Here is a 56,600-nt window from a genome sequence, read left to right on the forward strand (position 1 = left end):
ATAATTGGCACTGGCTTTACAAGCACCCTGTTGAGTTCTCAAAGAACAACCACACACCGACCAGAAGCCCCACCACAGTGGAACCCCAACCGGGGCTTTTCGTACCGTGTCCCCGCCGCTCTCGCGCCGGGCACTTTTACTACGTTACCTCACCGTCTTCGCCGTGTCAAACCGTGTGTCCCGGTCTGTCATGCTTCGTACGGGTCAGCGCCGGCGCACTCACGCAGCAGCGAACCGCTGCGTCAGGTCGTCGGATTCAGCAGACCGGCCGCTGCGGTTTCCCGCAGTCTCGCCCGGTTCCCTGCCGGTCGTGAACCTTACCCGGTCGGCTTCGCCGCACCAAATCCGCCTCGCGGCCGATCCGGCGAGCCCCGCCCGGACCGCGTCTCGCAGGAGCGAACCCCTGCTCGACCCGGTTGCCATCCCGTTTCGGCGCTCTAGGACCTTCGTCCCGTTTGCCCCGTTCCGCGCTGGCAGAGAGAAAGTTACGCGTCTGCGGGTTTGATCGTCAAATCCACGGGTAGCGGCGCGCGTCACATTCGCTCGTCTGAGCAGTTTCCCCAGGTCAGAGCCGTGTCGTCGGCAACGGGCGCTCGGCGACCATCGCGCCAGGCCGGCCTGGCCCGCAGAAGCGGCGGCGATCAGGACGGCTGCCGCCGCCGGGCGGCGAGCCAGCCCCGGACGCCGAGAACGCCGGCGGTGGTGCCGATTGCCAGGGACGCGGCGATCAGGAGAGCGTGCACCCACAGGAAGCTGGTGGCTGCGCCGTCGGCCACCGTGCCGGACGCCCAGGACCGCGGGTCCTGCCAGATGGCCACCGCGAACCTCGGCCAGATCACCCAGGTCCAGACGCCGACTCCGACCAGGAAGAGACTCCACCCTCGCGACAGCACCATGGCAGCCGAGTATGCCAGCGCACCTGGTCACCGGGCCCGCGCCGACCATCGGCACCGCGGAACCCGCGGCGGCACGAACGCCGGGCGGACCGCCCCACACCTCGGCAGGAGCGCCTCCGGGTAGAGCGCAGGCCGTTTCCGGCGGCAGCGGGATGGGCACTGCGAAGGGGGACAGCTGAGGACCGTCCCTTGGAGGTGCCCCGTGCAACCCTCGATCTTCAACCCCTGGGCCTGGCGTGATCCGTCCGCCTTGGCCGGCGGGTACACGCAGACCACCCCCTCGGTCACCCCTCCGGAGGGTCAGGAGGGTGGGCACGACGGCCCGGACGCCCCCGGCCCGGGTACTCCCGTCGACCTGGTGGGTTATCAGGTGCAGGCGAGCGACGGGCGGATCGGCACCATCGACGAGGCGAGCGACGAGGCGGACGCCGGGCACCTGGTGGTGGACACCGGGCCGTGGATCTTCGGCCAGAAGGTGTTGCTGCCGGCCGGGACGGTCGACCGGGTGGATCACCAGGAACGCGTCGTGCACGTCGACCGGACCCGCCAGCAGATCAAGGACGCGCCACCGTTCGATCCGGTTTCGGCCGACCAGGAGTATCGCGAACGCGTCGGCGCCTACTACGCCGACAGCTACCTCCCCCCTCCCGGCGCCATCCCGCGGGTAATCTGAGGCCGTGGTCCGGACGGGCAACTGCGCATCCGAGGCGGTCGAGCTGGTCGACGGCCGCTTCCCCGGTGCCGTGCCCGAGATCCCGACCAGTTTCGGCGATGGCCGTGAGCAACTTCTGAACGTCCTCCGTGCCGGTGGTCTGCGGTTTCGCGCCGGCGCGCGATGGCGGGCGACTCGCTGAGTCGATCCCGCTGACCGAGCAGGGCTGAGCCAGCCCTGCTCGGCGCGCGCCCACGCGTGACCCACCAACGGAACGAGAGGCACCACCATGTCCGTCGCACGAATGCTCACCGGCGACCGGCCCACCGGCCGCCTGCACCTCGGCCACTACGTCGGTAGCATCGCCAACCGGGTACGGCTGCACCGACGCTACGAGAGCTTCTTCATCATCGCCGACCTGCACATGCTCACCACCCGCAACCGTCGGGAGGACATCGACCAGGTTGCCGGCAACGCCCGCGAGATGGTGACCGACATCCTCGCCGCCGGCGTCGACCCGGACCGGGCCACGTTCTATCTCCAGTCGGCCATCCCCGAGGTCGGCGACCTCAACACCCTCCTCCAGAACCTGGTGACCGTCCCCCGGCTGGAGCGGGTGCCCTCGCTCAAGGACATGGCCCGCGACGCCGGCAAGGAGGAGATGCCGTACGGGCTGCTGGGTTACCCGGTGCTCCAGGCCGCGGACATCCTCTGCGTGAAGGGTGAGGTGGTTCCGGTCGGCCGGGACAACGCCGCACACGTCGAGGTGACCAGGGAGATAGCCCGGCGGTTCAACCACCTGTACGGCCCGGTCTTCCCGGTGCCCGAGTTGATCCCGGCTGACACACCGAGCCTGGTGGGGACCGACGGCGCGGCCAAGATGAGCAAGAGCCGGGGCAACGCGATAGCGCTCTCCGACGACCCGGCGACGGTGCGTCGCAAGGTGCTCGGCATGTACACCGACCCGAACCGGGTGCGGGCCGACGTGCCGGGCACCGTGGAAGGCAACCCGGTGTTCGCGTACCACGAGGTCTTCAATCCGGACCGCGACGAGGTGACCGACCTGGCCCGGCGGTACCGGGCCGGGCGGGTGGGTGACGTGGAGGTCAAGGAACGGCTGATCGCCGCGCTGGACGGGTTCCTGGCGCCGATCCGGCAGCGCCGGGCCGAGATCGAAGCCGACCGTGGCCTGGTCGACCGACTGATCGTCGAGGGTACGGAACGAACCCGCCAGGAGGTACGCCAGACGGTGCTCGAGGTACGCCGGGCGATGGGGCTGACCAGCGCGTACCAGCAGGTGCGGCGGCGAGCTGAGCGGAGCCGGCGCCGGACGGACGCCTCGACCTGAGGCCGGGGCGTCCGGTCGGCGATGTGGCGCCGGGTCCGCTGCGACACCATCGGGGTCTCAGCGGATCCGGACGTCAGCCAGGTCCAGAGTGATCGGCGTCCAGGAGAGGTCCGGGGTGCGGTCCTCCTGGCGGATGTGGATTCGGCGTCGCGTCGGCACGACCAGCCCGTCGACCTCGGTTGATCCGCTGACGTAGTGCGCGACCCGGGAGGAGCCGTTGACCACCGGCTGGTAGTCCATGCGCCGCAGCAGCCCGTTGTCGTCGAAGTAGTACAGCTGGGTGTCGCTGTGGGTGTGCACGCTCTCGGGGTACGTGACGCGCAGCACGCGCCACGACTCGCCGTCCTCCGTCCACGGCTCGATCTCGTGCGCCTCGATACCCGGCCAGGTGAACAGGAACGGCTCGACGAGGTAGTGCCAGGTGGCGTAGCCACGGAAGTAGGCCGCCTGGGCGAGCGTCCACTGGCTCTCCCCGGTGTAGCCGGCAAAGCTGGCCCGAGGATTCGTCAACTCGTCGATCAGGCTGCCGTCCGCTGCGGTGACGGTGACCCGGTCGGTGTCGCCGTCGTACTCGGTGACCTGGCCGGTGCCCTCCTGGACGTGGCGGATCCGTTCCCGGTGCAGATCGGCCTCGACAAGTTCGGTGCTGTCGAAGTCGGGACGGCCCTTGAACGCCCAGAACGGGCCGCCGTAGGTGAGCCGGGTGGTGAGGGTCGATGCGGTGTTCCAGCGATCGAGGCCGCCGTGGCGCTCGATGACCTTGGCAAGCAGTGCATCCATCGCTTACTCCTAAGTTAGGACTAGACGGTTCGACGTTAGCACCGTTCGGTGGACGCCGACTACGATGGCCGTGTGACTCAGCGGACTTACCAGGACGCCTGCGGGGCGGCGCGCACGATGGACATCGTCGGCGAGCGCTGGGCTCTGTTGATTGTTCGAGAGTTGGTGTTCGGCCCGAAGCGTTTCGGCGATCTGCGGGCCGGCCTGCCGAAGGCCAGCCAAAACGTGCTCAGCCAGCGACTGCGGGAGCTGGAGCAGTCCGGCATCGTCCGGCGGGTGCAGCTCGGGCCGCCGGCAAGCGTGCACGCGTACGAGCTGACCGAGCGCGGCCAGCAACTGGAGCCGACACTGATCGAGTTGTCGCGGTGGGGGGCCGGCCTGCCCGCGGAGCCGGACGTCGAGATGAGCACCGACGCGTTCATGCTGTTGCTCAAGGCCCTCTATCGGCCACCGGCCGGCGAGCCGGTGACCGCCCGACTCCGGTTGCAGGTGGGCACCGACGCCTTCGAGGTGGCGGTCTCTCCGAGTGGGATACGCGTGGCCCGCGGTCGGTCGGGCCCCGTCGACGTCACTGTCACAGGCACTGTCAGAGCACTGCGGGACCTGATGTTCGGCGGCACGCCGCTGCGATCGGCGGTTTCGGTGGGCGACATCGACGTGCAGGGCGACAAGGCGGCGGCTGAGCGGTTCTTCCTGCTCTTCGGAGCGACGCCGGGCGAGTAGACCGGATGAACCGTCGACCCTTATGGCGCAGAATGCGAGGGTGAGGAGGATTCTCGACGTTCGTCCGGTGCCGGCGGGGCTGACGCACCGGACCACGATGTTCGAGATCTTCTTCGACCTGGTCTTCGTCTTCGCGCTCACCCGGGTCATCACGTTCATGGCGGGGTCGCCGAGCGCGCTCACCCTGGCCCAGGGGCTTCTCCTGCTGCTCCTGCTGTTGTACTCCTGGTCGCCGTACATCTGGGTGGGAAACCTGGTCCGGCCGGACGTCGGCCCGGTCCGCGCTGTCACCCTTGTCGCGATGGCGGCGATCTTCGTGGCCGCGTTGGTGTTGCCGGACGCCTGGAAACAGAGCCCGGAGCTGTTCGACGCGCCGCTGACCCTCGCCCTGGCCTACGTGGTCGGCCGGGCCGTGCAGCTCGTGATCCTCTACTGGGCGAGCGCGACGAACCCCCCACTGCGGTCGACGCTGCGGTTCTTCACAGTGCCGGTGGTGCTGGGCTGGGTCCCGCTCATCATCGGTGCCCTGCTCGGCGGTGCGGCCCAGACGGCGCTCTGGACGGTGGCCTTCTTGCTGAACATCGGCGGCGCCCGGATCGCGTCCACCTTTCGGCCGTGGCAACTGCGCAGCGTGGACCACTTCAGCGAGCGGTTCGGCCTGGTGCTCATCATCGCGCTGGGAGAGTCCCTGATCTCTGCTGGCGCGGGCCCGAGGGCGACGGCACCGGTCGGCTCCGCCCTACTGGCCGCACTGCTCGGCCTCACCTGCACGGTCTGCCTGTGGTGGCTCTACTTCGACCGGCTGGCGTCCGCCGCTCGGGAAGCCGTCGGCAACGTGCCGGGTGAGCGACGGGCCCGCGTGGCCGGCGACGCGTACGGCCTGGGGCACTCCACGCTGATCATCGGCGCCATCTACGTCGCGCTCGGCATCGAGGAGGTGATCGCCCAGCTCACCGAGGAGTCGGCACACCCCGACCGGCTGGGCTGGGAGGCCACCACCGCGCTCTACGGCGGCGCCGGCCTCTACCTGCTCAGCAGGTTGGTGTTCCGCCGGCTGACAGTTGGCGCGGTGTACCCGGCGCAGGTCGTCGCCGCGCTGCTGCCGCTGGCCCTGCTGCCGATCGGCCGATCCCTGCCGCCACTGGTGGCGCTCACAGTGCTGACCGCCTTCCTGATCGGGGTGACCTGGTTCGAACGACGGATGGACCGACGCGACGAACGACCCGAGTCGGCACAGCGACGCCTCCCGTGAGCACAGTCGGACAGCTCGGTCGCGAAAAACCTGCCGCGTCGTGTCGATATCCCCGGCCCGCGTTCGTCGTCATGCTGTACGGCGACCCGCCGCACCGAGAGGAGCCGAAACGTGAAGTACATGCTGCTGTTCATGAGCCCCATGGTTGACGGGGAAGTCGTCGACAACGGGTGCAGCTTCGAGGACTGGATCCGCTACGACAGAGAGATGAAGGACGCCGGGGTCTGGGTCTCCGGGCACCCCCTGCAGGACCTGACCACCTGCACCACGGTGCAGGTCAAAGCGGACGGCGAGCGCACGATCACCGACGGGCCGTTCGCCGAGACCCGTGAGCTGCTCGGCGGGTACGACGTCATCGACGTGCCGGACCTCGACGCCGCGCTGGACTGGGCGGCCCGCAGCCCCGGGGCCATCGGCACCGGATCGGTCCAGGTCCGTCCGATCTTCGAGCTCGACATGCAGGAGTGACAGTGCCGGCCGAGGGGGCGGCCATCGGGTCGTCGGTGGAGGCGGTGTTCCGGGAGGAACGCGGCCGACTGCTCGCCTCGCTCGTGCGCCGCTTCGGTGACCTCGACCTGGCCGAGGAGGTCACCTCCGAGGCCATCGAGGCGGCGCTGACGCACTGGCCGACCGACGGCGTCCCGAGCCGGCCGGGTGCCTGGCTGCTCACCACGGCTCGACGTCGGGCAGTGGACCGGCTGCGTCGGGACCGGGTGCTGGCGACCCGGCTCGCGGTACTGCAGGCGGAAGCCGAGCGGGCTGATCACGCGCCGCCCGCCGACGCTGACCGCGACCTGCCCGACGACCGGTTGGCGCTCTTCTTCACCTGTGCGCACCCGGCGCTGGCCGCGCCGGATCGCGGCGCACTCACCCTGCGGTTCCTGGCCGGACTCACCACCACCGAGGTCGCGCGGGCCTTCCTGGTGCCGCCCGCCACCATGGCCCAACGACTCGTCCGCGCCAAACGGAAGATCCGCGACGCACGCATCCCGTTCCGGGTGCCGGGACCCGACGAGCTGCCCGGTCGTCTGCCCACCGTGCTCCAGGCCGTCTACTCGGTCTTCACCGAGGGGTACGCGGCCAGCTCCGGCCCCCATCTGCAACGGATCGACCTGGCCGAGGAGGCCATCCGGCTGGGCCGGATCCTGCGTCGGCTGCTGCCGGCCGAGCGGGAGGTCGCCGGGCTGCTCGGCCTGATGCTGCTGGTCCACGCCCGACGGGACGCGCGTACCGGGCCGGACGGCGCCATGATCCTTCTCGACGACCAGGACCGTGGACGCTGGGACCGCCAGATGATCGAGGAGGGGCAGGGCCTGGTGGTGGTCGCGCTCACCGGCCGAGCGCCCGGCCCGTACGGCGTACAGGCCGCCATCGCCGCGCTGCACGACGAGGCCGCCGACGTGGCCAGCACCGACTGGCCACAGGTGGTGGCCCTCTACGACGTGCTGCTCGGCCTGGTGCCCTCACCGATCGTGGCGCTCAACCGGGCCGCCGCGGTCGCCATGCGGGACGGGCCGGCGGCCGGGCTCGCGCTGCTCGACGAGTTGGCCGACGAGCCTCTGCTGCGCGGCTACCACCCCTACCCGGCGGCGCGGGCCGACCTGCTGCGCCGGCTCGGCCGGTACGACGAGGCCGCAGCCGCGTACCGCAGCGCGTTGACGCTTGTCGGCACCGAACCGGAGCGCGCGTACCTGCTCAGTCAGTTGAGAGCCGTCACGACCGAGTGAGCTGTACCCTTCCCGGGTGAGTCTGCCTCTGCCTCCCGGGCCGTTCGCCGCGTACCTGTTCGACTGCGACGGCACCATCGTCGACTCGATGCCGCTGCACTACCTGGCCTGGCAGCGGGCCCTTGAGGAGTGGGGCTGCGAGTTCCCCGAGGACCTCTTCTACGCCTGGGGTGGGCGGCCCACCGCCGACATCATCGTCGCGCTGAACGAGCAGCAGGGTCTTGCCATGCCGGTGGCGGCCGTCGTCGAGCGCCGGGAGAGCTACTACCAGGAGTTGCTGCCGCAGCTCGCCGCCGTGCCCGAGGTGCTGGCGCACATCCACGACGCGCACCGGCGGGTCCCGTTCGCCGTCGTCTCCGGCAGCACCCGCGCGTCGGTCACCGCCTCCCTGGACGCGCTCGGCCTGCTGGACCGGTTCGACGTGCTGGTCTGCGCCGACGACTACACCCGGGCCAAGCCGGACCCGGAGGCGTTCCTGCTCGCGGCGGAGCAGCTCGGCGTACCCCCGGAGTCCTGCCTGGTCTTCGAGGACACCGACCTTGGCATCCAGGCCGCGACGGCGGCCGGCATGGCGTCGGTACGCGTGCCGCAACAGCGCACGCCCTGACGTCTCAGGCGACCGTCAGCAGGAGCTTGCCGGAGTAGGACGTCTGTAGGCGTTGGTGCGCGTCCCGCACCTTTCCCAGCGGGAACTTCTCCGCGACGTGCACCACGAACGGCCCGGCGGCGATGAGTTCGTTGAGGCGCCGCAACTGTCGAGGGCTCGATTCGCCGTCGTACGCGCGGACCATGACGCCGGGCCGTTCCTGTGGCTCCGGCTGCACCCCGTGAGCGAACGCGACAACCCCGCCGTCGGCCAGCGCCTCGGTGAGCCGGTCCAGCGTCGCGCCGCCGGCCATCGCCAGGATGGCGTTCACCCCGCCCGGTGCCGCGTCCCGGATCCGGGCCAGCACGTCGGTCATGTCGCCGTGGCCATCGAGGGACACGTCGGCGCCGAGCCGGGTCACCAGCGCGACGCCGTCCGCCCCGGACGCCACGGCGATCACGTTCAGCCCCTGCCGCTTCGCCAACTGCACGGCCAGGTGGCCCTGACCGCCGCTCGCACCGAAGATCAGCAACCAGGCGCCGGCCGACAGGCTGATCGCGTCGAGCCCGGCCAGCGCGGTCAGCGCGTCGGTGGGCATGGCACCGGCGTGCTCGGCGGGCACACCGTCGGGCACCTTCGCCACGTACTCCGCCTTGACCGACGCGTACTCGGCGTAGAAGCCGCCCTTCGGCCGACTGGTGGCGGAGACGTAGACCAGGTCACCCACAGCCAGGCCGGACACCTTGCTGCCGGCCGCGATGACGGTTCCGGCACCGTCGGAGCCGGGCACTATCGGGAGCGCCGAGCCCTCCGGCACCAGCACACCCTCGCGCTCGTACGCGTCCCACACCCCGACACCGGCGCTCAAGACCTTGATCAGCACTTCGTCGTCGGCGACCTGCGGGATCGGCAGCTTCCGCAGGGTGATCACCTCCGGCCCGCCGAACTCGTCGAAGGCCGCGGCCTGCATCCGCTCTGGCACATCCCCGTCAACCATGTGGATTCCCTCTCCGTGCCGGCGTCACCGTCGCAGCATGCCGGCTCGGGAACGGGCGTGGTCCGGAGCTGAGCGTCGTTCACCCACAAGGACGAACGCCCGCGCTCGGTGTCCCTGGCCGGGCATAGCCCGGGCGGGCACGGGAATGTCCGCGTACCGCGTCGGGCGCGAGCGCGAGCACGTTCGACGTGGAGGACCGGGCGCGTCGCGCTGGCCGCGGGACCAACAGGAAGGGCATCGTGCACGCTCCGTCGACGCGGGCCACGGCCTGGCTCCTGGTGGCGCTGGCCACTGCCTCCGGCTTCCTCGACGTGATCTGTCTGACCAAGCTCAACGGCTACTTCGCCAGCGTGATCACCGGCAACCTGGTGCACTTCGGCCACGCGCTCGCCACCTCCGACACCCGCTCGTTCGCGGGGGCGGTGGTGGCGGTTGGCGGGTACGCGGTGGGCGTGGCCGCTGCCACTGTGCCGTTGCGCCACACCCCGCCGGGTTGGAACCGGCGTACCGCTGTGGTGACGTCGGCCGAGGCGGTGCTGCTGCTCGGCTTCACTGCGGGCTGGTTCGCCTGCTCGGCACGTCCCGGGTACGGCTTCGGGCTCGTGCTGCTGGCGATGGCGGCCGTGTCGAGCGGCATCCAGAGCGTGATCACCGTGGCCGCCGGCGTACGAGGTGCGTCGACCACCTACCTGACCGGCTCGCTGACCGAGTTGGTCCGGCGTCGCGTCGTCGACCCGCACCGGTTCGCCGACGTGGGTGGTGTCGGCCGGCTGGCGGGGCTGGTGGTCGGCGCCTTGCTCGGCACTCTGGTGCTGCGTACGGCCCCGACCTGGGCATCCGTGCCGGCGGCGGTGCTGGTGATCGCCGTGATCGCGTTCGCGATCGGCCTGACCCAGCGGGCGAGAGCCGCCGCCGACCGAAGCCGGCCGAGGTGACCGGAGCCGCGATCAGGAGGTCTGCGGCTCCGGGCCACGAAGCGCCTGCTCGACGGCGTCGCGTACGCGGGCGTCCTCGCGCGCCTTACTCTGCGCCCGGTTGCGGCGTCGGTACAGGTACGCCCCGACGAGCACGGCGATCAGCACGACGAGCACCAGCACCAGCATCCAGGGCAGGGCCCAGCCGTGCGCGGTGACCTGGACCGGCTTGAGCGAGGTGGTGGAGCCCGAGGCGTCGGTGAGCAGGGGCGTCAGTGTCGCGGTCGCGGCCAGCGAGATGGCGGGAGCCACCCCGTGTACGGGCACCGTGACGTCCCAGCTCTCACCCGGAAGCAGCTCCGGCGGCGCGGCGACATCCTCGGCCCGCACCCGCAGCAGGCCGAACGGACCGGAGACGGTCACCGCCTGCTTACCGGACAGAGCCGCGTTGCCGACGTTGTGGACCTTGTAGGTGATGGTGGCGTCACCCTTGCTGAACGGGTTGGTCGGCCCGGCGTACGTGACGTCGAGGTTCTCGATCGCGAGGTTCGGCTTCAGCTCGCCGCCCACCCGCAACGTGATCCGGATGCCGAGGCGCCGGTCGACGTTGATCCCCTCAGCCTGGTCGGCCTGGGTCAGCGTGGTGAGGATGCCACCCACGTAGTCCCCGGGCGTGGCGTTCTCCGGAACGCTGACAGTGAAGGGGACCTGGGCGGTCTTTCCGGGCTGGATCACGACGCTGCCGGCGTTCGGCTTCACCCAGGCGCCGATCGCGATCGACTTCTTGTCCTTGGTGAGCAGGTCGAGCTGGCCGGCGTCGGTGGTGAAGCCGTCGGCCGCGTACACGGAGAGGGTCAGCGGCGCCGGGCCGCGGTTGGCCACGACCATGGCGTCCTCGACGGCACCGCCCGGGTTGACGTTGTAGCTGTAGCTGGACCGGGCCTCGCCGTAGCCGTTGGAGGCCGTCCGGACCGTCCAGGCGACGTTGCCGTCCGCCGCCAGGGCGGGACCGGCACCGACACCGACGGCCGCGACGACGGCGAGCAGGGACAGTGCTGTCGTACGGAGGCGTGCGGCGGTCGTGGTCTTCCAGCGAGTGACGGACGGTTGCATCTCGAGTCCTTGTGGTGATCTTGGTGGTGGGTGAACCGGTGGCGGGGTAGGCCCCGAAGGTGCCTACCCCGCCGAATGGAACGGTCCGGTCAGCTGCTCAAGGCAGTGATCGTGAGGGTGGTGCGGTAGCTGCCCTTCGCGATGCTGTCCGGGATCTTCAGATCCAGGTCAGCGCCGAGCTTGGCGCCGCCACGCGGGTGACCCTGCGCGGCCGCGGCGAGCGCGCTGGAGACCGAGAGGCCCTTGCCCTGGTCGTCGAGCGACGACAGGACCGCGGCACCGGCCTCGGCGCCCGCGCCGGCGTCGAGCACGTACGGGCTCCAGCCGAGGTAGGAGCCGGCGAACTTCTTGTCGGCGTCGGAGAAGTCGCCGACGTTGGCCGAGATCGACCACGGGGCGAGCGACCGGCGGCTGTCCGACACGAGGATCGGGTTGATCTTGCCGTTGGCCTGGAAGTAGGTGCCGTTGCGCTCCTGCGCGGTACCCAGGTCGACCAGACCGTTGTAGCCGTCGATCGTCCAGCCGAACTCGCCCGGAGCCGGGTTCGGCACGTTGACCTGGATGGCCTGGCCGTCACCGTGGAACGGGTGCACCGTCACGTTGTCGACGATCGAGCCGACCGGCTGACCGTCCGGGGTGTTGACGCAGGAGAGGCCCTTCTCGACGGCCGCGTTCGGCGCCGCGCAGGTGCCGCTGCGAACGTTCGCGAGAACCAGCTTGTCGCCGCGAACCTGCACCTTGACGTAGCTGCGCACGTGCTCCTGGTTCTGCACGGAGTTGTACCAGTACTTGTTCGCGTCCAGCGGGTCCGGGCCGTTGCCACGGATGCCGGTGCCGGTGTTGTCAGGCTTCTTGATGTCGTAGTACTTCGAGCCGGAGGCCGAGTTGGCAGTCACGTAGATGACGCCACCCGGGCCGGGGAACACGTCGGCAGCGCCCGGCTTCTCCGCCGGGTTCTCCTTCTGGCCGTTCTTGATGGAGTAGCTGCGGGTGTAGCTGTGGTCGTGGCCCTGCAGGACCATGTCGACACCGAGGTTGGAGAACGCGGTGGTGAAGTCCTCCCGCCGCTGCTTGTTGTCGGTGTCGGTCGCGTGGCTGGCCGGCGAGTAGATGGAGTGGTGGTAGACCAGCACCTTCCACTTGGCCTCGGAGCCGTGCTTGTTGATGACGTCGGTGACGTACGCGACGTGCGCCGCGTCGCCGCCGGCGGAGCCGTCCGCCGGGTTGACGTAGCTGTTGCTGTTCAGGTCGATGAACAGCACATCCTTGTGGATGAACCAGTAGTCGCCGCCGGACCGGGTCGCCTGGTCCCCGTTGTAGTACTGGGCCGAGCGGTCGGTGTTCGGGGTGAAGTGGTGCTGCTCGTACGACTTGCCGCCGACGTCGTGGTTACCGATGGTGGCGACGAGGGGGATCTGACGCAGCTGGTCGGGGGCCAGGAACGAGGTCCACTGCCCCTCGTCGTTGGCGCTCTCGACGTGGTCGCCGGCAGAGACCAGCAGCTCGGCGTTCGGGTTGGCCGCGGTGGCGACCTTCAGGGTGTCCTCCCAGCCGGCCTGGTCCTTCAGCCGGTCACCGGAGGAGCCGATCTGCGGGTCGCCGAAGAACAGGAAGTCGTAGTCGCCCTCGAAGTCCTGGGTCTTGAAGGCGTACGCCGGGGACCAGCTGCCCTCGGCGCCGACCCGGTACGAGTACGCCGTCTTCTCCCGCAGGTTGCTGATCGTGGCGTGCCGGTTGAAGCCGGCGGTGGAGGTGTTCGCCGCACCGACGGCGTCGAAGCTGACCGCGCCGGCCGGGAACTCGCCGTTGACGATCTCGGCGGTCGGGGCGAGCTGGATCTTCTGCGCGGTGTCGGCGGAGGAGTACCAGCTCACGATGCGCTGGGTCTCGTTGGCGCCGACGCCGAGGACCACACCGGTGATCGTGGTGGACTCGGCCGCGCTCGCGGTGGCCATCAGGCCACTGCCGAGGGCCGCGCCCAGACCGAGGAACCCGGCTGCGACCCCGGCGACCAGGCGCCGCCGCACGAGCGCGGAGGCCCGTGTCGAGGTGCTCAATGTCATCGACATTGTTCCCTTTTCAAATAGAGAAATGGATTGTGCCTTCACCCGACGCTGGGGAAGCAATTCCACGCTTTCGCCGCTCGATGAACCGACCATGAACGTGATCTTGCGAAAGACTGCACTTCGCGAACTACTTAGCCCTACTCATGATCCAGAAACGCGCTGCACAAACCAGATCAACCCCATAATGGACACGGCTGCGGAAACAGCTCCGGTCGCCCAGAGGCCGGCTTTCGGCGCACGACGGCGCAGCACGAACAGCAGCGGGAAGACGACAGCGATAATCGTCAACTGAACGACCTCGATGCCGACGTTGAACACCAGCAGCGACCACAGCAGGGTCCACGACCACGCCTCGTCGATACCCAGCGCGCCCGCGAAGCCAAGGCCGTGCACGAGGCCGAAGCAGAACACCACGCCGAGGCGGATCCAACCGGCCCGATCCAGGCTGAAGTGGCCGCGCCCGGCCGTCTCCAGGTCGGCCGCGTGCTCACCACGCCGCCAGATCCCCCACAGGTGCCAACCGGCGACGACGGCGATCGACAACGCGATGATTGGCTCCACGATCACCCCCGGCACCTCGACCAGGCCGAGCGCGGCGAGCATGAACGTCACCGAGTGCGCCAGTGTGAAGCTGGTGGCCGCGAGCACGATCTCCCGAAGCCGCCGGGACCCGGCGATGAGCGCCAGCAGGAACAGGATGTGGTCGATCCCGGTCAGCAGATGCTCGGCGCCCAGGAGGAAGAACTCGCCGAACCGCTCGTACCAGGCCTGCGCTGTCGAGAAGGACGGGTTGGCGGCGTCGAGCGCCGCACTGCCCGAACGGCCGTCGATCTCGTAGGTGACGATCGTCTTCGTGCCCTTGACGTAGCCCTCGCCATCAGGGAAGAGGCCGCTGCGCACCACGTGCTCGTCGACAGGCTCCGGGCAAGTCCAGTCGAGCAGCAGGTCCGCGTACGGCACGCCCTCGCGCTCGCCGATCGTCGCGTCACCCACCTGGGTCGGCCGGCAGGCCGCACCCCGGGAACTCACCGAGAACCGGTCGGAGACGTAGCCGAGAACCGCCGACGCGTGACCCTTCAGTGCGGCGGCCTGGGCGGCGGTGTCGCCCGCCTCGAACGCGGCGGTTCCCGCTTGGAAGAACGGGTCGTCGTCGCCGGCATCCGCGGCGGACACGACGAGGAGGTCGTATTCGAGCTCCACCCCGGTCCGAATGTGACCCTCATCTCCTGCTGCAATTTTCGCGTACACAGTCGACGAGAAACCGTGCGCGGACGCCGGTTCGGCGCCCAGAAACGGAACCACCGCTGCGGCGAAACCGACAGCGGCGACGATAACGGTACGGCGGATGCGGCCTAACATTCGACTCCCTCGGTTGGCCAGTGCACGTTGCAGGGCGTGGGTGAACACCAACCCGCACACCGATAAACCGCCGGAGAACAACTTCCCCGAACGACCGCCCACCGATTACCGGTGACCGGAATTGAGATAGGAATACGAGGAAGTACGCGCACTTTCCGCCACCACCCGGAGGACGATCACCTTGCGCCCCCCGCTTCGGGCCGTTGCCATGCTGGCCGCGACCGCCGCGCTGGTCACCGCCTGCAACTCCAGCGACGACTGGTCCGAGCCACGTCCGGCGCCCAGCGCCATCGGCACTCTCGGCCCGGGGTTCGTCGACCCCTCCACGAAGCCCGCGCCGGAGGCGACCATCACCCCGCGGCCCGGCTCGTGGGCCGACGTCCACCCGCCGAGGGGCTACCGGGTCGTCCTGTTGACCAGCGGTACGGACGACCCGACCAAGGCCCTCGTGACGGCGGTGAAGGAGTGGGCCGACGACGAGCACGTCGACTTGAGGACCACAGTCGTCGGCAATGCGCACGACACCGTTGCCAGCATCGCCACGGCGATGGAGATGGGCCCGGACCTCATCGTCAGCGCGGGCAACGACCTCATCGACGGGCTCGCGCTTGTCACCCCGAACCACCTGGACGAGAAGTTCCTCGTGATCGGTGCGGAACTCGCCGAGCCCACCCACAACGTCACGGCTGTCGACTGGGACGGCGCGTCGTTCCGGGGCGAGGGGCTCGGAATGTCCTCGACGTACGACCCGAACTCGTTCACCGCGGACCGTTGCGCCGCTGCCATCCGGGCGGGCGTGGCCGCCGTCCTCAACGACCTGACCGGGCTCGTGGTCTGGCTCTGACGCTCGGGCTCCGGCTCTGAGCCGCGCGACCCGGCGCGGAGGCGATGACCCTCCGCACCGGGCCTGCGGTCATCCCGCGGAACAGGTGGGAGTCATCCCCGCACCGGTCCCGCTGCCCTGGTAACCGAACTCGGTCGACTGCCCCGCTGCGATGGCGCCGTTGTAGGCGACATTGGTGAACTGAACGGTCCCGGTGCTGCCGCTCCGGTTGGCGCTCCAGACGCTGGTGATGCTGGCGCCCGACGGCAGAGTCATGGTGACCGTCCAACCGTTGACCGGCGCGGTGCCCGCGCTCACCCGCACCGTGGCGACGAAACCGCCCGTCCACTGGTTGACCGACACCGTCGCCGCACAGCCACCACCGGCCGGGGGCGGGGTGGTCGGCGGCGGCGTCGTCGGCGGCGGCGTCGTCGGCGGCGGGGTGGTCGGCGGCGGGGTGGTCGGGCCGTCAGTCAGGACCGGCGTCGGCCAGTCCCGCCAGTCGGCCAACCGGCCGAGCGCCTTGCTGGAAATCCGGATCACACCCGGCTCGTTGCCCGTCCTCAGCAGGAACTTGCGGATGTTGTTCTGCAACGGGGTACGCCACTCGGAGCGGTTGGCGCAGTGGCTGCCGTCCTGCACGTCTGACCAGTAGGTGATGTTGTCGCCGGCGCCGAGCGCCTTGTAGACCTCCGCGCCGCCCAGGGCCGCGACGCTCGCCGACCGGGGGCCGAGGTTGGCGATGTGCGGGTTGTCCATGATGAACAGCCCGCGCGGTGCCACCATGGCGACCATCTCGTGGGTGTCCACCGGGAGCCGGTTCGGACTGCCGGTGAAGGAGCCGAACGCGTCGCCCAGCCAGGGTTGCTCCCCGTATGCGCTGCTCAGGCTCTGCGCGCCCTCACCCGGGATACCCCGGAAGATCGGGACGCCAGCGCTGCCCGACTCGATCGGCATGGTCAGGGCGATGCGCTGGTCGAACACACCGATCGCGAAGGCGCCCTTGCCGTAACGGGAACAACCGGTGACGCCCATCGCGTCCGCCTTGAGGATCCTGCTGTCGGACTGCTCGATGACGTCGATGATTCGACTCACGCCCCACCCCCAGGCGGCGAGCAGTCCGGTGCTGCTCGATGAGCCGTAGATGCTGTAGAACGCGCCCTGCTTGTTGTTCCGGGGAGTGCCCTCGCGCCCGACTGCCAACGGGTCGTAACTGATCACGGCAGCACCGGCGGCCTTGATGGTGGCCGTGTCCGCGCCGAACCCGCCGACCACCACGACGGCGGGGAAGGGACCGGTGCCGCTGGGCAGCTCGACCCGCGCCGAGAAGGTGGAGCTCCTGCCGTTGTGTGCCACGTTGACGGTGATGGTGCTGTTGGACACCGTCCCCGTGACCGTGGCGGGCTTGGCCGGCTTGTCGCCGAAGACGAACTTCTCGGCAAGCTCCTTGATCTCCGCCCGCCGGCAGCGCCAGTCGGACTTGGCGGTGATGGTCGTCCCGTTCAGCTTCTTGAAGGGGTCGGGGAGCTTGGCGTTGGTGGGCAGCGAGCCCAGGTCCGGCAGACCGGCGACGGCGCAGTCGACGCCCTCGTCCTCCACTGCCACGGCCAGCGTGCCTGCTGCGGCGTGGGCGTTCGTCGTTCGTGTCACTACCGATACCGATCCGGCGACAGTGAGCGCTGCCAGCGCCAGCACGACGACAATGGACCGGGTCCTGGAACGGCCCGAGGGAATGGTCACTAGAGGTCTCCTTCCGAGGTGGTGATTACAGGAAGGGACGAAGCGAGATCGATGATCACGATTGCCAGCCACGTCAAGCCTGGGCCGGCCCATCGCAGAGTGTCAATTTTTTTCCGAAAGTTTCGGCCCTATATCATCGAAACCTTTCGACGCCAGCCTCCGGCTCGACGGGCGGCATCACGTCCGCGCCGCACCACACCGACGCCACGATCGCGGCCCGCCGTCGAGGCCGCTCACCTCGGCCCGCGGTCCAGGAACTCGTACGTGGTGGTCAGGCCCTCGGGCAGGTCGGGGACCAGGGCGTTGGTGCCGTCGACCACCTGGACGTAACGCCTGCCATGGAAGATCGAGTAGCTGCCGTCCGGAACCTGATCGATCCGGAAGAGCTGCGTCGAGGCGGCGGCATCACACGCCCGGCCGCGTACGCTGCCCGGCGCTGCGTCGTGCACGACCGTCATGCAGATCGCGTCGGCACCGGACGCCAGGAGGACCCGGTACCTGTCGCCCTCGGGGCGCAGCACCCACAGCGCCCGATCGTCGATGCCCTGCTCGGTGGTGGCCCGCACCTGGTCGCCGTCGCTGTCGATCGCCAACGTGGCCCCGCGCATGCCGGGCAGCAGGATCTGGACCTGCCGCCGGCCACCGAGGATCTCCTGCGGTCCCGCCGAGGCGGTCTCGGACGGGACCACTGGCGGTACGACAGGGGTGGCCGGACCGACACCGGGCGTCTCGACGTTGTCCCGTACCCGCACCAGGGCGGTGCCAACGGCGAGGGCCACCACGGCCAGTCCCGCCGCGCCGACGGCCGCCCGACGCCGCCGACGCCGGTCGCTGCGGTGCCGCAACGTCTGTGCCCCCGGCAGCGTGGTGACTTGCCGGACCTCGTCCACGATCGCTGTGAGATCGTCGCGCGGATCAGCCATGGGAGGTCTCCTCCTGGTGCGCATCGGTCAGCAACCCGGCCATCGCTCTCCGACCACGGGCGAGGTACGTCTTCACCGTTCCGACGGGGGCCTCCATCTCGGCTGCCACCTCCGCGACGCTGAGGTCGTTGAGATGGTGCAGCACAACCGCCCGCCGCTCGTTGGCGCTCAGCCGTTGCAGCGCCTGCAGCAGTGCGACGTGGTCCTCGTTCAGTCCGGGCACGCCCTGGTCGACAGCGGCCCGGCGGTGTGCGCGTACCCGGTTGAACGCCTTGCGCCAGCTGCTCACCGCGATCCGGGAGGCCACCCGGCGTACCCATGCCTCCGGACTGTCCGTCTCCCGCACCGTCGCCCATCGCTGCCAGGCCCGCATGAACGCCTCGGCGACGGCGTCCTCCGCCTCGGCGCGGTTGCCGGTGAGCGCGTACACGTGACCCACGACCCGACCCGCGCAGGCCGCGTAGAGGGCGTCGAACTCTTCGGCGTCACGCATCCGACCGGTGCCCTCCCATGCCTCGTCCCCTGGTCACCGCCGCATCGAACTCGCCAGGGTGGACAGCTCACGTCGGCGCGGGGTGCGATTGTGGCCTCTGTCACACCAGGGTGATCAACCTAACGACCTGGTCAGGCGTCATCGTGCCGACCCGGGAGACGCCCGTGTCGGAGAGGACGATGTGCGACGACGGCAACGACGCGCCCTGACAGCCGGCGTACTCGCGACCGCGCTGGTTGCGGCGGGCCTGATCGCCCAACCGGCGAACGCGCAGGAAACGCCGACGGCCACGGCCCCCGGCACCCACGGAACCTTCACCCTGATCACCGGTGACCGGGTTTCGCTGGACGCGGCCGGGCGCCCACAGATCCAGCGCGGGCCGGGTCGGGCCGGCATGCGGTTCGTGAGCAGCCGGGAGGACGGTCACCAGTACGTCATCCCGGTGGACGCGATGCCCTTGGTGCGAGACGGGCGGCTCGATCGACGTCTGTTCGACCTCAGCACGCTCGGCGATTTCGGCTACGACGACCGGGCAGCCGAGTTGCCGCTGCTGGTCGCGTACCCCGAGAACATGGCGGCGCGGGCACGGACCGCGACCACCGGGGGCGCCGGGCGGGTGCGGGCCGATCTTCCGGCCGCGCACGCGCTCGCCGTCCGGGCGGACCGGGACGACCGGGTGACGCTCTGGACGTCGCTCACCCGAGGTACGACGTCCGCTCGCACCCTCACCACGGGCGTCACCCACATCTGGCTGGACGGCAAGCGCACCGTCTCCCTCGATCGCAGCGTGCCGCAGATCGGTGCCCCGGCGGCGTGGCAGGCCGGTTTCGACGGCACCGGCGTCACAGTCGGCGTGCTGGACACCGGGATCGACGCCGGCCACCCCGACTTCGCCGGGCACCTCACCGAGGTCCGGGACTTCACCGGCGGCAACGACCCGAGCGACGCGGTCGGCCACGGCACCCACGTGGCCTCGACGATCGTCGGCAGCGGTGCCGCCTCCGGCGGCAGGTATCGCGGGGTCGCGCCAGGGGCGAAACTGCTCGTCGGCAAGGTCTGCGCCACCACCGAATGCCAGGACTCGGACATCATCACCGGCATGCAGTGGCTCGCGCCGCAGACCCGGGTGGTCAACCTCAGCGTGGGCGGCGACGACGCACCCGGCCTCGACCCGCTGGAGACCGCGGTCCAGGAGCTGAGCCACGAGTACGGCACCCTCTTCGTGGTCGCGGCCGGCAACGAGGGGAAGCCGAAGTCGGTCTCCTCGCCGGCCTCCGCCGACGACGCTCTCGCCGTCGCCGCCGTGGACGCCGACGACCAGCGGGCCTACTTCTCCAGCCGGGGCCCGCGCGTCGGCGACAACCACATCAAGCCCGAGATCAGCGCGCCGGGCGTCGACATCGTGGCCGCCGCCCCGGGCGGTGACTACGCCACCATGTCGGGTACGTCGATGGCGACCCCGCACGTGGCCGGCACCGCCGCGATTCTCGCCGGGCAGCACCCGGACTGGTCCGGCCCGCAGCTCAAGGCCGCCCTGATGGACTCGGCCAAACCGACCGGCGAGGACACGATCTACGAGCAGGGCGCCGGCCGGGTGGACATCGCCCGCGCGGTCGCCCAGCCGGTCGCCACCGACATCGCCGCCATCGACTTTCCGGTACAGCGCTGGCCGCACGCCGACGACAGCCCGATCACCCAGGTCGTCGGCTACCGCAACTCTGGCACCGCGCCGGTCACACTGACGCTGGCAATCGCTCCGGCCCCGGCCGGCATGCTCACCGTCAGCCCGGCCACGCTCGTGGTGCCGGCCGGCGGCAGCGCCAAGGCGACGATCACCGTGGACACCCGGGTGGACGCCCCGGACGGCGTCTACCAGGGCGCGCTGACCGCGACCGCCGCCGGCGACCTGCGGGTACGGACGCCCTTCGTGTTGAACCGTGAGATCGAGAGTTACGACGTGCGGCTCAACCACACCGGACGCGACGGCAGGCCGGCCACCGAGTACACGACAGTGGCGGCGAACCTGACCACCGGAGAGTTCAGCACCCTCCCCGCGACACCGGGCGGCGGCGTCCTGCGGCTGCCCAAGGGTCGGTACGCGTTGTACAGCACCATCCACGAGGGTGCCGTGTCGACACTGCTCGCGCAGCCGGTCCTGGACGTACGCGGCCCGGTCACCGAGGCGGTAGACGCCCGCAACGCCAAGCCGGTCGCGTTGACGGTGCCGCAGCGCGACGCCGCGCCGATCTCGATCAACGTGAGCGCCAACTGGGACGACGGCATGCGCTACCCGGGCGTCCAACTCAGCGGAGTCTCCTTCACTGACATCTTCTTCGGCCGGCTCGGGCCCGCCGTCACGGCACCCGAGTTCACCGCGACGCTGGGCGTCGGGCTCGCCCGGCCGGGCACTGACGGCACCTTCCGGAACAGCCCCTACACCTACGACCTGGCGTACGTCGGCACTGGCGACATGTTCACCGGCCTGACCAGGAAGCTGTCACCGAAGAACCTCGCCACTGTCAAGACGACCTACCGCAGCCAGTCCACGACGGCGACGGCAACCCGGTTCCACCGCGCGTCGGCGCCCGGAGGCGCGGGCCCGATCGGGTCGAACACGCCTGTCGACCTGCCGTTCAAGGGCACCGAGTACTACAACACCGACGGCGGCATCGTCTGGACGTCCACGTTCGTCGAGGGGGACAACCTCACGACGCAGGATTCGACAGTCAGGTCGGGGCGTACGTACACCCAGACCTGGAACGCGGCACCCTTCGGGCCCTCCGTGACCCAGGCGCCGACCCTGTCACCCCTGGGGTACGCGGGCCGCGACGGCGACGCCATCTCGATCGCGTCGGTGCCCCTGTTCGGCGACGCGACCGGTCGCCCCGCGAGCCGCGACGACCAGCCGGTGCGGTTCCGGCTGCTGCGCGACGGTAAGGAGATCGGCACCTCGGACAGCCCGTGGGCCGAGTTCGCGGTGCCCGCCGGGAAGGCCACCTACCGGCTGGAGGCGACCGCCACCCGAGGCGCACCGGACACCCTGTCGACGTCGGTCTCGGTGGCCTGGACCTTCACCTCGGCGCACACCACGTCGCCGGAGCGGTTGCCGCTGACCACTGCTCGCCCGACGCCAGTGCTCGACGACACCAACACCGCACGGGCCGGCCGGGTCATGACGATCCCGGTGGCGCTGGACCGGCAGGCCGGCTCGAAGGCCGCGGCCAACCGGAAGCTCGCCGTGTCCGCGTCGTTCGACGACGGCCGGACGTGGGTTGCGTTGCCGGTGATCCGGAACGTCGCGCTGATCAGTCATCCGCGACGGGCCGGGTTCGTCTCGCTGCGACTGACCGCCACCGACACCGCCGGCAACACTGTCACGCAGACGATCCAGCGGGCCTACCGGATCGCCTGACGCGTTGCCCGGTCCGGGGTGGCGGCTGCTGGAGCCGCCGCCCCGGACCCGATCCGAGCGCCTCAGGCGGTGAGGCGCCGGCGATTGACGCTGTCGCGCCGCTCGATCCGGCGCGGTGACCGAGGACACGGTGCACCGACTCCGCCGAGAGGGTGGAATCAGAGGTGTGAGCAGAGAAGGCACCGGCGAGTGACGTCGTGAGGTCCACTCTTTCGACCCGCGCTCCGGGTTCGTCCGGCGCTGGCACGACGCCCGCGGCGAACGAACCGATTCGGGTGACGCCCGCCCATCGGCAGCGCTGGGCGGTGCAGATCATGGCTGTCGCGCCCGACGACCAGGTGCTGGAGATCGGCTGCGGTCGGGGAGCTGCCGTCTCCCTGGTCGCCGGCCAACTCACCACCGGTCGGATCGTCGCCATCGACCGCGCCGCGACGGCGGTGCGGCTCGCGACCGAACGGAACCTGAGCCACATCGACGCCGGTAGAGCCGAGATCCGGCGAGCAGGTTTCGAGTCGGCCGACCTTCCGACCAGCCACTTCACCAAGATCTTTGCGGTGAACGTCAGCCTCTTCTGGTTGGGCGACGCGGCGCAGCAGATCGCGCGGATACGCAGCCTGTTGGCACCGGGAGGCCGGCTCTACGTCTTCGGCGAGCGACCGACCGAAGCGCACGCCACCGCGAACCTCACAGCGACCGAAGCACTGCTCGAGACCCACGGCTTCACCACGACCACATCGAGCGCCACCCGTGGTCAGGGCCGGGTGCTGACCTGTGTCACCGGCACGCCGATCCGATGAGCCTGGGCCAGTCGCAGCGTTGACATGAGCCGGGCGGGCTCGGCGTGACGCCGAGCCCGCCCGTTCCCTGTCAGTCGATCTTGATCAAATCGGGTCAGCGCTGCAGGGTCAGCAGACCCGGCCGGTACGGCAGCAGGCCGTAGTCGACGCCGTCGGAGCTGGGGGAACGCCCCTGGTAGAGCAGTTGCAGGTTGCAGGCGTCGACGGTCATCGTCTGGTCGGCGTTGGTGCGCAGCAGCTCACCGTGGCTGATGTCGTTGGTCCAGGTCGCGCCGCTGTTGACCTTGCCCGCGAACGGGTTGCTCTGGGTCGCGGCCTGCGGGGTCCACGAACCGTTCAGGCTGGTCGCCGTGAACGAACGGAAGTAGCGGCCCGTCGAGCCGATCGCCTCGACGATCATGAGGTACTTGTTCAGACCCTGCAGCTTGTAGACCTGAACGGCCTCGAACAGGTTGTTCTGCGTGTCGCTCATGATGGTCGTGTAGCTGCTGCCGAAGTTGCCCGGGAAGTTCCCGATCGGCATGCTGGCCCGGTAGATCTTGCCGTTGTCGCCGGCGAAGAAGAGGTACATGTTCGTACCGTCACCGATGACCGTCTGATCGATCGGGCCGGTACCGGAGCCGGTGATGCTTCCGGTGAACAGCGGCTGCGCCGCGGACCAGCCGTTCGGGTTGGTGGGGTTGGTGGAGGTCCGGTAGGAGAACGCCGTGCCACCCCACTGGTAGGTGAGCACCCAGATGTTCTTCGGCGCGAAGTAGAAGAGCGACGGCGCGACAGTGCCGGAGTTCATCGTGTTCTGGGTGGCCGAGGCCATCTGCGAGTAGTTCGAGAAGAGGCTGAAGTTCATCGAGCCCCAGCTGCTACCGAAGTCGTGCGTGGTGGCGTAGACCAGTTGCTGGCCGTTGTACGGGGCGACCGTGAAGTCCTTCAGCGACACCCAGCCCGACTTCGGGTTCGCCAACACTCCGGTGGAGGACCACCGGTACGTCGAGGGAAGGTCGCACGTGCCGCCCGGCGGCGGAGTCGTCGTCGGCGGCGGCGTGGTTCCGTCGACGCGGACGAACTGCCACTGCTGGTTCGAGCCGTTCCAGTCGTCGTACTGCACGATGTTTCCGCCGTCGGCGGTCGAGGCGCCCTGCACCTCCATCACCTTGTTGCTGTTCCGGTTGATCAACCGGACGTAGCCGCTGTCCGAGTCGGCCAGCCGGAACTGCTGGTTGGTGCCGTTGAGGTCACTCCACTGCACGATGCTGCCACCGTTGGCGGTCGAGAAGCCCGAGACGTCCAGCACCTTGCCGGACAGCCGCGACTTCACTCGGTAGTAGCCACCCCCGGAGTCGACGAACTGCCACTGCTGCTGGTTGCCGTTGTTGCGGGCCCACTGGGTGATCCGGGCACCGTCGTTCGTGGCCAGGTTGTAGACGTCCAGGGCCTTGCCGCTGTTGCGGTTGACCAGCACGTACCACGCGTTCGTGTCGACCGACGCCGCAGCGGCGGGAGACGACACCACCGCTACGGCGGCACCACCGACCATCAATGCCGCCGCGCTGGCGGCGAGGATGCGGGGCAACCACCAACGCCGCCGCGACGGCGTTGCGATCGATGGAGACCTATCGAGGGCAGACATGATCCTCCTCCAGTGACCAAGAGCCGAACGGCCTGCCCGAGGGTGGGCGTACCGCGACGCGTGGCCGAGCGCGCAGGCGTCAGAGAGTTAGCGCTAACAAGACGCCGGCGAGCAGTAGCGCACGCCTGATTCGAGATCGACGAAGCAGGGCTTGCCCGGAAAGCCAAGGTGTCGTCGTCCTTAGGCATCGACTGTGAGCGATAACATGCCGTTCGTCAAGACGTAATGTGCTGGGAACATCTGCCGTTGTCGGGCTGTGGATCATGGGGTGGGACCTCTTGAACGGCATTCCCGCAGGCATCGCCCCAGATCCCCGGTCAGGACCACCATCGGACCCTTGAGGAGGTCCCCGCGAGCGCGTTAACATCGACGACTGCCCATTGCCGGTGGCTTGCTGGTGGCGCCGGTGAACTCAGCCTGACGGGTCGGCCGGCAGGCGCGCTGGCGCGGCGACCGCCAGGAAGCGATCGCCGTGCGGGTCAAGGCCCACCGGGTGGCCGGTCAGCAGGAGCCGGGGTACGTCCGAGTCAGACCGCGCCTCGATCGACAAGGCTGAACGTGGTGTTCAGCGGGGCGTCGCCGAGAAACTCGACGAAGATCTCCCTCTTGGTCGGGCTCCACTGCACCGGGCCGTACTCCTCGCTGATGATGGCGTAGGAGGGGCGCCGCTTGTCGTCCTCGCCCTCACGGGATATCGCGAACAGGGTCGCCTTGGTCGGCCGACAGTCGGCTCCCACGAGAGACTTGTACCCCTCTGAGTCGAGCTTGACCCCGAGGCACGGTCGGTGGGCGATGTCCGGGTTGACGGACTTGATCATGTAATCGACGCCGACCGGTTCGAGCACGAAGAGCGCGTCCTTGCCGGTCCCGTCACCAACCTTGAGCTCGCCGTGAGAGGGCAGCGACAGATCGCGGTCGATTTCCACCACGTGCAGCAGGAATCGCCGCTGACCGGCCAGCATGGCCTGGGTGGGGTCCACACTTGCCGACGGTGAGGCGGACGGCTTGCCCGACGCGGGCATGGACGCCGTGGCCGCCGGCCCGCTCGTCGCCGGGCCACCGCTCGTCGCCGGGCCACCGCTCGTCGCCGGGCCACCGCTCGGCGTCGAGGCGGCCCGGTCCGGCTTGGACTGCCCACCCAACAGTTTTGGGCCAAACAGGAAAGCGGGCACCAGCACGGCGATCACCGCAGCGGTCGCCCCCAGCGCCGTGAGCCAGCCACGCCGACGTGAACCCGCGCGAGAGGCCGTGCCCAGACCCGACGGCGTCGACCGCGCGCCTTGATCATCACCATCGGCGGCGGGCGACACGTTCGGCGGCGTCGCGCCCAGGAGCTGGGCCGGCCCGCCGGCACCCACCGGAGGCGCTGCGGTCAACAACCCGTCGAGCAACTCCCGGGCGGTGGGCCGGGCAGCGGGGTCCTTCTCCAACGCCCGGGAGACCAACTCCCGCAACGGCCCACCGAGACCGGTGAGGTCCGGCGGTTGAGTGAGGATCCGCATCGCGGTGGCGGTAGGGGAGTCGCCCCCGAACGGGCTGCGGCCGGTCGCGGCGTAGGCGACCAGGGCGCCCCAGGCGAAGATGTCCGCGGCCGGGCCCGCCGGACGGCCGGAAGCCGTCTCGAACCGCTCCGGAGCCATGTACGAGACGGTCCCGACCATCTGGTTGGTCCGGGTGTGCTGGCTCGTCGCCTCGAACGCTCGGGCGATGCCGAAGTCGATGACCTTGATCCCACCCGGTGCGACCAGGACGTTCGCCGGCTTCAGGTCGCGATGGATCACCCCGGCGCCGTGGATGGCGGTGAGCGCGGTGGCCACCCCAACCGCGATGCTGTGCAGGCGCGCCGCCCCCAGCGGCCCCTGTGTTCGGATCACCTCGGCCAGACTCGGGCCCTCGACGTACTCCACCACCAGGTACGGCGGGTCATGGTCCGGGTCGGCGTCCAGGACCTCCGCGGTGCAGAACGGTGGAACCTGGCGGGCACGGTTCACCTCGCTACGGAACCGACCCCGGAACTCCTCGTCGTGCGAGAGTTCCGCACGGACGACCTTGACCGCCACGGGCCGCCCCTGCGGCGAACGGGCCAGGAAGACACTGCCCATGCCCCCGTCGCCGAGCCGGTCGAGCACCTCGTACTCACCGAGGCGTGCCGGGTCACCGGGACGCAACCCGTCGCTCACGCCAGATGCCCGCAGACCGCGACCACCGCGCGAACCGTTCCGCCCATCACCCGTCCCCTTAGGTCACTCCGACGCCGGCCGCAGCCTATCTCCCGCCCACCGAATCCCGTCGATGCCGTCCATCAGGCGGCCACTACCGGGGCTTGTCGCCCCGTCACGGCTGACGCTGCTGAAGCCGCCCCCGTCCGCCTGGCCGGGCAGGGGCGGCTTCCGCCGGGACGAGACCCTTACCGCTTCGAGGCCCAGAAGACATAGACAGCGCCGTACGGCACGGCCACCGTCGTGCCGTCGGTGCAGGCACCGGCCGGGGCGACGCCACCCGACGTCAGCAGACGGCTGATGTACGCGACGTTGCCGAGAATGCCGGTGCCGGCATGGGTGTCCACAGTCAGCAGCAGCTCGGGGATGGTCCCCGGCCGTGGGCTCTCCGCTGTCTTCTTCGCCGTGATCAGCGAGCCGTCCCGCTCGGACTGCCAGCTCGGGCCCTTGAAGTGATGGACCCGGCCGCCGGTGCCGATCAACTGCGCCTCCGGCACCGATGCGCCGGTGAACACGCCGCCAGCACACGTGTAGGTCTGCGTTCCGCGAGTGACGACGTACGCGCCGACGGGGCGCGATCCCGCCGGTGGCTTGATTGTCGAGGCGATGTGCGGGATGTCGACCCGGCGTGCGTCGGCGCCCACGGCAGCCGGCGCGGCTACCACGGCAGCGGACGCGTGCTGGGTCACCGCGCCGATCGCCGCCACAACACCGGCCATACCGACGACGGCAACCGCTCGGACCCGCGAGTGAAACGTGCTGAGCATGCGATTCCTCCGTTTCAGGCAGGCGCACCTACGCCCACTTTTCTCTGCACGGACAGCATCTACGTCGCCATGTTCGCGCAACTCTCGATGCAGTTGGCAATGAAACCCACCTGGGGCGGACTGGGACAGAGCGTCATCCTGCTGCTGGCCGCGTGGTGGACCTGGGCGGGCACCGCCATCGACACCGAGTACTACGACCCCCGGCTACGGGTGATCCAGGTTGTGGTCGTCAGCACGATATTCGGCGTGGTCCTGATGGCGGTCGCCGTACCAGGTGCCTACGGCGGGCGCGGCCTCCTCTTCGCCAGCGCGTACGTCGGCCTGCACCTGGCACGGGGGATCATGCTGGTCGTCGCGCTGCGCCCGCACAGGGCGCACGCTCGAGCCCAGCGGTTCCTCTTCTGGTTCGTGGTCTCCGGAACCCTCTGGCTCGTCGGCGCGTTCACCGATCCGGCCTGGCGCACCGGCCTGTGGGCCACCGCTCTCATTGTCGATTACGTGGCATCCGCGCTGCGTTACCCAACGCCCGGACGAGGCCGCACACCACTCGACCAGTACGGTCAGTTGAGCGTCCACTTCGGGGAGCGGTACCAGCAGATCGCCATTCTCGCCCTCGGCGAGCTGGCGCTGATGGCGACGCTGCAATTCGCCACCGCTGTGTACACCCCCGCTCGGACCGTCGCGTTCTTCGCAGCGATCGTCACCGCGCTGCTGTTCTGGCAGATCTACGGGCTGCAGAGCAACAAACTCGTCGACCGGTCCGCGCACCAGAATCCGCGGCAGGCGGCTCGCCTCGCGCCCTACGTCTACGCCGTCGTGATAACCGGGATCATCGCGACCTCGGCCGGGGTGGACCTCGTTCTCCATGAACCCCTCGGCAGCACTCCTGCGACCTGGCTCGTCCTCATCGTCGGCGGGCCGGTCCTGTTCGTGCTCGGACGGATGGGCTCCGAGTACGTGCTGCTCGGCCAACTCCCACCGTCGCGGCTGGCCTGGCTGGCACTGCTGATCGGCACCACGCCCGCGATGACCACGCTGGCGCCGATCCTCGTCGTGCTCGTCACCGTAGGCGTCCTGGTCGGCATCACACTCACCGACACCTGGCGCCTCCGGCGTGCGGCGTCCACGGGGTAGCGCGGGCAGGTCAAGAGCTTCATTGCCGGCGAAGTGCGGGAAGGCGACGGTGGTCGGATCACCTGCGATCCGACCACCCGGCGCGACCGTACGAGCTATCGGCGGCTCCACTGCTGGTTGGTCTGACCGGTGCAGGTCCAGAGGACGAGCTTCGTGCCGTTGCCCGTACCCACGTTGTACGGGTCCAGGCAGAGGCCGGACTGCACTCCGGTGATGGTGCCGTTGGCGTTGACGTTCCACTGCTGGTTCGTTCCGCCGTGGCAGTCGTAGATGGTGACCGGGGTGCCCGGGGAGGTGCCATAGCCGGCGGCGTCGAGGCACTTGTTGCCGTACACGGTCAGCGTCTTGCTGCTCGTGTAGGTCCACTGCTGGTTGGTGCGGCCGTGACAGTCCCACAACTGCACCTGGGTGCCGTTGGTGGTGGAAGAACCGGGGACGTCGACGCAGCGACCGGACAGGGCACCCACGATCGCGGTCGTCGGCCCGGTGCCGCTGCCCGGGTCGCCGATGCTGCCGGGCACCGACTGCAACGCGCTGTACCAGCGGGCAGCCATCTTGTCGTAACCGCCGGACGTGGGGTGGACGCCGTCGATCAGGTCGGCGGTGGTGAGCGCGCTGTGCATGTCGACCAGGCGCACACGCTTGCCGGCGTTCACCTTGCTCTGCACGATGCCGGGGATCGCCGCGTTGAAGGTGCGCGCGGCCGCCTCCTGGTTGCTGTTGGAAAGCGGGATGATCTGCGCGACGAACACCTCCGCGGTGGGAGCCGTGGTGGTGATCCGGTCGATCAGGGTGGAGAGCCGGTTCGGCGCGGTGCTCACGTTGTAGTTCTGCAGGATGTCGTTGGTACCGATGTGCAGCAGGACGGTCTGCGGCCGTTGGGTGTTCAGCCAGCCGACGATGTTCGCGTCGATCTGGTCGATGCGCCAGCCGGGATGTCCCTGGTGGTCGTGGTCACCCAGGCTGGCCGGCCCGTTGAACTGCGACCCGACGAAGTCCACAGTGTATCGACCGTTGACGAGGCGCTGCCAGAGCCCGATGCGGTACCCGCCCGGCACCTGGGTGCCCTCGGTGATGGAGTCGCCGAGGGGCATCACCCGCACCCCGCCGTTGGATTCCGCGTTGGCCGGGCCGGTCGAGGTCAGCACCCCGGCGAGGACAACACCGAGTGCGGCAGTCGCCGCGAGCCATCTTGCCCTCGTTCGCATAGATTTCTCCCCTGCAGTGGTAGTGCTGACCGAGGAGTCAGGCCGTCGCGACCGCCGCGACATCGGCATGACGATGCCGTCGCAGCACTGGGACGGATTGTTAACGCTAACAGCGATTCCTATAAATTCTTGTCGCTGATTTGGCCCACGTCAAGCGCCGGCAACCCCGGGCACCTGGCCAGGGCGGCCACTGGAGCACGAGGTGTCGGCAGGACAGAAGGGCATGGCGAGGCTGCCGTGGCGCCAGTGACGCGTACGCCGAATGTAGGCATTTTTCGCATAACACCATTTAAGGTGAGGATCGTTCGACTACCTTCGCCTTGGTGGCGACAACCGATTTGTCGCCTTCTGCGCCGACTGTGACGTGCGGAAACCTGGTGTACGGAGAAGGGCTAGGTAGCTCGATGTCCAACTATCTGCACCCGAACATGAGCGAAGTAGCGGCAGGTCAGGCCAGTCCGCCGAAGCGGCGCCGGGTGCGCTGGCTCGTCGCCGGAGTGGCCGGGTTGACCGGAGTGGTCGGTCTGGCCGCCTTCACGCCGGCCGGGGTGAGCGGAGCGACCGGGAAGAGCGGCAGCAACCCCTCCAACGCCGGAGCGCAGCTCCTCGCCGACGGCAACCGGGGCAGCGGCGACGACCACGGAGGCCGGGACCCGGGCGGCCGCGACGGCAAGGACCACAAGAAGGACGGCGACCATCGAGACGACAGGGGCGACGACTTCCGGTCCGTACCCTGCAACGCCGACGAGCTGATCGCGGCGATCGTCCGCGCGAACGCCGACTCCGGGGCGAAGCTCCGGCTCGCCGAGAAGTGCACCTACACGCTCAACAGATCCGCACCCCAGCCACCGGTGCCCTTCGGTGCGGTCGGCCTGCCGATCATCACCCAGCAGGTCGTGATCGACGGGAACGGGTCCACCATCGTCCGCGCGGCCAACGCCACCCCGTTCCGGATCCTGGAGGTCGGAGCCGGCGGCGACCTGACGCTGCGCGACGCGACCATCAAGGGCGGCCAAGCCGACGGCGGGATTGGCGCCGGCGGCGGTGGCATCCGGGTCGACATCGGCGGCAGGGCCACCATCGAGAACACCGACGTGGTCTACAACCACACCAACGGCACTGGCGGTGGTATCGCCAACTTCGGCGTCACGAAGATCCTCGGCGGGAACGACCACGGCAAGGACTGGGACGGCAAGGACAGGGACAAGAAGAAGGACAGCGGCAGCAACATCAGCAACAACAGCGCCCTGTACGACGGCGGAGGCGTCCACAACAACGGCAACCTCACCGTGCGGAACACCCGGCTGAGCTACAACAACACGATCGGGGTCGTCACCGTTCTGCCCATCGGTGGTGCTGGTGGCGGGTTGTCGAACAGCCAGGTCGCCGTGCTCGAGAACGTCCACCTGGACAACAACACCGCAGGCTTCCGTGGCGGCGGCATCCGCGGCGGCATCAACTCCACCACCGAGGCCAGGAACGTCGAAGTCAACGACAACCGAGCCGGCAGCGAGGGCGGCGGAATCTTCTCCGACGGCGTCTTCCACCTCAAGCACGGCAAGGTCCACCACAACGAAGCCGGCCAACGGGGTGGCGGCGTCTACAACCAGATCGGCCAGTTCGTCGCCGAGGACAGCTGGATCAACGAGAACGTCGCCAGCACGAACAGCACCATCGAACACGGCGGCGGCGTCTACAACGGCAGCGGCACCGTCGTCCTACGCCGCACCCACGTCGACCGGAACCGGGCCATCGGCTCGAACTCCCAGGGCGGCGGAATCTACAACAACAGCTCGCTCACCCTCACCGAAAGCAAGGTCACCGACAACATCTCCATCCTGGCACCCGGCGGGATCTTCAACGACGGTGGCCAGGTCAACGTGGACCAGAAGACGGTGATCAGCGGCAACCGGCCCACGAACTGCACACCGAGCTCACCACCGGTGCCCAACTGCTTCGGCTGATCATCCGATCGCCCCGGCACTCGGGTGGCACGAGGTAGGCATCCGGTCCCGCACAGGTTCGGTCACGAAGATCGGACCCGCGCGGGACCGGATGCCGTCTGCGGAACGACCGTAGGGACTCGAACCGTCGTTCCTCTGGCGTTCGACGATCCTCCGGGTGCGGCGGTTCAGGTATCGATGATGTTGTTGTTCTCGTCGATGCCGTGGCTGCGCCAGTAGACGTCCCACTCGTCGTCGACGTGCTGCGGGACCTTGCCCTCCGGGTAGCGGACGTACGGCGGGGTCGGTTCCTGCCCATCCGGGAAGCAGGCGCTGCCGCCCAGCCCGCCCACAGCGATCGCCGGATATTCACCACCAGAGCAGATGCTCTCCTGGAACGAGCACCCGGTGGTGACCATCAGCCCACCCAGACCGACTACGGCCAGGGCGATCATGAAGCGCGTTCGCATGGGGGGGATACCTCGGCAGATTGGAGACGGAGGAGGCCATGGCGTTGCGGTTCGAGCATCGCGACACCGAGATCGATGTGAGCCTCGTCGACCGCGTGTTGCGCACCCGCTCTGACGCGGAGGAGACGATGACGTCCGCAGCACGCACCTGCTGGCATCTGATCCTCTCGTGGGCGCAGGGACGTCTACTCGCCAGCCTGCGCGGGCCGGAGATGAGGGCGACTACGGCACCGGTCCCGCCGGGCACCGAGTTCCTCGGGGTCCGGTTCGCATTCGGCGCGGTTCTTCGGCCGCATCCCGCAGCCTCGATCGTCGATGGGTACGTGCCGTTCCCAGTAACCGAATCGGGCAGGATCGTCGTCGAAGGGCGGTCGAGCCGAGGCGGAGTCCGGGCGGCGATCCGGCAAGGCGCGGTTTCATCCGGATACCTGTGTTGTATCTGGACGAAACCGCAACGCCGTCGGTCGTCGTTCGGGCCCGCCGCAGGCCGGCCCGCGTCAGCGGCCGGGTGTGCACCCATGGGTGCACGAAAAACGCCCCTCTGGTCGACTTCCGTCGATGGCCAAAGAGGCGTTGTCCCTGCTCAACTGCTGTGCGCCCGAAGGGACTCGAACCCCTAACCTTCTGATCCGTAGTCAGATGCTCTATCCATTGAGCTACGGGCGCTTGTGCTCAGCCAGTGTACACACCCGGCTTTCGCGCGGAGACTCCGGGATTCGAACCCGGGAGGGGCTTTAAGACCCCAACCGCATTAGCAGTGCGGCGCCATAGACCAGACTAGGCGAAGTCTCCCTGGTGATCCTCAGACCACCGCGCCCGAGAATACAGGTCGCCACCCACCGGGAGCAAAACGACTTCCGGGGTACGCCAGCCGAGGCCCGCCCGCCCCCGTGTTTCCACGCTGTGCGTCGGCGTGATCGGGACTACGCTCCATCGATATGCAGGAGCAGCCGCCCAGCGAGTCGACCCGTCGAGAGCCTGCTGAACGAGCGCCTCGGCGCTCCCCACGGGCCACCTTCAGGCCGCCGATCGTGGCCGAGGAGCCCACCGAGACGGTGGAGCCTGAGGCGTCGACGCCGCCGCCGGCGACCCCGGCGACCCAGCGTCCTCGACGGGCCAAGGCCGCCCCGGCGGTCCTCTTCCAACCACCGGAGCCGGATCGCCCCCTGCCTCGACAGGCAGCCGACACGCCCGCCGAGGTGACCCCGGCCACGCCGGCACCCCGCAAGCGCGCCGCAAAACCCACCAAGGCCGCGAGCACCACCGAAGCGCAGACCACCGGCGAAGCGCAGACCACCACCGGCGAAGCGAGCACCATCACGCCAACGGCCCCGGCCAAAGCCGCGAAGACCACCAAGCGAGCGGCCACCCCGCGAAAGAGCACCACGCCGACAAAGCCCGCCCCCGAACCCGTGGTCACGCAGCAGACGGCGCCCGCCGAGCCGCAGCTGGCACCGGCAACACCCGCCGTGCGGCAGGCTGAGCCGGCTCTGGGGCGTACCCCCGAATCGGAGCTGCGCGCGGTCGCCGCGCGCGTGCTCGACCACCCTGGCTTCGCACCGGAGCTGTTGGCTCTGGCCGCGGTGCGGACGTTCGGGCCCGGCGCGGCCGGGTGGGCCGCTGGGTTGCGCGACAGGTATCCGGACGCCTCGGCGGACGGCCTGGCGCGGTTGGCGACCCGGCGGTTCGTCCGCTCGGCGGGTGCGGGTGGGGCGACCGCCGCGCTGGCCGGCTTCTTCGCGCCGCTGGCCGAGTTGGCGGCGGTGCTGTGGACGCACTCGGAGCTGGTGCTGCACCTGGCCGCGGCGTACGGCAAGGATCCGACGCATCCCGACCGGGCCGCCGACCTGCTGGTGCTGACCCAGGTGCACCCGGATCGGGCGAGCGCGGCGGCGGCTCTGGCCGCCGCCGAGGCGGCGGGTGACCCGGTCGAGGGGGCGTGGCCGCGCACGGCGGAGGCGGCCTGGCGGTTGGCCGCGCCGCTCACGGCGCAGGCAGGCGGTTGGGTGGTGTTGCGGTTGGTGGCCCGGTTGCTGCCGGGCGCGGCGGTGCTCGCGGCGGCGTTGGGTGACTCGGCGGCGGCCGACCGGCTCGCGGCCCGAGCGGTGGCCGCCTACCGACCCGACCGGCGCTGACCGGTCAGAGCCAGTCGAACCACTCCCTGGGCAGCAGCGCGTAGCCGACGAAGGCGAACACGTCGAGCAGTGTGTGCGCGATGATCAGCGGCATCACCCGCCGGGTGCGCAGGTAGAAGACGCTGAACACGACGCCCATGATCGCGTTGCCGACGAACGCGCCGAAGCCCTGGTAGAGGTGGTACGAGCCGCGCAGCAGCGCGCTGGCCGCGATGATCGCGGCCAGCCGCCACTGGAGCTGACGCAGCCGGGTGACCAGGTAACCGACCACGATCACCTCTTCCAGCACGGCGTTCTGCACGGCGGCGAGGATCAGCACCGGAACCGTCCACCAGACGTCCGGCAGCGCGGCCGGCACCAGCGTGGCGTTGAGGCCCAGGTGGGCCGCCACCCAGAACAGCGCCAGCCCGGGTAGGCCGATCAGCGCCGCGAGGCCGGCGCCACGCGCCACGTCCTGACCGGGCCGCCGGGCGTCCAGGCCGAGGGTCCGCGCCGGGTCGCCGGGGTCACGGCTGAGCAGGTGTACGGCGAGCAGCACCGGCAGCAGCGCGAACACGATGCCGAGTAGCTGGTACGTGAGGTCCAGCCAGGGGCGGGCCGACGCCGAGGTGTTCAGCGAGGCGGTCTGCTTGGAGAGCGGACCGTCGGCGGTCAACTTCGCGATGATCGAGACCACCGCGTAGATCGCGGACTGGCCGAGGGAGAGGCCGAGGACCAGCAGCGTCTCGGTGCCCAGCAGTCGGCGGGACACCGGGCGGGTCAGCTCAACGGTCACCGCACCACTCTGCCCGACGTACGGCACCCGTGACATGGCCGACCGGCCACCATGAGCCGATCGCACATTCTGTGCGACCAGTCGACACGCTCCGTGGAGATTCTATGAGCGCCCGATCCGTTGCCGTCTGGAGGAGGAGCGTCCATGGACAACCTCGCGCGGTTGCTGAAGGAGAGCTGGACCCTGGTTGAGGACGACCGGGTCCGGCTGACCGAGCACTTCTACGCCCGAGTGTTCCTGCTCGACCCCACCCTGCGGCAACTCTTCCCGGTGCAGATGACCGGCCAGGGTGACCGCCTACTCGAAGCGATCATCACGGCGATCCACACTGTCGACGACCCGGAGAGCTTCGACGAGTTCCTCCGGGCGCTGGGCCGCGACCACCGCAAGTACCACGTCGACGAGCGGCACTACGCCACGATGGGCGTCGCACTGCTGGACGCGCTGCGCAGCACCGCCGGTGACGGCTGGAACCTGGAGTACGACCAGGCGTGGCGGGAGGCGTACGCCGCCATCGCCGCCCTGATGGTGGCCGGTGCCGCCTCCGACGACGACCCGCCGTTCTGGCACGCCGAGGTGCTGACCCACGAGCGGTACGGCCCGGACACCGCCGTGCTGACCTGCCGGGCGTTGCAGCATCCGCTGCGCTGGCAGGCGGGGCAGTACGTGAGCCTGGAGGCGCCGCGCTACCACCCCCGGGTGTGGCGCAACTACTCGGTGGCGAACGCCCCGAACGACGACAACGTGCTGGAGTTCCACGTGCGGTCTCCGGGGGCCGGCTGGGTGTCCGGCGCCCTGGTGCGGCGGGTGCGGCCGGGTGACCTGCTCCGCCTGGCGGCGCCGATGGGGTCGATGACCCTGGACCGCGCCTCGGAACGGGACATCCTCTGCGTGGCCGGCGGCGTCGGGCTGGCGCCGATCAAGGCGCTGGTGGAGGAGTTGGCAACCTTCAACCGGACCCGGTGGGTGCACGTCTTCTACGGCGCACGGCAGGCTGCCGACCTGTACGGCCTGGACGGGTTGCAGGAGTTGGTGGCCGTACACCCGTGGTTGTCGGTCACCGCGGCGTGCAGCGAGGATCCGGACTTCGACGGCGAGCAGGGCGAGATCCCGGAGGTGGTGGCCCGGTACGGCCCGTGGACCACGCACGACTGCTTCGTCTCCGGTGCCGCCCGGATGGTCCGGTCCACCCTGCGGGTGCTCGCCGCGGACAACGTGCCGCCGCCGCACATCCGCTACGACACCTTCGGTGACCTCTAGACGTTCCTCCCCCCACACCGGGGCGCGTGCCCCTGCCCCCTGGGGCACGCGCCCCGGTCCCTTCGTGGTCAGTACCGCCAGGGGTGCCCGGTCTCGCGGTACTCCTCCACCGGCACCAACGGCACGCCGGGTGCCATCCGGTCGACGTAGAGCCGGCCCTCCAGGTGGTCGATCTCGTGTGCGACCAGCCGGGCCATGCCGAATTCGAACGATGTGATGATCCGGCTGCCGTCCCACTGGGCGTGTTCCACGTCCAGGCGTAGCGGCCGGGGCACCAGACCTCGGTGGTCGAAGTAGGAGAGGCAGCCCTCGTACTGCTCGTCGGTCTCCGGGTCGGCGTCGACCACCCGTGGGTTGAGCAGCACTACCGGCTCCGCTGACCGGTCGGGGGGCCGCACCACGGCCGCCGCGCGGCCGATGCCGAACTGCGGGGCGGCAACGCCCACTCCCTTGCTGAACGGGTGCAGCTCGTCGAGCCGGGCCAGGGCCATGGTGAGCCGGTCGACAACGTCCCTGGCGGCGTGTTCCTCCCCGGGCAGGTCGAACGGGCGGGCCCGCTGGCGGAGCAGGTCGTCCCCGCGTTGCACGATGCCGAGGCCGCGCATCCGGTCGCTGGGTCGGACCCGGGCGCCGCCGGGGCCGACGTCCGGCTCGGTGTCCGGACGGGCACGGAACCGCCACTGCATCCGGTAGCGGGCGTTCAACGGGGGGTCGTCGGTCTGCCAGTCGTAGATCACCCGGTCGCCCTCGTCGTGACGCTGCGGGGCCGTCCGCAGCGGGCCCTCCTCGGCGCTGAGCGAGGTCTCCACGCCCCAGACCTGCGGGTCGAGTGCCGCGGGCAAATCCAGGCGTACGGCGAGCTGCCGGGTGGGCAGTCGGACGGCTCGCTGGAACCAGGGGCCCCACTTCTCGTGCCCGACGCTGTACGCGTACTCGATGGTGGCCCGGTCGCCCGGGTAGAGGGGGAATCGTCGCTCGCCGTTCTCGAAGAGCAGCCAGATCTCCTTGAACGCGTCCCGATCGTGCTTGGCTCGCCAGTGCATCGGCTCCGGGTCGCCGCCGCCGTCGTCTCGACGGGCCTGTATCTGCAGCTCGGCAAAGGTGAGGGGGTGCTCCCGGTGGTGCCGATTGGAACGGCCGGGGTCGTTCGGGTAGCGGTCGACGGCGACCCGGACCAGGTAGCGGGTGACCGGTTCGGTGCCGGCGTTGTACAGCTCACGGTGGATGACGCACCGGTAGCCGTCGTCGGCGTGGGTGAGGGTGGCCAGCTCCCGTTCCACGACCAAGCCGGTGCCGGGCGGCAGCCACTGGCCTGGCAGGTACTGCTCGCGGTGCGGTGGACCCGCCCGAGCGTGCCGTAGGTCGTCGTACTCCCGGAAGCGCTGCCAGATCGCGCCGCTCGCCTCCAGCACGGCCTCCGCGCGGCGGGCGAAGTCCTCGGTCGGGCGGTGACGGCGCCCCTCGACGTGGCTCACGTAGGACGGGTCGAACCCCATCAGGACGGCCAGTTGCTTCTTGGACAGCCCGCGCCCGGTCCGTTGCCGGGCGAGTTCGGCCGCGAAGGAGTCGGCAGCCCGTTCGAGGGGTGAGGTCGTCATGAGCTTCCTCGTGGCCGGGGCTATAAGTTTCACGTTCCGTGCGCGAGCACACACGCAAGTGGCATGTTTTCGACACACCGCTTGACAATTCACCGATGGCCATCGATCGTGCGGCGGCGTTTCCCAGCACTGACTCCGGGTAGTAGGCGAAGCACTACTCCCGTCATTCACGGGGTGACCTGGGCGTCCGGGATGCGACCAAGGAGGCTTCCCTTACGGCCAGGGCCTTGGTTAGGCTAGCCTTAGCTCAGGACGGCACTGGTTCGTCCGCCGGGGCGCACTCCTCGGTCACACAGACAGGGGACGACTCAGGTGACAGCGGTGATGCCACGCCGGGAGGCCGCCACCACGCCGCTCGCCCCCGTCACCGCGGCGCTCCGGGCCATGTTCGGCACCGACGACCTCCCCGGCCTCGCCCGGGGCCTGCTGGTCGACGACGAGCTCGGCTGGGCGCCCGCCACCACCCTGATCGACGGCACCCGACTGCCGGAGCTGCTGAACGGCGCCGCCGTCCGCTGGGGCGGCACCCCGCACGCCTGCGCTGCGCTGGCCTGGAAGTCCTACAGCTACTGGGCAGCGTTGCCGGTAGTGCTCGGCTGGGCCTCCGCCCGGCGGGTGCCACTGCTCGATCCGGCCGACCTGCTGATCCACTTCGAGGACCATCGCCAGCTGCTCACCATGGGCATGCGCCGGGGCACCACGGTGGCGGTGCTGCCGAACGATCCGCTGGCGCTGGTCGGCCTTCCGGAGGTGCGGGTCGTCGCCGACGAGGCGGAGCTGCTGGCCGCGCTGCGCGCGTCCCTGCTCGACGCCCACCTGGCGCCGCTCATCACAGCGATCCAGTCCGAGGTCCGGGTGGGCACCCGGACGCTACTCGGCTCGGTCGCCTCCGGCATCGCGCACGGCATCCTGCGGGCCGCTGACGCTCTGCCCGGCTCCACTGTGCAGAGCATCGACACGGTGCTCGGCGCACTCGACCTGGCCGACCTGATCGAGCTGGTGCCGGGGCCGACCGGTGAGCCGACAGTGCAGCGTCGCACCTGTTGCCTCGCCTTCACCCTGCCCCACCCGAAGGTCTGCCAGGGCTGCTGCGTCCGCTAGCCGGGCTGCATCCGCCGAGCCGGGCTGGACCGCACTGCTCAATCGGTCAACGACCGGACGTCCCACACCCACACGCCGCCGGTGAAGACCGGCTGGATCCCGGTCAGCTCGGTCATCCCCCGGCGCAGCGCTGCCTCGTGCTCGTGCGGCCCGAGGATGACCACCCCGGCCCGCCAATAGCGCAGGTCGTCGACCGCTCGGACCCGGCTCTGCGGCGTGATCGGCGGCACCGCCCCGGTGCGCCGGATGGTGGAGAAGAAGCTACTGGTGGGACGGGGAGTCGCACCGAACAACGCGACCTTCGGCGGATCGGCGTTCGGGCGGGTGTCCGGGCCGAGGAAGTAGCCACGGGCCAGCGGCATGTCCAGCCGGGTCGCCGCCGACCAGCGCAGCGGCTCGGCGTAGGTGGTGTCCGGCAACGGCAGGGTCACCACACTGCGCCCACCGGCCACGTACGGCCGCCACGCCCCACTGGTCACGAAGCTGGGGACCGGGTCGAGGTGGGCCACGGGCAGCGGGGTGGGGACGATCGGCAACAGGGCCATCGTGAGCACTGTGGCGGTGACGAAGCGGACCTGCCTCCGATCGGCCGGGTGCGCGTCGGCCAACTCGCGGGCACGTTCGGCGCCGTAGGCGAGCAGCAGCCCGATGATCGGGGTGATCGCCAACGCCCAGCGTGTCGGCACCACCGAGTGCAGGATGGGCAGGTTCTCCAGCGCCGCCCAGGGGCCCGGCACACCCGTACCCCGGTTGTCGAAGCGGACCTCCCGACCCAGCGAGAGCACAGCGAAGAGCAACCCGAGCGCGGCCAGCGCGAGCACCACGATCGAGCGGCGCAGCCACCAGACCACTGCGATCACCAGCACCACCAGCGCCCAACCGAAGAAGCTGTTCTCCTCGGTCGGGTTCTTGGCCAGGCCCGCAGCGGTGCGCGCGCTGCCGGCCAGCGATTCCCGGGAGTACGCGACGAACGAGGCCACGTCGCTGGAGTAGCCGCGGATCAGACGGGACAACCCGGAGTACGCGTCAGGTCCGAAGAACTGGACGTACAGGGGGTACGCGAGCAGGAGCCCGGCGACCCCCGCGGCGACGGCCAGCCCAGCGAGGAAGGATCGGGCCCGCGACCGTAGATCCGGGCGGCCGAGAGCGAGCACGCCGACGATCACGCCGAGCCCGATCGCGGTCATCAGCAGGATCTCCAGGTTGAGGAACGCCTGCCAGACGATGACCAGCGCGAGGAGGACCCCGTTGCGCAGCCAGCGGCCCGGTTCGCCGAGTCGTAGCGTGCGCCAAATGATCAGCGGGACGACGAACTGCGACACGATGTTCGGATGCCCATTGGCGTGCGACACCATGGCCGGCGCGAACGCGCAGAAGCCGGCGCCCAGCCACGCCGGCCCCCGGCTGCCGATCAGGACCCGGGAGAGCAGGAAATACCAGGCCGTGGCGGTGGCAATCATGCCGGCGGTGAGAAAGATCAGAAATGACGCTCGCGGCCCGAACAGCAGGGTGATCGGCGTCATTGGCAATGAAATGGATAATACGGACGTATTGGCCATCAGATTGACGCCGTCGGGGACGTTCATCTGATTGGAATGGAACGGATACGCAAAGTGCGTGACTACTCGCGCACCGTGGGCCATCATCCATTCAAACTGCGACTGATCGGACTGGTTGTCCCGCACATCGCTGCCGGGGTCCAGCCAGAGTCGACAGGTGACCCAGAAGCCGAGCACCACGAAGCTCAGCACGGCGGCCAGATCGGCCCACATCCCCCTGCGGGAAGGCCGAACTGCACCGGAAGCCCCCTCCGCCGACGGCGCGGCGGCCGGGCCGCCGCTGCCGCTGGGCACGTCCGGTTCAGGAGTAGTCATGACAATTCATAGGGTAGTCAGCGTATGGCACCGCCGTGACATGTTTCGGGGTACTGCCGTACTATGTGCCGGGTTCGCCGACCGCCGATCACGAACCCACCCCCCGACCACAATTCGGCCACCCCGATGCCCCGATTCTTTCGCCGTCCCAGCGGATGATTCACTCTGTCGGTCCAGGCACGGGTCGAGTTCATATCGTGAGGAATCGACGCATGGCAGAAATCACTGGGGATCAGCGCGTGCAGTCCGAGGTGCTGGAAGGCCTGGCAACCGCTGTCAACCACCGTCGCTGGTTCATCGAACTGGCCGTGCCGTATCTCGGCGACGACCCGATCGAGATCGGCAGCGGTCTCGGTGATTACGCGCTGGAATGGTCCGAGCGGCTGCCGCGGTTCACCGCCACCGAGGCCGACCCGGACCGGCTGGTGCAGCTCAAGGAGCGCCTCGCCGACCGCCCGAACGTCGTTGTCCGGCAGATGCTGCTGCCGCACAACGACCGGGGCGACTACAGCGCCGCCGTCTCGTACAACGTTCTGGAGCACATCGAGGACCACGTGGGCGCGCTACAGAGCATGCGCGACCTGGTCCGACCCGGCGGCGCCGTGATCATCATCGTGCCCGCGTTCCAGTTCGCGATGGGTCCTGCCGATATCGCCACCGGGCACGTCCGCCGCTACACGAAGAAGACGCTCGGGGCGGCGATGACCGACGCCGGTCTGACGATCGAGAAGATGCACTACGCCAACGCGCTCGGGCTGATCGGCTACTTCATGGCCACCAAGGTCTTCCGGCTGATGCCGAAGGAGGGCCCGATGGTCAAGGTGTACGACACCCTCGTCCTGCCCGCCACCAAGGCCGCCGAGCAGCTCGTCCTCCCGCCCTTCGGCCAGTCCGTCTTCGCCGTAGCCCGCGTTCCAGCCTGACCCCCGGCCCCGGCCCCGGCCCCGGCCCCGGCCCCGGCGATCTTGCACTTTCTGTCGTCCTTATGCCCTTTATGTCAAGGATGTCGGGACAGAAAGTGCAAGATCGCGGGAGCTGGGGGCGGGGTCAGTCCTTGATTTGGTACGTGGGGCGGATTACCGCTCGGGCCAGGGTGTGGAACGTCAGGTTGAAGCCGACGTAGGCGGGGGTGGCGTCCGGGGTCAGGTCCAGGCGGTCGACGTCCAGGGCGTGCACCGCGAAGACGTACCGGTGCGGGCGGTCGCCGGCCGGCGGAGCCGCTCCGCCGTAGCCCTGCTCGCCGTAGTCGTTGCGGACCGAGAACGCCCCGCCGAGGTCGGTGCCCGCCGCGCCACCAGCCCCGCTTGGCAACTGGGTGACGTTGACCGGCACGTTCACCAGCACCCAGTGCCAGAAACCGCTGCCCGTCGGCGCGTCCGGGTCGTAGCAGGTCACAGTGAAGCTCTTCGTCTCGGCGGGGAAATCCGACCAGGTCAGCTGCGGCGAGACGTTGTCACCCCCGGTGCTGCCATGCGCGTGCCGGGCGTCCATCGGCTCGCCGTTCTGCACGTCGTCGCTCGTCAGCGTGAACGAGGGCAGCGTCGGCAGCAGCTCGTACGGGTCCGGGGCGATCGGTCGTTCCAGGGTCATGGGGACGCGTCCTTCCGATGTGCGGAGATACCAGCCCCTTCTTACCCCGCCACAGCCCTCCCAACGACCGGAAGGCACGCGCTGACCGACTGTGGTTTCGCGGAGCTACGTTTGAGGTCGGGCAACGTTCCGCAGGGGGACATCGTGGCCGGCATCTGGCGGGACTTCGTGGTAGCCGTTGTCACCGCGTTCCGCCGCCGGGACGAACGAGCCATCGCCGACGAACGCCGACGCGCTGTCGAGCGACTGGCCGAGGAGACGATCCGCCAGCAGCGCCGGGCCACCGACCCGCCGGAGTGACCGGGACACGGCGCGCCGGACCGCTTCGGGGCGAGCAGCCAAGATGTGCTGATGGGGCGGATTGTCGGGGCACGACCGATGGTGACCCCGGAGACACACCGACCCATTCTGTTCGAGATCTTCTTTGACCTGGTCTTCGTCTTCGGCCTGATCCGGGTCACCACGTTCATGAGCCAGCGACCCGCGCCGGTGACCTTGATGCAGGGATTCCTCGTACTCCTGCTGCTCTGGATCTCCTGGCTGGTCTACTCCTGGCTGGGCAACCACGTCCGGATCGACGTCGGGTTGATCCGTGCCGGCGTCACCGTCGCGATGGCGGCCGTCTTCCTCATCGCTCTCGTCATCCCCGACGCCTGGAGGACCGGACCGGGTACGACGGGGTCCCGGCTGATCCTGGTACTGGCCTACATCGCACTTCGAGTTATCGATCTGGTTCTCTTCCGCTGGGTGTCGGCGGGAAACCGGCAGCTGCGCAGGACCATTCGCCTCTACGCCCTCTCCACCACGTTGTCCTGGATTCCACTCGTCCTCGGCGCCGTGTTCGGCGGCGCCGCACAGATCCTGCTCTGGGCGCTGGCCCTCACCATCGACATGGGCGGCGGGGTGGTCTCCTCGATGCTGAGTGGGTGGCCCGTACGCAGCCCCGGCCACTTCGCCGAGCGGCACAGCCTCGTGGTGATCATTGCGCTCGGAGAATCCCTGATCTCGGTTGCCGCCGGCGTCGGGATTCAGCGGATCCGTGGACCGATCCTGCTGGCCGCGCTCCTCACCCTGGCCGTCACTGTGTGCCTGTACTGGCTCTACTCAGCGAGCGCGGCAACCTCCAGGCACGCGCTGACGACGGAGTCCGGGCTGCGGCGGGCCCACGTGGGTGCCAACGCCTACAGCGTCGCCCACTTCCCGGTACTCGCCGGGACCATCTACGTGGCACTGGGAGTCGAGCAGGTGCTTGCCGGCCTGGCACATGAGGAGTCCCACGGCATCTCGGACTGGATGCCTGCCGTCGCGTTGTTCGGGGGGACCGCCCTGTTCCTCGCTGGCCGGGCGACGTTCCTCAGTCTCAGCGTCCGGTGCGTACGACCGGGGCAGTTCGTCGCTCCCGTCGTGGCGCTGCTGTTGCTCCCCGCCGGCCGGCACCTGCCGGGTCTGGCCGCGCTCGGCCTGCTCACCGCGTTCCTCGCCGTCCTGCTCAGTTACGAGGCGTGGACCAGGCGATCGACTCGGTTCAATGATGTCGGGGTGTCCCCGGAGTCCTGACACCCCGACTTCCGGGAAGTCGAGTGGATCAAGGTGGCGGAGGGTGTGGGATTCGAACCCACGAAGACATCGCTGCCTTACCGGTTTTCAAGACCAGCGCCATCGGCCACTAGGCGAACCCTCCTGGACCGCCACCCGTGGGCGTACGGCCACGCATAGTCTGCCACGGCTCGCTCCGGTCGGCCCGGCGTCCCTCCCCGGTGCGCCAGCCAGGCGGTCTGCCGTGTCCACAGTGGGCTGGACGGTGCGCCTGCGACGCCCGGGAAGATCAGGAAGACTGGGCCCATGCGAGCCATCACGATTCCGCAGCCCGGTGGACCCGACGCGTTGGTCTGGGCCGAGGTGCCCGACCCGGAGCCGGGCCCGGACGAGGTGATCGTGGATGTGCGGGCCAGCGGCGTCAACCGCGCTGACCTGCTGCAACGGCAGGGGCACTATCCGCCGCCGCCGGGCGCGCCCGCGTACCCCGGGTTGGAATGTTCTGGGGTGATCACGGAGGTTGGCGCGGAGGTCGCCGGGTGGGCGGTCGGGCAGCAGGTCTGCGCGCTGCTGGCCGGCGGCGGGTACGCGGAGCGGGTCGCGGTGCCCGCCGGGCAGTTGCTGCCGGTGCCGGCCTGCGACCCGGTCGACGCGGCGGCGCTGCCCGAGGTGGCCTGCACGGTCTGGTCCAACCTGGTCCAGGTGGCGCGGCTCGGCGCGGGCGACACGCTGCTGGTGCACGGCGGCGGCAGCGGGATCGGCACCTTCGCCATCCAGTACGGGGCGGCCCTCGGCGTGACAGTGCTCACCACGGCGCGGGAGGCCAAGCACGACCGGCTGCGTGAGCTGGGCGCTGCGCACATCATCGACTACCGGGAGCAGGACTTCGTCGAGGAGGTCCGCCGGGTCACCGACGGACGCGGCGTGGACGTCATCCTCGACATCATGGGTGGGTCCTACCTGGGGCGGAACGTCTCCGCGCTGGCCACCGGCGGTCGGCTCGTGGTCATCGGGATGCAGGGCGGGCGCAAGGCCGAATTGGATCTTGGCGCGCTGGTGAGTAAGCGGGCCAGCGTCACAGCGACGTCGCTACGGTCCCGTCCGCTCGCCGAGAAGGCGGAGATCGTCCAGGGCGTACGGGACGAGGTGTGGCCGTTGGTCGAGGCGGGTCGGATCCGGCCGATCGTGGACCGGCGGCTGCCGATGACCGAGGCGGCGCAGGCCCACCGGCTCGTCGAGTCGAACGACCACTTCGGCAAGGTGCTGCTCACCCGCCCGCCGGAGGGACGGTCGGCCGTCAGTTGAGCGAGCCTGCCAGCGTCGGGTCGTCGGTCGGTCGGGGCAGCACCAGCCGGGCGCCCGGGCCCTCGCCGGCCAGGGTGTCCCCCGGGTTGTTGAGCATGCAGCGCTGCAGGGACAGGCAGCCGCAGCCGATGCAGCCGTCCAGATCGTCGCGGAGCTTGGTGAGCAGTCGGATGCGCTCGTCCAGCCGGCTGCGCCAGCTCGCCGACAGCCGCGCCCAGTCCTGTGGGCTCGGGGTGCGGGCCTCGGGGAGCGAGTCGAGTGCCTCCCGGATCTCGTCGAGCGAGACGCCGACCTGCTGGGAGATCCGGATGAAGGCGACCCGCCGCAGCTCGGCGCGGGCGTACCGGCGCTGGTTGCCGCCGGTGCGGTCGGCGCGGATCAGCCCGAGTCGCTCGTAGTAGCGCAGCGCCGACGGTGCCACCCCGGAGCGGGCGGACAGCTCACCGATGGTCAATAGATCCGGCATCACCAGGTCCTTGAGTTGAAGTCCACTTCAACTCACACAGTAGTGGCATGACCACGACACTGACCACCGACAGCAGCGCCCGACTGCCCGGGCTGATCCGGCGACTGACCGGCGACGAGAAACACGCGCCGAGCGCGCACTCCACCGTCGACGTGCTCCAGGTGCTCTACGACCGGGTGCTGCGGGTCACCCCCGACACCGCCGACGACCCGGAGCGGGACCGGTTCCTGCTCTCCAAGGGCCACGGACCGGCCGCCTACTACGCGGTGCTCGCCGCGCACGGCTTCATCCCGGACGCCTGGCTCGACGACCTGGCCGGACCGGAGAGCCGGCTCGGCCACCACCCGGACCGACGCCTGGTGCCCGGGGTCGAGATCGGCTCCGGCTCCCTCGGGCACGGGCTCGGGCTGGCCGTCGGCACAGCGCTCGGCCTGCGCGCCCAGGGGCTGCACAACCCCCGGGTGTACGTGCTGCTCGGCGACGCCGAACTGGACGAGGGATCCAACCACGAGGCGATCGCGTACGCGGGGGCGACCGGCCTGGACAGCCTCACCGCTGTCGTTGTCGACAACTCGTCGGCCAGCCACGGGTGGGCTGGTGGCATCGCCAGCCGGTTCACAGTCAACGGGTGGACCGCCGACACCGTCGACGGCCGCAACCACGAAGCCCTGTACGCGGCGCTGACCGGACACCGACCACGACACCCCCACCTGGTGGTCGCCCGCATCGAGAGCAAGGGATGACCGACATGCGTACCGCCTTCATCGACACCACCACAGCGCTCCTCGACGAGGATCCGCGTACCGCACTGGTGCTGGCCGACATCTCGGCGAGCCAGTTCGCCTCAGCCGGCAATCGCCACCCGGACCGGGTGCTCAACGTGGGGATCCGGGAGCAACTGATGATCGGTGTGGCCGGCGGGCTCGCGCTGACCGGGCTGCGTCCGATCGCGCACTCGTACGCGACGTTCCTGGTGGACCGGGCATACGAGCAGATCAAGTTGGATCTGGACCACCAGGGCGTGGGTGCCGTCCTGGTCAGCATCGGTGCGTCGTACGACGGGTCGGCTGAGGGCCGCACCCACCAGTCACCCGGGGATGTGGCGCTCTTCGACTCGCTCGGTGACGGCTGGACGGTCCGGGTCCCCGGCCACCCGGACGAGGTGGCGCCGCTGCTGCGCAACGCCGTGACCAACGACGATCCGATCTACCTGCGGCTCTCCGAGCAGCGCAACGCCGAGGCGTACCCGGACGCCACAGGGCTACGGGTGCTCCGGCGGGGCCTGACGAACGCGCCGCTCGTGGTGGCGGTCGGACCGATGCTCGACCCCACACTGGCGGCGACCGAGGGAATGGACGTGACAGTGGCGTACACCCACACGCCCCGGCCGCTCGACACGCCCGGGTTGCGGGCGCTCGCCAACACCGACGTGGTGCTGGTCGAGCCGTATCTGGCGGGAACGTCGAGCGCGCTCGTCAGCCGGGCCCTGGCGGACGTACCGCACCGGCTGCTCGCCCTCGGGGTGCGTCAGACCGACCTGCGACGGTACGGCGATCCGGCCGACCACGCCCGGTGGCATGGTCTTGACGCCGACGGCCTGCGGCGGTCGATCAGCGCGTTCCTGGGGTCAGTTGGCGGCTGAGACGGCGGGGCGGCGGCGAGCGCGCTCGCGCCCGAGGATCCAGATCGCCTCGACGCCGTCCTTCCAGGTGATCTTCTTGCCCTCTTCGCGGCCGCGCGCCCGGTAGCTGATCGGCACCTCGTACGGCCGGATCCGGCGACGCAGCAGCTTGCCGGTCACCTCGGCCTCCATGCCGAAGCCGCGCGAGCGCACCTCAAGCGACCGGTAGAGCGCCACCGGCATCAGCTTGAAGCAGGTCTCGAGGTCGCCGATGTAGGAGTTGAACAGCACGTTGGCCGCCATCGTGACGCCCTTGTTGCCCATCACGTACCAGAAGCTGTAGGCGCTGTGGCTGCCGAAGGTGCGATTGCCGTAGACAACCGTGGCCCGACCGTCGAGCACCGGGTCGAGCAGCTTGGGGATGTCCTGCGGGTCGTACTCCAGGTCGGCGTCGAGGATGACCATGTAGTCGCCCTCGGCGCTGTCGACAGCCGTCTTGATGGCGGCACCCTTGCCGGCGTTGCGCTGGTGGGTGATGACCCGCAGGCGTGCGTCGTCGGCGCGACCGAGGACCTCGCCCGTGCCGTCGCGGCTGCCGTCGTCGACGACTACCAATTCGATCTCACAGGGATAGTCCACCGCCAATGCCTGCTTGAGGGCATCCGCGATGCGTTCTTCCTCGTTGTAGACCGGCATGAGGATCGAGAGCTTCACGGGGATCTCCACGGTGGCGGCAACACGTCGGCCATAGCCTAGCCTGGTTGGTTTGTTTACCGCGTACCGCTACCGCTGGGCAGCCGGCGCGGCGGCCTCAGATCAATGGTGTTTACTTCCGCCATGTCGGCTGCCGGCTCCCTGCTCGCGGTGGTTCCCGCCGCCGCGGTGCTCCTGCTCATCGTCGCGACGATGCCACGTGAGGCTGGCGCGGTGGCACCGCTGCGGCTCGCCGTGGTGCGCGCCGCCCTGCTCAGCGGGGCGTACGCGGTGCTCGTCGTCGAGGTCCTCGGCGCGTCGCACGCGCTGACCCGAGGCGCGTTCACAGTCGCCTGGCTGCTCTTCCTGGTCGCGGCCGCGACGGCCGCCGGTCTGCGCTGGCGACGGGCGACCCGCCTCGGGCAGCCGCCCGCTGCCACACCGGTGCCGGTCAGCGCTGCGCCGGCAGTCAGCACCGCACCGCGGCCGGTACCGGTCGGCGCTGTGGTGTCCGGGGGCGGACCCGACGTGTCCGCCCCGGCCGTCGAGAGCGGTGAGCCCGTCCTCGCGCCGACCCGGGCTGGTCGGGGGTTCGCTGACCTTCGTGCCGTGGCGGTCGACGCCTGGCGTACGGCCCGACCGGGTGAGCGACTCCTCGCCGCCACTGTCGGCGGGCTGGTCCTGGTGGAGCTGCTGGTCGCGCTGCTGGCCGAGCCGAACAACTTCGACTCGCAGACGTACCACCTGCCGAAGGTGGAGCACTGGGTGGCCCAGGGTGACCTGGACTTCTGGCCCACCGCCATCCACCGGCAGGTGACCATCCCGCCCGGAGCCGAGTACCTGCTGCTGCACCTTCGCCTGCTCACCGGTGGGGACCACCTGCACAACCTGGTGCAGTGGGCTGCCGGAGTGGTCTGCCTCCTGGTGGCCGCACGGATCACCGCACAGCTCGGTGGCGGCCGGCGGGCCCAGTTGCTCACCGCGTTCGTGCTGGCGACCACGCCGATGGTGGTGCTCCAGGCGACCAGCACGCAGACCGACCTGATCTGCGCGGCCTGGGTGGCCTGCGCGGCGACACTGGTGCTGGACGGGGTGAGTCGACGGACCGGCTGGGGCACGCTACTCGGGCTGGGGGCGGCCACCGGGCTGACCGCTGTGACCAAGACCAGCGGCCTGATCGCTGTCGGCCCGCTGCTGGTGCTCTGGGGACTGGCCCAGTTGAGGCTGACTCGGAACGATCGATCGGCACCGGCGGGCCCGGCGAGACCCGGTGGGGGTCGGCGGTCCTGGCCGGTCGGAGGGCTGGCCCGCACCGTCGGTGGTTCGGTGCTGATCCTGGTGGTCGCGGCCGTGGTGGTCGGCCCGTTCCTGGCCCGGGTGACAGCCGAGTTCGGGCATCCGCTGGGGCCGCCCCGGCTGCGCGAGTCCATCCCGATGGAGCGGCACGACCCGGCGTCGATAGTGGTCAACGCGCTGCGGATCGGGCACACCGCGTTCGACACGCCGCTGGCGCCGCTGCGTCGGGCCGGGGCCGAGGTGATCATCAGCGGCGCCGAGGCGATCGGGGTCGACCCGCAGGACCGCGCGATCACCTTCGGGCGGGAACTGTTCCCGGAGCCCGCCTGGTATCCGGACGAGGACCGGGTGGCGTTTCCGCTGGCCGGAGCGTTGGCGGCGATCGGTGCGGTGATCGCGCTCGCCCGGCCACGGCGGGTCGCTCCCGAGCGGGCCGGGTCGCTGCGGGCGTACGCCGCTGTGGTGCTGACCGCCGTGCTGCTGCACACCGCGATGATCAAGTGGCAGCCGTGGGGCAACCGGCTGCTGCTCTACGCCGTGGTGCTCGCCGTGCCCCTCGCCGGCCTCTGGCTGGACGCACTCCTGCGTAACCGTGCGGGTGGGCGTCGAACGGTTGCCACAGTGGCCGCCGTCACCGTGCTGGCCACCTCGGCGCTGGCCGGGGTGCTCGCACTGTCGTACGGCTTCCCGCGCCGGCTGGTCGGCGCCGGCTCGGTCTTCACCACCTCGGACTGGGACACCCGGTTCCTGCGCCGCCCCCAGTGGGCCGACGAGTTCCGCTGGGCGGCGACAGCGGTCCAGGACAGCGGTGCGCGACGGATCGGGCTGGTGCAGCAGAACGACAACTGGGAGTACCCGTGGTGGCTGCTGCTGCGGCAGCCCGACGGCGGCTCACCGGACCTGGTGGCGTTGCAGTCGGTGTTGCCCGAACGACCACCGGCCGACCCCTCCTCGGTCGACGCGATCGTCTGCACCGGCAACGAGGCGGCCTGCGCCAAACTCGTCCCGGCCGGCTGGCGGCTGGAGTTCCGCGGCTACGTCGGCTACGCCCTGCCGCCCGGCCGCTGAATCAGAAGCCCGCCGCACCGCCGCCGGGCCGCTGAACCAGATGCCCGCCGCACCGCCGCCCGGCCCGCTGAACCAGGAGCCGGCCCATCGCCGTCGTGGCGCTGGCGCGGGGGCCCGGATAGTCCGATCCGGGCGGTTCTGCATCCCGCGCGCAAGGACCTGAAGCGCATTCACATCCGTTGATCCGCACGTTACCGTCTGGTAACTCAATCGACGTCCCGCGATTGAGCCGAAAGGAGTGCGTCGATGCCTGCAATTCCCGCCAGGCCCGAACGCGCGACCCGACGACGGGCCATCACCGTCGCCGTCGCCGTCGCCGCTCTCGTCCTACCGATGCTCGCCGGACCGGCCACCCCCGCCACCGCCGCCGACCGACCAACCGTCCAACCACTCCCCGCCAACCTCGAAGCCATCCGGGCCGCCGAGGCGACCGCCCTCTACGGCAGCCCGGCGATCCGCCCGATCGAGCAACGGCGTACCTCGTTGATCACCATGGGTGACAGCGAGATCTCCGGTGAGGGGGTCGGCAACTACGTCCCCGGCACCCACCAGGACGGCAACTGGTGCGACCGCTCGTACGACCAGGCGGTCTTCCGCACCGGCATCACGTCGGACGCGCAGTACAACATCGCCTGCTCCGGTGCCACCCCCTGGAACCTGATCGCCGGCGGCCCGACCCAGCACAACGAGCTGAACCAGGGCGACCACCTGGGCATCAAGGCGCGCAACACACACGTGAAGCTGATCTGGGTGGTGGTCGGCGCGAACGGCGACGGCACCATCCAGTTCGGTCCGGTCGCCACCGACTGCGCCGTCCGCCGGGTCTTCTTCCAGGGCGCCTGCTACCCCACCTACACCGACCAGTGGACGATCCGCACCGACGGCAGCCGGCAGGCCGTGGAGTCGGCGCTGACCGACATCCGGCAGACCATGACCAACGCCGGCTACCTGCTGTCGGACTACGAACTGGTGCTGATGTCGTACCCGAGCCCCGGCAGCCCCGACGTGGAGGACAACGCCAACTTCCCCGGCTGGTACTCCGGCGGTTGTCTGCTCTACCTGGCCGACGCGGCGTTCGCCCGGAACAAGGCGGTGCCGATGTTCGAGTCGGCGCTGCGCTCGGCCGCGGCGAACACCGGCACCCGCTACCTGGACGCCAGCCGGCTCTTCCACGGGCACGAGGTGTGCACCGACAACACCTCGGTCCGCGGCCTCTTCATCGAGGTCGGCATCTGGAACGAGAATGCCGCCCGACAGTCGTTCCACCCCAACGCCCGCGGGCACGGCATGTTCGCCCAGTGCATCACCCAGTTCTGGAACTCCGGGCAGACACGGGCGAGCTGCGTCGACCCGGCCAGCACCGGCGGTGGCGTGCTCTACCCGGGGCTGCTGGAGTTCAAGCAACTGCGCAACGTGGCCACCGGCACCTGTGTCGATGGCAAGGGGTACGACTCCCGCAACGGCACCGCGCAGCAGCCGTACTCCTGCCACGGTGGGCGTAACCAGGGCTTCTGGTACGACTCGGCCCGACGGTCGCTGCACTCGGAGCTGTCCCACGACCGTTGCCTGGACGTCGCCAACAGCTCGATGACCGCCAGCACCACCGTCAACATCTACGACTGCAACGGCACCGGCGCGCAGCAGTTCGTCTTCGTGGGTAACCAGATCAGGCCGGCGAGCGCCAACAACCTCTGCGTGGCGTTCGACAACCCGCTGCTGGGCAGCTCTCGCCTGCGGTTGGCGAACTGCTCCAGCAGCACCAGGCAGCAGTGGTCGTTCGAGGCCCGTACCGCCGCCAACCCGGTCGGCTACGGTCACGACGACTTCATCGGCTCCCGCGTCTACTGACGAGGGCAGGGGCCCTGGCGTCGGCCAGGGCCCCTTCGCTCACTTGGCGCGGGGTACGAGGACGAGCCGGGCCACGCCCTTGTCGCCGTCCTTCGCGCCGGCGACGCCGAGCGTCGCGCCGACATTCACCTCGCTCGGCTGCACCGTGGCCCGCCGCTCGACCACCCGCAGGTCGTCGCCGAAGGTCCAGGTCATGGTGAAGCCGTCGGTGGACTTGACGATCATCGAGTCGCCGTCGATCGCTGTCACCTCGCCGCGCTGCACGGCGACAGTCTGCGTACCGCCGTCCTTCGTCTTCACCACCGCCTCACCGTGCAGTGTGTTCTTGCGCAGCAGCACGCGGGCCTGGCGACGTTTGCGCCACTCCTCACCGCGCTTCTCCCGGGCCTTCTCCTGGGCGCTGGGGGACGCACCCGGCGTCGGCGTGGCCGGTGCGGCAACGGTCCGCACGTCCAGGTCGTCGGCGTCGAAGCCCATCGCGGTCAGCGCCTGACCCTCGACTCCCATGGCGGCGGCGACGTCGACGGCGACATCCCGGGCGGGCTGGCTGGCCACCTCGGCCGCGCCGCAGCCGCTGACGCCGAGCGCGACCGCCGCGAGCAGTGCCGTGGTGCCGGTGGCGATACCCCAACGTGGCATGACTCTTCCTCTCGTCAGTGGAGCCCTCAGCCTTCCCGGGAACGACGAGCGGAGCGTCAGGCCGATGTTCGGGTCAGGTAAGGATCACCGGGCAGGCGGACGGTGAAGGCGGCACCGCCCTCCGGCGCGTGCCCCGCGGCGATCTCCCCGCCCAACCGGCGGACCAGCCCGGCGGCCAGTGCCAACCCCAGTCCGCTGCCCACCTTGCGCACCCCCCGGTAGCGCTCGTGCAGCGCACCGCGTTCGAAGGCCACCGCCAGGTCGTCGTCGGTGAAGCCGGGCCCGCCGTCGCGAACCTCCAACACGCCGCCGTGCGCCGGGTCCGCGCCGGTCGGCCGGACCGCGAGCACCACCGGCGACCCCGGGGGTACGACCCGCAGCGCGTTCTCCAGCAGCCCGTCCAGCACCTGCCGGATCCTCCCCGGATCGGTGTACGCGGGCACCGGCCGACCGGGCGTCTCCACCCGGAACGGCACACCCACCGCCGCGCACCGACCGGACCAGGTCGGTTCCGCTTCCACCGCCAGTTGGGTCAGGTCCACCGGCACCGGTTCCAGGGGGAAGTCGGCGGCCTCCAGCCGGGCCAGTGCCAACAGGTCGCCGATCAGCCGGTCCAGGTGTTGGGCCTCGGCCAGCATCGTCCGACCGGTGTCCACAGTGTCGTCGGCGCCGAGCACCCCGTCGGCGAGCGCCTCGGCGTACCCCCGGATCGCTGTCAGCGGGGTGCGCAGCTCGTGCGAGACGGAGAGCAGGAACTCCCGCTGTCGGCCCTCGCTGGTGGCCAGCGCGGCAGCCAGACCGTTCAACGCCTTGGCCAGGTCGGCGACCTCGTCCGGCGACTCGACAGGCACCCGGACGGCACGGTCACCCGCGCGCAGCCGGGCGGCGGCGGTGGCCGCGACCCGGATCGGCCGGGCCAACCGACGGGCCAGCAGCAGCCCGGCCACCACACCGGCGGTCAACCCGGCCAGCAGCGGCAACCAGAGACTGAGCAGCACCCGGGCCCACAACCCGTTGGCCAGCGGACGGGAGAGCACCACCCCGTTGCCGCCGGGCAGGGCCCGACCCTCGACCAGGGCCCGCTCACCGTTGACCGAGCGGCGAGCCGACACGTTGCGGCCCTGCCCGATCCGCTGCACCACCCGGGGTGGCAGACCCGCCCGGTCGACCGCCCCACGGCGGATCAGGTACGCGTCGATGCCCTGGTCACGCAGTTGCTGGATGAGCCGTTCCTCGTCGGCGCTGCGACCCCGGTCGAGGCGGGTCCGCAGCACCTCGGCGGCGAGTCGGGCCTGGGCGGCGAGCGCCTCCTGCTCGCTGCGCTCCGCGCCACGGATCGCCAACGGCACCGCGACGATGGCGGTGACCAGCACCGACACCAACGCCACAGCGCAGGTGACGAGCACCGCGCGGGCGGTCAGCGTACGGCCGAGTCGGCTTCGTCGGGGTGCGGTGGGTGGGGCGGCGCCGACCACCGGCAGTGCCATGGTCGGCGACTCGACGTGCCCGGGGTGGTCAGGCATCGACCGCGTACCCGACGCCGCGATGGGTCCGGATCACACTCGCCGGGCCGAGCTTCGCCCGCACCTGGGCGACGTGCACGTCCACCGTCCGGGTGCCGGCGTGCGCCGCGTAGCCCCAGACTCCGGCCAGCAGCTCCTCCCGGGTGAAGACCCGGCCGGGCCGGGCCATCAGGTGGGCCAGCAGGTCGAACTCGGTGGAGGTGAGCTGCACCGGGGCGCCGGCGGCGGTGACCGTGCGGCGGGCCGGGTCGAGCGTCACCGGGCCGACGACACGTGGCCGGTCCGCGCCCTCCGGGCCGCCGGCAGATCGGCGCAGCACCGCCCGGACCCGGGCAACCAGCTCCCGGGGGCTGAACGGCTTGGTGACGTAGTCGTCGGCGCCCAACTCCAGCCCGACGATCCGGTCCACCTCGTCGTCGCGGGCGGTGAGGAAGATGACCGGGGTCCAGTCGCCGGCCTCGCGCAGTCGGCGGCAGATCTCGGTGCCGGGCAGACCCGGCAGCGCGATGTCCAGAACGCAGGCCACCGGGCGCAACCGGCGGGCCGCGCTCAGACCGGCCTCGCCGTCACGTTCCAGGTGGACGCCGAACCCGTCCCGGGTCAGGTAGAGCCGGACCAGGTCGGCGATGGCCGGCTCGTCCTCCACGACGAGGACGAGCCCGCGATGCGGTGGTTCGACGGTCACCGGCCCATGATTGCCGACTGGGAGGCCTCGGCGCGATCGGTGTGTGTTCGAGTTCGGTAAAGGCGGAGTGACGCCCGGGTCGGGGTCAGCTCACCAGGACGGAGCGAACATCCCGGGCCGGGCGGTGGCCGGTGCGTCACCGATGCTGGCGACGACCCGCGCGCCGGGCGGCCGTAGGCGGGTCCGGAACGCCTGGTTGAGCAACGCGTCGAGCTGCCAGACCTGCTTCGGGTGACTGGTCCGGATCAGGAACCGCTCACGGATCCCGTCGATCGCGGTGGCCGCCATCTCTACCGACTGCAGCCGCGGGTCCGGGCTCCAGGTGACGTTGCTCAGCTCGCGCAACTCGGTGTTGAGGTGCAGACGCAGTCGGTGCAGGAGCCGGGTCTGCTGGGTCACCACCAGGCGGCGGTGGGTGAGTAGCAACAGGTAGTCGCCGGTGACCGGGCGGTCGGGGCGGCTACAACGGGTGACCAGGATGGTGGCGTCACCGGAGCCGACGCAGCGCCGGAAGACCGGCATGTGCCGGCTCACCGTCTGCACGGCCAGGCCAGCCTCGGCGGCGGCCGGGAGGAACGTTCGGGAGAAGACGTCCATGACCTGCCCAACGACGCCCCCAGCAGGGTGACGTGGGTCACGCGGGATTTTTGGAAGTTCCACGCCGCCTGTCGCACTGCCTGTCCGACTTCCGACTCGGACGGATCATGGTCAGGAGTTCGGCTGAAGTGGACTGGCGGCGAACAGCTCCTCCAGCCAGCCCGGGACCGCGTCGGCGTACTCGGCGCGGGACTCCTCGGTAGTGTCCAGAGCCCGACGCCAGGAGAGCGACCGGCTCACCGGCCCCAGGCCGATCGCGAGGTCGGCGGCCTCCACGAGGGTCTGCCGGTCGTACCTGTCGGTCCACACCTCCAGGTACGCGTCTCGCAACCGCACCAGTTGGGCGTCGTGGGGGGCGAGCTTCCCGGCGTGCCCGATGGAACGCAGGGTCACCAGCAGCGTGCCGAACGGGTGCGCCACCGAGGCGTCGCCCCAGTCGAAGTACCGGTACCCGGCCGCGCCGGCGAACACGTTGCCGTCGTGCAGGTCGTCGTGTTGCACCGTCGCCGGAATGCCGAGGTCGGCGAGCCGGCGACACCGCTGCGCGTACGCCGGCAGCTCGGCCCGCAACCGCTCGTGCACCTCCGGACCGAGCCCGCCCTCGGCACCGATCAGCAGCGCCTCGTGATCGTCGAGCAGCTCGGCGAAGAGGCCGGCCAGCACCTCCGGACGCTGATCCGGCACGCCCAGGGCGACCAGCTCGTCGGCGCGCGACGCGCTCGCCAGTTGCAGCGCCGCGTACCCGGGCAGTGCCCGCTCCCAGTGCGCCAGGTCGGGGTCGCGGGCCAGCACGTCGCGCAACGACTCGCCGCCGTCGGGCAGCAGCGACCAGCCCTGCGCCGGGTCCACAGCGATCGGCGTCAGCACCCGGTCGGGCGTCAACTCGGCGAGCGCCGCGATCAGGACGGCCTCGTGCACGGTGCCCGGGTTGTTGGCCTTGAACCAGACCGGACCGTCGTCTGTGGGCACCCGCCACACCAGTGACCAGGGCCGCAGCCTCGGCTCCACCAGACCGGTCACC

49 protein-coding genes and 3 tRNA genes (1 of these 52 running past the window's edge) are annotated in these 56,600 nt (G+C 70.0%); 24 read left to right on the plus strand and 28 right to left on the minus strand.

Annotation, left to right across the window (positions count from 1 at the left end):
* Positions 1-641 precede the first annotated feature (641 nt).
* Positions 642-896 carry a hypothetical protein gene (locus tag AB0C19_RS02475; RefSeq protein ID WP_357178285.1) on the minus strand — a complete coding sequence of 85 codons (255 nt, stop codon included), beginning with the start codon at positions 894-896 and terminating at the stop codon, positions 642-644.
* A gap of 202 nt (positions 897-1,098) precedes the next feature.
* Here AB0C19_RS02475 and AB0C19_RS02480 point away from each other — a divergent pair, with 202 nt between their 5' ends.
* Both AB0C19_RS02480 and trpS read left to right on the plus strand, forming a co-directional pair.
* A complete protein-coding gene (locus AB0C19_RS02480; RefSeq protein WP_357178288.1) occupies positions 1,099-1,569 on the plus strand; it encodes a PRC-barrel domain-containing protein in 471 nt (156 codons plus the stop codon).
* A 268-nt stretch (positions 1,570-1,837) separates the two neighbouring features.
* Positions 1,838-2,896: a tryptophan--tRNA ligase gene (gene trpS, locus AB0C19_RS02485; RefSeq protein ID WP_357178291.1), complete on the plus strand. Its 1,059-nt coding sequence runs from the start codon at positions 1,838-1,840 to the stop codon at positions 2,894-2,896.
* Positions 2,897-2,953: 57 nt separating this feature from the next.
* Here the strand turns inward: trpS and AB0C19_RS02490 are convergent, their stop codons facing one another.
* Positions 2,954-3,676, minus strand: a complete 723-nt coding sequence (locus AB0C19_RS02490) for a hypothetical protein (RefSeq protein ID WP_357178294.1) — start codon at positions 3,674-3,676, stop codon at positions 2,954-2,956.
* Positions 3,677-3,748: 72 nt separating this feature from the next.
* On the opposite strand from AB0C19_RS02490, the gene AB0C19_RS02495 reads away from it, so the two are divergent.
* The 5 genes from AB0C19_RS02495 (at position 3,749) to AB0C19_RS02515 (ending at position 7,985) form a co-directional block, all read left to right on the plus strand.
* Positions 3,749-4,399, plus strand: coding sequence for a winged helix-turn-helix transcriptional regulator (locus AB0C19_RS02495; RefSeq protein WP_357178297.1), 651 nt, complete (start codon positions 3,749-3,751; stop codon positions 4,397-4,399).
* A 40-nt stretch (positions 4,400-4,439) separates the two neighbouring features.
* A complete protein-coding gene (locus AB0C19_RS02500) occupies positions 4,440-5,651 on the plus strand; it encodes a low temperature requirement protein A (RefSeq protein ID WP_357178300.1) in 1,212 nt (403 codons plus the stop codon).
* 120 nt (positions 5,652-5,771) lie between these two features.
* On the plus strand, positions 5,772-6,119 hold the full coding sequence (locus AB0C19_RS02505; RefSeq protein WP_357179455.1) for a YciI family protein: 348 nt from the start codon (positions 5,772-5,774) through the stop codon (positions 6,117-6,119).
* A gap of 2 nt (positions 6,120-6,121) precedes the next feature.
* Positions 6,122-7,378: a sigma-70 family RNA polymerase sigma factor gene (locus AB0C19_RS02510; RefSeq protein ID WP_357178303.1), complete on the plus strand. Its 1,257-nt coding sequence runs from the start codon at positions 6,122-6,124 to the stop codon at positions 7,376-7,378.
* Between the two features lie 16 nt (positions 7,379-7,394).
* The gene (locus tag AB0C19_RS02515) at positions 7,395-7,985 is read left to right on the plus strand and encodes an HAD-IA family hydrolase (RefSeq protein WP_112675211.1); all 591 of its coding nucleotides are present in this window, start codon (positions 7,395-7,397) and stop codon (positions 7,983-7,985) included.
* 4 nt (positions 7,986-7,989) lie between these two features.
* Here the strand turns inward: AB0C19_RS02515 and AB0C19_RS02520 are convergent, their stop codons facing one another.
* Positions 7,990-8,961 carry an NADP-dependent oxidoreductase gene (locus AB0C19_RS02520; RefSeq protein ID WP_357178307.1) on the minus strand — a complete coding sequence of 324 codons (972 nt, stop codon included), beginning with the start codon at positions 8,959-8,961 and terminating at the stop codon, positions 7,990-7,992.
* A gap of 239 nt (positions 8,962-9,200) precedes the next feature.
* On the opposite strand from AB0C19_RS02520, the gene AB0C19_RS02525 reads away from it, so the two are divergent.
* Positions 9,201-9,896, plus strand: coding sequence for a YoaK family protein (locus AB0C19_RS02525; protein ID WP_357178310.1), 696 nt, complete (start codon positions 9,201-9,203; stop codon positions 9,894-9,896).
* 12 nt (positions 9,897-9,908) lie between these two features.
* Here the strand turns inward: AB0C19_RS02525 and AB0C19_RS02530 are convergent, their stop codons facing one another.
* The 3 genes from AB0C19_RS02530 to AB0C19_RS02540 form a co-directional block, all read right to left on the minus strand.
* A complete protein-coding gene (locus tag AB0C19_RS02530) occupies positions 9,909-10,988 on the minus strand; it encodes a DUF916 domain-containing protein (RefSeq protein ID WP_357178313.1) in 1,080 nt (359 codons plus the stop codon).
* Positions 10,989-11,077: 89 nt separating this feature from the next.
* Complete coding sequence (locus AB0C19_RS02535) at positions 11,078-13,051, minus strand: FN3 domain-containing metallophosphoesterase family protein (RefSeq protein WP_357178315.1); 1,974 nt, start codon at positions 13,049-13,051, stop codon at positions 11,078-11,080.
* 144 nt (positions 13,052-13,195) lie between these two features.
* Complete coding sequence (locus tag AB0C19_RS02540) at positions 13,196-14,461, minus strand: HupE/UreJ family protein (RefSeq protein WP_357178318.1); 1,266 nt, start codon at positions 14,459-14,461, stop codon at positions 13,196-13,198.
* A gap of 133 nt (positions 14,462-14,594) precedes the next feature.
* On the opposite strand from AB0C19_RS02540, the gene AB0C19_RS02545 reads away from it, so the two are divergent.
* Positions 14,595-15,257, plus strand: a complete 663-nt coding sequence (locus tag AB0C19_RS02545; RefSeq protein ID WP_357178321.1) for a hypothetical protein — start codon at positions 14,595-14,597, stop codon at positions 15,255-15,257.
* A gap of 69 nt (positions 15,258-15,326) precedes the next feature.
* On the opposite strand, the gene AB0C19_RS02550 is transcribed toward AB0C19_RS02545, so the two are convergent.
* The 3 genes from AB0C19_RS02550 to AB0C19_RS02560 form a co-directional block, all read right to left on the minus strand.
* Positions 15,327-16,976, minus strand: a complete 1,650-nt coding sequence (locus AB0C19_RS02550; protein ID WP_357178324.1) for a cellulose binding domain-containing protein — start codon at positions 16,974-16,976, stop codon at positions 15,327-15,329.
* Between the two features lie 233 nt (positions 16,977-17,209).
* Complete coding sequence (locus AB0C19_RS02555) at positions 17,210-17,899, minus strand: hypothetical protein (RefSeq protein ID WP_357178327.1); 690 nt, start codon at positions 17,897-17,899, stop codon at positions 17,210-17,212.
* On the minus strand, positions 17,892-18,392 hold the full coding sequence (locus tag AB0C19_RS02560; protein ID WP_238687504.1) for a sigma-70 family RNA polymerase sigma factor: 501 nt from the start codon (positions 18,390-18,392) through the stop codon (positions 17,892-17,894). The genes AB0C19_RS02555 and AB0C19_RS02560 overlap by 8 nt, the downstream gene beginning before the upstream one ends.
* Positions 18,393-18,573: 181 nt before the next feature.
* Between AB0C19_RS02560 and AB0C19_RS02565 the strand changes: the two genes are divergently transcribed.
* Together AB0C19_RS02565 and AB0C19_RS02570 are read left to right on the plus strand one after the other, a co-directional pair.
* The gene (locus tag AB0C19_RS02565) at positions 18,574-21,804 is read left to right on the plus strand and encodes a S8 family serine peptidase (protein WP_357178331.1); all 3,231 of its coding nucleotides are present in this window, start codon (positions 18,574-18,576) and stop codon (positions 21,802-21,804) included.
* Positions 21,805-22,118: 314 nt separating this feature from the next.
* Positions 22,119-22,601, plus strand: coding sequence for a class I SAM-dependent methyltransferase (locus AB0C19_RS02570; protein ID WP_357178334.1), 483 nt, complete (start codon positions 22,119-22,121; stop codon positions 22,599-22,601).
* Positions 22,602-22,695: 94 nt separating this feature from the next.
* Here AB0C19_RS02570 and AB0C19_RS02575 read toward each other — a convergent pair whose 3' ends face one another.
* The 3 genes from AB0C19_RS02575 to AB0C19_RS02585 form a co-directional block, all read right to left on the minus strand.
* Positions 22,696-24,228 carry a non-reducing end alpha-L-arabinofuranosidase family hydrolase gene (locus tag AB0C19_RS02575; RefSeq protein WP_357178337.1) on the minus strand — a complete coding sequence of 511 codons (1,533 nt, stop codon included), beginning with the start codon at positions 24,226-24,228 and terminating at the stop codon, positions 22,696-22,698.
* Positions 24,229-24,755: 527 nt separating this feature from the next.
* The gene (locus AB0C19_RS02580) at positions 24,756-26,408 is read right to left on the minus strand and encodes a protein kinase (RefSeq protein WP_357178341.1); all 1,653 of its coding nucleotides are present in this window, start codon (positions 26,406-26,408) and stop codon (positions 24,756-24,758) included.
* A gap of 227 nt (positions 26,409-26,635) precedes the next feature.
* The gene (locus AB0C19_RS02585) at positions 26,636-27,214 is read right to left on the minus strand and encodes a DUF3455 domain-containing protein (protein ID WP_357178344.1); all 579 of its coding nucleotides are present in this window, start codon (positions 27,212-27,214) and stop codon (positions 26,636-26,638) included.
* Positions 27,215-27,283: 69 nt separating this feature from the next.
* Between AB0C19_RS02585 and AB0C19_RS02590 the strand changes: the two genes are divergently transcribed.
* A complete protein-coding gene (locus AB0C19_RS02590; RefSeq protein ID WP_357178347.1) occupies positions 27,284-28,348 on the plus strand; it encodes a low temperature requirement protein A in 1,065 nt (354 codons plus the stop codon).
* A 95-nt stretch (positions 28,349-28,443) separates the two neighbouring features.
* Here AB0C19_RS02590 and AB0C19_RS02595 read toward each other — a convergent pair whose 3' ends face one another.
* Positions 28,444-29,556: a ricin-type beta-trefoil lectin domain protein gene (locus AB0C19_RS02595; protein WP_357178350.1), complete on the minus strand. Its 1,113-nt coding sequence runs from the start codon at positions 29,554-29,556 to the stop codon at positions 28,444-28,446.
* A gap of 404 nt (positions 29,557-29,960) precedes the next feature.
* Here AB0C19_RS02595 and AB0C19_RS02600 point away from each other — a divergent pair, with 404 nt between their 5' ends.
* Entirely contained in the window at positions 29,961-31,520 is a 1,560-nt protein-coding gene (locus AB0C19_RS02600; RefSeq protein ID WP_357178354.1) for a hypothetical protein, read from the plus strand.
* A gap of 167 nt (positions 31,521-31,687) precedes the next feature.
* Here the strand turns inward: AB0C19_RS02600 and AB0C19_RS02605 are convergent, their stop codons facing one another.
* The 3 genes from AB0C19_RS02605 to AB0C19_RS02615 form a co-directional block, all read right to left on the minus strand.
* On the minus strand, positions 31,688-31,969 hold the full coding sequence (locus AB0C19_RS02605) for a hypothetical protein (protein WP_357178357.1): 282 nt from the start codon (positions 31,967-31,969) through the stop codon (positions 31,688-31,690).
* Between the two features lie 593 nt (positions 31,970-32,562).
* A tRNA-Arg gene (locus AB0C19_RS02610) sits at positions 32,563-32,635 on the minus strand.
* Between the two features lie 35 nt (positions 32,636-32,670).
* A tRNA-Ser gene (locus AB0C19_RS02615) sits at positions 32,671-32,761 on the minus strand.
* A 239-nt stretch (positions 32,762-33,000) separates the two neighbouring features.
* Here AB0C19_RS02615 and AB0C19_RS02620 point away from each other — a divergent pair.
* Positions 33,001-34,104, plus strand: a complete 1,104-nt coding sequence (locus AB0C19_RS02620; RefSeq protein WP_357178360.1) for a hypothetical protein — start codon at positions 33,001-33,003, stop codon at positions 34,102-34,104.
* 4 nt (positions 34,105-34,108) lie between these two features.
* On the opposite strand, the gene AB0C19_RS02625 is transcribed toward AB0C19_RS02620, so the two are convergent.
* Positions 34,109-34,879, minus strand: a complete 771-nt coding sequence (locus AB0C19_RS02625) for a CPBP family intramembrane glutamic endopeptidase (protein ID WP_357178363.1) — start codon at positions 34,877-34,879, stop codon at positions 34,109-34,111.
* A gap of 144 nt (positions 34,880-35,023) precedes the next feature.
* On the opposite strand from AB0C19_RS02625, the gene AB0C19_RS02630 reads away from it, so the two are divergent.
* Complete coding sequence (locus tag AB0C19_RS02630; protein WP_357178366.1) at positions 35,024-36,139, plus strand: globin domain-containing protein; 1,116 nt, start codon at positions 35,024-35,026, stop codon at positions 36,137-36,139.
* Between the two features lie 68 nt (positions 36,140-36,207).
* On the opposite strand, the gene AB0C19_RS02635 is transcribed toward AB0C19_RS02630, so the two are convergent.
* Positions 36,208-37,737: a peptide deformylase gene (locus AB0C19_RS02635; protein ID WP_357178369.1), complete on the minus strand. Its 1,530-nt coding sequence runs from the start codon at positions 37,735-37,737 to the stop codon at positions 36,208-36,210.
* Positions 37,738-38,061: 324 nt separating this feature from the next.
* On the opposite strand from AB0C19_RS02635, the gene AB0C19_RS02640 reads away from it, so the two are divergent.
* Positions 38,062-38,838, plus strand: coding sequence for a hypothetical protein (locus AB0C19_RS02640; protein ID WP_357179459.1), 777 nt, complete (start codon positions 38,062-38,064; stop codon positions 38,836-38,838).
* A 38-nt stretch (positions 38,839-38,876) separates the two neighbouring features.
* Here the strand turns inward: AB0C19_RS02640 and AB0C19_RS02645 are convergent, their stop codons facing one another.
* Positions 38,877-40,610 carry a hypothetical protein gene (locus AB0C19_RS02645; protein WP_357179462.1) on the minus strand — a complete coding sequence of 578 codons (1,734 nt, stop codon included), beginning with the start codon at positions 40,608-40,610 and terminating at the stop codon, positions 38,877-38,879.
* Positions 40,611-40,924: 314 nt separating this feature from the next.
* On the opposite strand from AB0C19_RS02645, the gene AB0C19_RS02650 reads away from it, so the two are divergent.
* Positions 40,925-41,635, plus strand: a complete 711-nt coding sequence (locus AB0C19_RS02650) for a class I SAM-dependent methyltransferase (RefSeq protein WP_357178372.1) — start codon at positions 40,925-40,927, stop codon at positions 41,633-41,635.
* Between the two features lie 124 nt (positions 41,636-41,759).
* Here the strand turns inward: AB0C19_RS02650 and AB0C19_RS02655 are convergent, their stop codons facing one another.
* Complete coding sequence (locus AB0C19_RS02655) at positions 41,760-42,302, minus strand: YbhB/YbcL family Raf kinase inhibitor-like protein (protein ID WP_357178375.1); 543 nt, start codon at positions 42,300-42,302, stop codon at positions 41,760-41,762.
* Positions 42,303-42,446: 144 nt separating this feature from the next.
* Between AB0C19_RS02655 and AB0C19_RS02660 the strand changes: the two genes are divergently transcribed.
* Both AB0C19_RS02660 and AB0C19_RS02665 read left to right on the plus strand, forming a co-directional pair.
* Positions 42,447-42,602, plus strand: coding sequence for a hypothetical protein (locus tag AB0C19_RS02660; RefSeq protein WP_357178378.1), 156 nt, complete (start codon positions 42,447-42,449; stop codon positions 42,600-42,602).
* 51 nt (positions 42,603-42,653) lie between these two features.
* Entirely contained in the window at positions 42,654-43,859 is a 1,206-nt protein-coding gene (locus tag AB0C19_RS02665) for a low temperature requirement protein A (RefSeq protein WP_357178381.1), read from the plus strand.
* Positions 43,860-43,893: 34 nt separating this feature from the next.
* Here the strand turns inward: AB0C19_RS02665 and AB0C19_RS02670 are convergent.
* Positions 43,894-43,983 (minus strand) — tRNA-Ser (locus AB0C19_RS02670).
* 161 nt (positions 43,984-44,144) lie between these two features.
* Between AB0C19_RS02670 and AB0C19_RS02675 the strand changes: the two genes are divergently transcribed.
* Positions 44,145-45,143 carry an NAD(P)H-quinone oxidoreductase gene (locus AB0C19_RS02675; protein ID WP_357178385.1) on the plus strand — a complete coding sequence of 333 codons (999 nt, stop codon included), beginning with the start codon at positions 44,145-44,147 and terminating at the stop codon, positions 45,141-45,143.
* On the opposite strand, the gene soxR is transcribed toward AB0C19_RS02675, so the two are convergent.
* The gene (gene soxR / locus AB0C19_RS02680) at positions 45,136-45,609 is read right to left on the minus strand and encodes a redox-sensitive transcriptional activator SoxR (RefSeq protein WP_357178388.1); all 474 of its coding nucleotides are present in this window, start codon (positions 45,607-45,609) and stop codon (positions 45,136-45,138) included. The genes AB0C19_RS02675 and soxR overlap by 8 nt on opposite strands.
* A 47-nt stretch (positions 45,610-45,656) precedes the next feature.
* On the opposite strand from soxR, the gene AB0C19_RS02685 reads away from it, so the two are divergent.
* Both AB0C19_RS02685 and AB0C19_RS02690 read left to right on the plus strand, forming a co-directional pair.
* On the plus strand, positions 45,657-46,352 hold the full coding sequence (locus AB0C19_RS02685) for a transketolase (RefSeq protein ID WP_357178391.1): 696 nt from the start codon (positions 45,657-45,659) through the stop codon (positions 46,350-46,352).
* A gap of 5 nt (positions 46,353-46,357) precedes the next feature.
* Positions 46,358-47,251, plus strand: coding sequence for a transketolase (locus AB0C19_RS02690; RefSeq protein ID WP_357178394.1), 894 nt, complete (start codon positions 46,358-46,360; stop codon positions 47,249-47,251).
* On the opposite strand, the gene AB0C19_RS02695 is transcribed toward AB0C19_RS02690, so the two are convergent.
* Entirely contained in the window at positions 47,237-47,944 is a 708-nt protein-coding gene (locus AB0C19_RS02695) for a glycosyltransferase family 2 protein (RefSeq protein ID WP_030487790.1), read from the minus strand. The two genes, AB0C19_RS02690 and AB0C19_RS02695, sit on opposite strands and share 15 nt — an antisense overlap.
* Before the next feature lie 123 nt (positions 47,945-48,067).
* Between AB0C19_RS02695 and AB0C19_RS02700 the strand changes: the two genes are divergently transcribed.
* Both AB0C19_RS02700 and AB0C19_RS02705 read left to right on the plus strand, forming a co-directional pair.
* Positions 48,068-50,287 (plus strand): glycosyltransferase family 39 protein, encoded by a 2,220-nt coding sequence (locus AB0C19_RS02700; RefSeq protein ID WP_357178399.1) that lies wholly within the window; start codon positions 48,068-48,070, stop codon positions 50,285-50,287.
* Between the two features lie 246 nt (positions 50,288-50,533).
* Complete coding sequence (locus tag AB0C19_RS02705) at positions 50,534-52,135, plus strand: ricin-type beta-trefoil lectin domain protein (protein ID WP_357178402.1); 1,602 nt, start codon at positions 50,534-50,536, stop codon at positions 52,133-52,135.
* A gap of 39 nt (positions 52,136-52,174) precedes the next feature.
* On the opposite strand, the gene AB0C19_RS02710 is transcribed toward AB0C19_RS02705, so the two are convergent.
* From AB0C19_RS02710 to AB0C19_RS02730, 5 genes are all read right to left on the minus strand, one after another.
* Positions 52,175-52,774, minus strand: a complete 600-nt coding sequence (locus tag AB0C19_RS02710) for a hypothetical protein (protein WP_357178405.1) — start codon at positions 52,772-52,774, stop codon at positions 52,175-52,177.
* Positions 52,775-52,830: 56 nt separating this feature from the next.
* A complete protein-coding gene (locus tag AB0C19_RS02715; protein ID WP_357178408.1) occupies positions 52,831-54,297 on the minus strand; it encodes a HAMP domain-containing sensor histidine kinase in 1,467 nt (488 codons plus the stop codon).
* Positions 54,290-54,982: a response regulator transcription factor gene (locus AB0C19_RS02720; protein ID WP_124822475.1), complete on the minus strand. Its 693-nt coding sequence runs from the start codon at positions 54,980-54,982 to the stop codon at positions 54,290-54,292. The genes AB0C19_RS02715 and AB0C19_RS02720 overlap by 8 nt, the downstream gene beginning before the upstream one ends.
* A gap of 90 nt (positions 54,983-55,072) precedes the next feature.
* The gene (locus AB0C19_RS02725; RefSeq protein WP_357178412.1) at positions 55,073-55,579 is read right to left on the minus strand and encodes a hypothetical protein; all 507 of its coding nucleotides are present in this window, start codon (positions 55,577-55,579) and stop codon (positions 55,073-55,075) included.
* 111 nt (positions 55,580-55,690) lie between these two features.
* Positions 55,691-56,600, minus strand: partial view of an aminoglycoside phosphotransferase family protein gene (locus AB0C19_RS02730; RefSeq protein WP_357178415.1) — the 3' portion only. Its footprint extends 104 nt past the window's final position; the window shows 910 of its 1,014 coding nt (coding positions 105-1,014); the start codon falls outside the window, past its right edge; its stop codon occupies positions 55,691-55,693.

The organism is Micromonospora sp. NPDC048842 (assembly GCF_040649935.1).
Lineage (GTDB): Bacteria > Actinomycetota > Actinomycetes > Mycobacteriales > Micromonosporaceae > Micromonospora > Micromonospora hortensis.

Bases quoted from the DNA above. Each gene is read 5' to 3' on its own strand.
- AB0C19_RS02530 (WP_357178313.1), bottom strand. From the start codon at position 10,988: ATGCAACCGTCCGTCACTCGCTGGAAGACCACGACCGCCGCACGCCTC.
- AB0C19_RS02645 (WP_357179462.1), bottom strand. From the start codon at position 40,610: ATGTGGGCCGATCTGGCCGCCGTGCTGAGCTTCGTGGTGCTCGGCTTC.
- AB0C19_RS02650 (WP_357178372.1), top strand. From the start codon at position 40,925: ATGGCAGAAATCACTGGGGATCAGCGCGTGCAGTCCGAGGTGCTGGAA.
- AB0C19_RS02555 (WP_357178327.1), bottom strand. From the start codon at position 17,899: ATGGCTGATCCGCGCGACGATCTCACAGCGATCGTGGACGAGGTCCGG.
- AB0C19_RS02725 (WP_357178412.1), bottom strand. From the start codon at position 55,579: ATGGACGTCTTCTCCCGAACGTTCCTCCCGGCCGCCGCCGAGGCTGGC.
- AB0C19_RS02560 (WP_238687504.1), bottom strand. From the start codon at position 18,392: ATGCGTGACGCCGAAGAGTTCGACGCCCTCTACGCGGCCTGCGCGGGT.
- AB0C19_RS02570 (WP_357178334.1), top strand. From the start codon at position 22,119: ATGGCTGTCGCGCCCGACGACCAGGTGCTGGAGATCGGCTGCGGTCGG.
- AB0C19_RS02705 (WP_357178402.1), top strand. From the start codon at position 50,534: ATGCCTGCAATTCCCGCCAGGCCCGAACGCGCGACCCGACGACGGGCC.
- AB0C19_RS02685 (WP_357178391.1), top strand. From the start codon at position 45,657: ATGACCACGACACTGACCACCGACAGCAGCGCCCGACTGCCCGGGCTG.
- AB0C19_RS02590 (WP_357178347.1), top strand. From the start codon at position 27,284: ATGTTCGCGCAACTCTCGATGCAGTTGGCAATGAAACCCACCTGGGGC.
- AB0C19_RS02575 (WP_357178337.1), bottom strand. From the start codon at position 24,228: ATGTCTGCCCTCGATAGGTCTCCATCGATCGCAACGCCGTCGCGGCGG.
- AB0C19_RS02630 (WP_357178366.1), top strand. From the start codon at position 35,024: ATGGACAACCTCGCGCGGTTGCTGAAGGAGAGCTGGACCCTGGTTGAG.
- AB0C19_RS02600 (WP_357178354.1), top strand. From the start codon at position 29,961: ATGTCCAACTATCTGCACCCGAACATGAGCGAAGTAGCGGCAGGTCAG.
- AB0C19_RS02635 (WP_357178369.1), bottom strand. From the start codon at position 37,737: ATGACGACCTCACCCCTCGAACGGGCTGCCGACTCCTTCGCGGCCGAA.
- AB0C19_RS02535 (WP_357178315.1), bottom strand. From the start codon at position 13,051: ATGACATTGAGCACCTCGACACGGGCCTCCGCGCTCGTGCGGCGGCGC.
- AB0C19_RS02655 (WP_357178375.1), bottom strand. From the start codon at position 42,302: ATGACCCTGGAACGACCGATCGCCCCGGACCCGTACGAGCTGCTGCCG.
- AB0C19_RS02605 (WP_357178357.1), bottom strand. From the start codon at position 31,969: ATGCGAACGCGCTTCATGATCGCCCTGGCCGTAGTCGGTCTGGGTGGG.
- soxR (WP_357178388.1), bottom strand. From the start codon at position 45,609: ATGCCGGATCTATTGACCATCGGTGAGCTGTCCGCCCGCTCCGGGGTG.
- AB0C19_RS02505 (WP_357179455.1), top strand. From the start codon at position 5,772: ATGCTGCTGTTCATGAGCCCCATGGTTGACGGGGAAGTCGTCGACAAC.
- AB0C19_RS02715 (WP_357178408.1), bottom strand. From the start codon at position 54,297: ATGCCTGACCACCCCGGGCACGTCGAGTCGCCGACCATGGCACTGCCG.
- AB0C19_RS02490 (WP_357178294.1), bottom strand. From the start codon at position 3,676: ATGGATGCACTGCTTGCCAAGGTCATCGAGCGCCACGGCGGCCTCGAT.
- trpS (WP_357178291.1), top strand. From the start codon at position 1,838: ATGTCCGTCGCACGAATGCTCACCGGCGACCGGCCCACCGGCCGCCTG.
- AB0C19_RS02520 (WP_357178307.1), bottom strand. From the start codon at position 8,961: ATGGTTGACGGGGATGTGCCAGAGCGGATGCAGGCCGCGGCCTTCGAC.
- AB0C19_RS02475 (WP_357178285.1), bottom strand. From the start codon at position 896: ATGGTGCTGTCGCGAGGGTGGAGTCTCTTCCTGGTCGGAGTCGGCGTC.
- AB0C19_RS02665 (WP_357178381.1), top strand. From the start codon at position 42,654: ATGGGGCGGATTGTCGGGGCACGACCGATGGTGACCCCGGAGACACAC.
- AB0C19_RS02700 (WP_357178399.1), top strand. From the start codon at position 48,068: ATGTCGGCTGCCGGCTCCCTGCTCGCGGTGGTTCCCGCCGCCGCGGTG.
- AB0C19_RS02690 (WP_357178394.1), top strand. From the start codon at position 46,358: ATGCGTACCGCCTTCATCGACACCACCACAGCGCTCCTCGACGAGGAT.
- AB0C19_RS02675 (WP_357178385.1), top strand. From the start codon at position 44,145: ATGCGAGCCATCACGATTCCGCAGCCCGGTGGACCCGACGCGTTGGTC.
- AB0C19_RS02710 (WP_357178405.1), bottom strand. From the start codon at position 52,774: ATGCCACGTTGGGGTATCGCCACCGGCACCACGGCACTGCTCGCGGCG.
- AB0C19_RS02640 (WP_357179459.1), top strand. From the start codon at position 38,062: ATGCCACGCCGGGAGGCCGCCACCACGCCGCTCGCCCCCGTCACCGCG.
- AB0C19_RS02585 (WP_357178344.1), bottom strand. From the start codon at position 27,214: ATGCTCAGCACGTTTCACTCGCGGGTCCGAGCGGTTGCCGTCGTCGGT.
- AB0C19_RS02595 (WP_357178350.1), bottom strand. From the start codon at position 29,556: ATGCGAACGAGGGCAAGATGGCTCGCGGCGACTGCCGCACTCGGTGTT.